The sequence below is a fragment of the uncultured Reyranella sp. genome (assembly GCF_945957355.1).
Classification (GTDB): Bacteria; Pseudomonadota; Alphaproteobacteria; order Reyranellales; family Reyranellaceae; genus Reyranella.
Window position 1 is genome coordinate 1 of sequence record NZ_CAMFKM010000020.1, and the last position, 55,165, is coordinate 55,165.

The following is a 55,165-nucleotide window of genomic DNA, read 5'->3' on the forward strand; positions in this document are numbered from 1 at the left end:
CTGATTTATAGGGCTATGGAGTAAACGTAGTTGTCATCTTCACCCGGTGGGGCGCACGACATGGCCTTCCGCCTGCTGGCCGAGATGCGCATCGATGCCTTCCGCAAGCTCGACGCGCTGGCGCCCGCCTATCTCACGCGCCGCCGCACCGGTGATCTGATGGCGCTGGCGACACACGACATCGAGCTGGTCGAGTATTTCTTCGCCCATACGGTGGCACCGGCCTTCGTCGCGATCCTCATCCCCGCCGCCGTGGTGATCGCTCTGGCCACGACGAGCGGATGGCTGGCGATCACGCTGGTGCCGTTCCTGCTGGCCGTGGGCCTCAGTCCCTTCCTGATGCGCAAGCGGGTCGATCGGCTCGGCAGCCAGGCGCGCGAGGCGGCCGGCGAACTGGGCGCCTTTGCCGTCGATTCGGTGCAGGGGCTGGGCGAGATCGTCGCCAACCAGCAGGAGCGCGCACGCGGCGACAAGCTCGACGAGCTGTCGCAGCGCCATATCGCGCTGCGCCTGCCTTTCTTCAGCGAACTGACGATGCAGCACGCCCTCCTCGAAGTGCTGACGGGGCTGGGCGGCCTCGCCATCGTCGTGGTCGGCGCCATTCTCGCCTCGCGCGGCGCGCTCGATCCGGGCCTGCTGCCACTGATGACGATCCTGGCGATGTCGGCCTTCCTGCCGGTGTCGGAGATTGCGCAGATCGGCCGCCAGCTCGCCGACACGCTGGGCGCCACGCGAAGGGTCTATGCGCTGGCCAACGAGCCGATCCCGGTGCGCGATGGCAAGGGCGTGCCTCCCACCTCAGGCGCGGCGGCCCTGCAGCTCGAGAAGGTGAACTTCACCTATCCCGGCCAGACCCGGCGCGCCTTGTCCGACGTGAGCTTCACCATTCCCGCCGGCAAGACGGTGGCGCTGGTCGGCACGTCGGGCGCGGGAAAGACTACGACGGCGCAGCTCCTGATGCGCTTCTGGGATCCCGACACCGGCCGCATCACCTTGAACGGCGCGGACCTGCGCGACTACAAGCTCGACGAGTTGCGCGGCCTTGTGGCCCTCGTGGCGCAGGACACCTACCTGTTCAACGACACGCTGCGCGCCAACATCCTGATCGCACGCCCCGAGGCAACAGAGGCCGAGCTGCTGGCCGCAATCGAGCATGCGTCCCTGGGCGAGCTGGTCGCCACCCTCCCGCAGGGCCTCGACTCGCCTGTCGGTGAGCGCGGTACCAGCCTGAGCGGCGGCCAGCGCCAGAGGGTCGCCATCGCGCGCGCCTTCCTGAAGGATGCGCCGATCCTGATCCTCGACGAGGCGACCTCGCATCTCGACGCGGTGAACGAGCAGGCGGTGCGGCGCGCGCTCGACCTGTTGAAAGCCGACCGCACGACCATCGTCATTGCGCACCGGCTCTCGACCGTGCGCGATGCCGACCTGATCGTGGTGCTCGACGAAGGCCGCGTGGCGGAAACCGGCACGCACGCCGCGCTGGTTTCGCGCGGCGGTCTCTATGCACGACTCGTGTCGCGCCAGCTTGCATCGGTCTACGCGCCGGCTGCACAGTGAGGGGATGAAGCGACAGCTCCACCTCAACCTCTTCATCCAGAGTCGGGGCCATCACGAAGCTTCGTGGCGGCATCCCGACTCCTCAGCCCTCGCACTGACCGACATCGAGTATTTCCGCGACCTCGCGCGGCGTGCCGAGGCCGGCCTCTTCGATTCGATCTTCCTGGCCGACCAGCTCGCTTTGGCCGACACGGTGGCACATGCGGCGAGCACCTGGCTGGAGCCGATCACCGCGCTCGCTGCCATCGCCGGCTCGACGCAGCGCATCGGCCTCATCGCCACGGCCTCCACCACCTATTCGGAGCCGTTCAACCTCGCGCGGCAGTTCGGTTCGCTCGACCATATCAGCGGCGGCCGCGTCGGCTGGAACATCGTGACCTCGTGGCTCGCCCCCGCGGCCCGCAACTTCGGCGGCACAGGCCTGGTGAGCCACGACGAGCGCTACGAGCGCGGCGAGGAGTTCGTGCAGGTTGCCAAGGCGTTGTGGGACAGCTGGGCCGACGATGCCGTACTCGACGATCGCGCGAGCGGCCACTATGCGCGCGCCGATCGCATCCGGCCGATCAACCACGAGGGCAAGTATTATCGCGTCGCCGGCCCGCTCAACATGCCGCGCGGGCCCCAGGGACGTCCGGTCTTCGTGCAGGCCGGCTCGTCCGACACCGGGCGCCGCTTCGCCGCGCGCCACGCCGAAGCGGTCTTCACCGCCCAGATGGAGAAGACCACTGCCCAGGAGTTCTATGCCGACCTGAAGAGGCTGGCGGCGGCGGAGGGCCGTCCCTCCGAGCAGGTGCTAATCCTGCCTGGCCTCAGCCCGGTGATCGCCTCGACCGAGACCGAAGCCAGGCGTCTTGCGAAAGACTTGAACGATCTCACCGATCCGGAAGTGGGGCGCAAGCGCCTGAGCGGCCGGTTCGGCGGCCATGACTTCTCGCACCTGCCGCTCGACCGTCCGCTGACCGCGGAGGACTTTCCCGATCCCGGCACGGTCCAGGCGGCGCGCAGCCGCACCGAAGTGATCGTGGGCCTCGTCCGTCGCGAAAACTTCACGCTGCGCCAGCTGCTTGCCTATCTGGCGGGCGCCCGCGGCCACTACACCACGGCAGGCACGCCCGAACAGATCGCCAACCTGATCGAAGACTGGTTCGACGACGGCGCCGCCGACGGGTTCAACCTCATGCCGCCCCTGCTTCCCTCGATGCTCGACGTGTTCGTGGCCGAGGTGGTGCCCATCCTCCAGAAACGCGGGCTGTTCCGGACTGCCTATCAAGGCAGGACTCTGCGCGATCATTTCGGGTTGCCGCGCCCTGCGACTGAGGCATCCTGAGGCGGCGCAACGAGGAGAGACCACCATGTTCAGTCACGTTACGATCGGCAGCAACGATGTAGGCAAGGCCAAGCCCTTCTACGACGCGCTGCTGGAGCCGCTCGGTCTGGTGCGCCACATGGATTATCCGCACGCCGTTGGATACGGTCCGGCAGGCGGACGACCGCAGCTCTGGATCCTGAGCCCGCTCGACAAGAAAGCCGCCTCGGTCGGCAATGGCATCACGATCGGCCTGGAGGCTCCCGACCGCAGCGCCGTCGATGCGGCTCACAAGGCGGCAGTCGCGGCGGGGGGCAAGGACGAGGGCGCGCCGGGCATTCGGGCGCACTATCATCCCAACTACTACGGCGCGTATCTGCGTGACCTGGACGGCAACAAGATCTGCGTGGTCTGCCACCGCAAGGCATAGCCCATCGGGAGCCGTCGGAACGTGTAGACCAGGCGTATGACACCTGTTTCCCGCCGCGCCGTGCTGGCGTCCGGTAGCCTGGCCCTGCTGCCGACGCCGGCCTTCGCACAATCCGGACTTCCGGATCGCGCCGTCCGCCTCTGGGTCGGCTTCGCCGCAGGCGGTGGTTCCGACGTCGTGGCACGCGCCATCACGCCCGGCATCCAGCAGCGCCTCGGCCGCCCCGTTACCGTCGAGAACCGCCCCGGCGCGGCCGGCGCCACGATGGGAGCGTCGCTGAAGAAAGCCGCACCCGATGGCACGACCATCGGATTGCTGCCGAGTACGACCCTGATCGGCCAACTCACCTCGCCGGCGACCTTTCCATTCGATCCGCTGCACGATCTGGCGCCGCTCGGGATCGTCGGGACCTTCGAAACGGCATTCGTCGTTTCACCTTCGATCGGCGTCCGCACGCTCGCCGAGTATGTCCAATGGGTGAAGGACGGCCCGCCCGATCGCCGTCGGTTCGGCACCGCCGCGCCCCAGACCTTCTCACAGTATTTCGCGCAGCTGCTCGGCCGGCAGTATGACATCGCCCTCGTGCCCGCACCCTTCCGTGGCACAGGTCCCCTGTCGTCGGATCTCGGCCAAGGGCGCATCCCGGCAGGTTGCGGCGGCCTTGCCTCCTTCGTGCATCAGCATCGTGGCGGCAAGCTCCGGATCCTCGCCACGTCGGGCGCGGCTCGCAATCCGGTGCTTCCGGACGTGCCGACGGTGGTGGAACTGGGCTTCCCGGGACTGCAACTGATCGACTGGTACGCCTTTTTCGCGCCGGCCGGCCTGCCGTCGCCCCTCATCGCCCACTGGAACCGGGAATTGAGAATCGCCGTAGAGAGCCGCGATACGCAGGAACAACTCACGCAGTACGGCGTCATCGTCGGCGTCACCAAACCCGACGAATGCACGGTGCGCCTCGCATCCGATTTTGTCCGCTGGCGGACGCTGCTTGACATGCCGGGCATCCGGACCGCCAATGGTGGAGGGCAGGAGTAAGTCATGACAGAGCCACTGAAGGTCTTCTGGCAGCCCGGTTGAACGAGCTGCCTGAGACTCAAAGAGTTTCTATCGATCCGTGGGATCGACTTCGTCTCGGTGAATGTCCTCGAAGATCCGGCTGGCTTCGCCGAGCTGCAGGTGCTCGGCGCGCGTTCCGTGCCGGTCCTGTCGCGCGGCCGCCAGTTCATCTTCGGCCAGAGCACGCGTGAGATCGTTGCCTTCCTCGGTCTCCAGGAAAAATCGGGCCCCGAACTCTCGCCTGCCGAACTCTACGCGCGTCTCGACAGGTTTATGACCGCGGCCATCGGGCTGCTGCCGCTCATGCCGAACGAGAAGCTCCATATCCATGTACCGGGGCGGCCGCGCAGCTACCGCGCGCTCGCCTTCCATCTCTTTCGCGTGGTTTCGGCCTTCCTCGATGCCGAGCAGGGTAAGACCCTGGTTCAGGCGGCGTTCCGCGAAGAGCCGGCAGCCGATGCAGACATGGCGGCGGTGGCAGCCTACGGCGCCGCCGTGCAGGAGCGGTTTCGCAACTGGTGGGCCCACGGCGATACGAGCGCGGCGCGCATGCTGCCGACCTACTACGGCGCGCAGAGCCTGCATGAATTGCTGGAACGCACCACGTGGCATTCCGGCCAGCATGTGCGGCAGTGGATGATGCTGCTGGAACGGGAGGGCGTTACCCACGACAGGCCGCTCGGTGCCGCGGATTTCACCCGCCTGCCCATGCCTCAGAACGTCTGGGACGGGTAGGTTCGCAACCTCCGGACGGGCAGGGCGTTTGACGACCGACTGCCCCACCCCAACCCCGTTCCGGAGGATCACCATGCGCGCCGCCAGCCACGCCAACGGCAAGGATCTCGCCAAGGAGATCAGCCTTCTCAAGGCCCAACTTGAAGAGCTGACGAACTCAATGGGCGGCACCGGCGAGTCGATCGTCGCGCGCGGCGAGGAAGCCGTCGAGGAGACGCTGCGCTCAGCCCGCGAGCTGATCGCGAAGTACGGCGACACGGCCAAGGCCGTCGCCCAGGACACGATCGACCTGAAGAACAAGGCGACCGACAAGCTGATCGAGCAAACCGAGGCGCGTCCGCTGACCACTCTCGCGGCCGTCGTCGGGATCGGCTTCCTCGCAGGCTGGCTTTGTCGTCGGCAATAGCCGGCCCAGCAAAGCTTCAGCCCGGCCTTCAAGAGAAGCGATACCGTCGATGATCGGCCCCCTGCTCCGGGTTGCGGCAAGCGCAGCCGCGGCCCGTTCGCTGCGCAGCGCCGCCAACGATGCGCTGAACCGTGCCTTGCTGACCATGGGCGCAGCGATTTCCATCGTTATCGGTGCCGTCTTCCTTACCGCGTCCGCCTGGTCCCTCATCGAGAGCCGGCTCGATTCCGCCGCCGCCTCTGCGATTGTCGGGGCCTTCTGGGGTTTGCTGGGCCTCTCCTATTTCGTGGCAACGCGGCGACGTCGCACCTGAATCGGCGTCACCGACGCGAGCGGAGGCTTCACCGCCAGCCGCTCGCTCACCGGCCGATCCTCCGACAGCAGAACCTCCAGCCAACGCAGCGAGGGCAGGTGCGCGGCGACGGTGCTGATCAGGATCAGCAGCGGCACCGCCACGATCGCGCCGACAGCCCCCCACATCCAGCCGAGGAAGGCGACGCCCGCAAAGACCGCGACCGTGTTGAGGGCGCAACGGCGGCTGACGAAGGTCGGCGTGACGAGCTGCGATTCCACGAAGTGGATGACCGCGAGCACAAGTGGCGCCGCCACCATGTGCATCCAGTCCTCGTAGGTGAGGAGGGCCACGAACGCCACCAGTCCGATGGCGACCGGCGGTCCTACGAAGGGCACGAAGGATGCCAGCCCCATCAGCACGCCCCACAGCAGGGGATTGGGAAAGCCCAGCAAGGCCAGCACGATGGTCGAGGCGAGCGCCACCAGCGAGTAGATGACCACGAGCGCGAACAGGTAGGTGCCGACGCGGTCGTTGATGTCGCGCATGACCCGGGCCATCCGCACCCGCGTGTGAAAGTTGAGCGGCACCCTCAGTATCTGCCGCTTGTGGTCGTTGCGATGTGCGAGAAGCATGAAGGCAAGAACGGCCGCGTAGCCGATCTGCAGCAGCAGCGCCGGCGTCGTGCTCATCATCTCCGAGATCAACGACTTGTCGCGCACCACGACCTTCTCGGGCGGCTTCGCCTCGGTCGCAGCGGGGGCCGGCTGGGCCTGCGTCGCCTGTTCCACCCGGTCCGTGACCTGCTTCACGAAGGCCAGCGACTTGCGCAGGCCCTCGAGCTTCCGCTCCAGCGTGTAGGTAAGGTACGGCGCCTGCTGCGCCCAGCTCGTGATCGCCGGAGCCGACACCACCAGCAAGCCGGCGACGACAAGCGCCAGCAGGGACACCGACGCGCCGGCGGCGGCGGTCGGAGGCAAGCCCAGGCGCTCGAGCTTCTTGGCGACCGGCGTCAGCACCAGCGCGAGAACGATGGCAGCTGCCGTCGGGATCAGGAAATCGCGTGCGAGGTAGGCGATGACCCCGACCGCACAGACCGCAAGAACGATCAGCGGACGACGGATGGCCGAGCCTCCCCGGACATGGACGGTCGGCACGCGCAGGACAGAATTCTCGGCCACGGAACCTCGCTGACCGGCACTAACGTCGATCTGCAATCGAAGTTCCGCTCCGTTCCTCCCTGCGGGATGCAACGTTTGCGCAAGGCCGCGCGCGGCCTTTAGGCTCGACGCCACATGCCGACATACGCTGACACCGTCCCCGTGATGGAGCGCCACCGTTTCGACGTGGCTTCCCTCGACCGCTACTTCCGCGAGAAGCTCGAGGGCTATCGCGGCGGCCTTGACGTCCGGCAGTTCGATTCCGGCCATTCCAACCCGACCTTCTTTGTCGCCGCCGACATGGCGGAGGGCCGCCGCGACTTCGTGCTGCGCAAGAAGCCGCCGGGCAAGCTGGTGGCTTCGGCGCACCAGGTCGATCGCGAATTCCGCGTGATCTCCGCCCTCTCCTCCACCGACGTGCCCGTCGCGCCGGCCCGGCTGCTCTGTGAGGACGACTCCGTCATCGGCCAGATGTTCTATGTGATGGAGGCCGTGCCCGGTCGCATCCTGGTGAACCCGGCCATGCCCGGCCAGACGCCGGATGAGCGGACCGCCATATTCGATTCGATGAACGAGGTGCTGGCCCGTCTTCACAAGGTGGATCCCGTAGCGGTGGGGCTCGGGGACTATGGCCGCAGCGGACAGTACATCGCCCGACAGATCTCGCGCTGGAGCCGGCAATATGCCGAGCTCAAGACGGAAGAGATTCCGGCCATGGACAAGCTCTCCTCCTGGCTGCCGGAGAACATTCCCGACGACGGCGATCCCACCACCATCGTCCACGGCGACTATCGCCTCGGCAACCTGATCATCCATCCGACCGAGCCGCGCGTGGTGGCCGTGCTCGACTGGGAACTGTCGACGCTCGGGCATCCTTTGTGCGACGTCGCCTACAACTGTCTCGGCTATCACCTCACGGACCCACCGCACGGCTTCGCGACCGTCGATTTCGCCGCGCTGGGGATTCCCACCGAGCAGGACTACGTGGCGGCATATTGCCGGCGCACCGGGCGCGATTCGATCCCCAACTGGAACTACTACCTCGCCTTTTCGCTGTTCCGCCTCGCCGCCATCGCCCAGGGCGTCTACCGGCGCGGCCTGCAGGGCAACTCGTCCAATCCCGAATCGATCAAGATGAGCAAGTCCGCACGAGAACGGGCCGAGCTCGCATGGAGCCTGGTGTCCTAGATAAAAACGACCCGGAGGAAACAGAGTGACGATGAAGAAGATCGGCCGCCGCACATCGATTTTGATGACCGGCGCAGCACTTACCTCACCACTCGCGCCGAGCGTGCGCGCCCAGCAGCCCGGCCTGCCCGACAAGCCGCTGAAAATCCTGGTCGGCTTCCCCGCCGGTGGCGGCACCGACGTGATGGCGCGCCTGATCGCCGAGCCGCTGAAGCAGCGCACCGGCCGCAACGTCATCATCGACAACAAGGCCGGCGCCTCCGGCACCATCGCCGTTGGCGACCTGAAGAACGCGCCGGCGGATGGCACGACCATCGCCTACGTACCCTCGGCGACCATCGTGCAGAAGCTCACCATGCCCGGTGTTCCATTCGACCCGATGACGGACATCGCCCCGATCACGCTCGCCGGAACGGTACAGACCGCATTCTGCGTGTCGCCGACCATCGGCGTCGGAAACCTCAAGGAATACATCGAGTGGCTGAAGAAGAACCCGACCCGCGCCTCCTTCGGTACGACGGCGCTGGGTTCTTTCACGCACTTCTTCGGCGTCATGGCCGGCAAGGCGGTGGGAATTCCGCTCGAGCCGGTGCCGTATCGCGGCGCCGCACCGCTGGTCGCCGATCTGCAGGGTGGTCATATCGCCGCCGGCTGCGGCGGCATCACCGACTTCCTGGAGCATCACCGCGCCGGCAAGGTGAAGGTGATCTTCACCTCGGGCGTGAAGCCCACCACTTCGGCACCCGAGATCCCGACCATCAGCCAGCTCGGCTACCCGCAGCTCTCGATCCTGGGCTGGTACGTGTTCTTTGCGCCACCCAGGACGCCGGCGCCGCTGATCGATGCCTGGGGCAAGGAGCTGAAAGCCGTGCTCGAGATCCCCGAGATCCAGAAGAAACTGGTCGAGCTGGGCCTCGACGTCGAAACCTCGACACCGGCCCAGTTCACCGAACGCATGTCGGCCGACCTCGCGCGCTGGAAGACGATCATCGATTCGATCGGCTATAAGCCGCAGGGTTGATCCAACGGAGGCGCGTACATGCCGATCCTGAAGCGGCCGGATGCCGATATCCACTATGAGGTCCATGGCGCCGGCTTTCCGCTGCTTCTCTATGCGCCCGGCGGCCTCCGCTCATCGATCGCGTTCTGGGGGCCCGCCGCCGACGGCACGCCACGCGCCTGGATGGACCCGCGCACCGCGCTCGCCGACAAATTCACCGTCATCTCGATGGACCAGCGCAACGCCGGCAAGTCGGTGGCCGACGTGAAGCCCGACCATGGCTGGCACACCTTTGCCGCCGATCACCTGGCGCTGATGGACCATCTGGGCTTCGGGCGCTTCGCCGTGATGGGTGGCTGCATTGGCGGCAGCTACTGCTTCGAGGCGATCGAACAGGCGCCGGACCGCGTTGCCGCCGCGGTCCTGCAGAACCCGATCGGCCTGTGGGAGAACCACGATACGTGGGATGAGTCCGTGAAGGGCTACAGCGCAACCGTGCGGGCGCGTGATCCCTCAATTTCCGAGGCCGCGATCCAGAGCTTCGGCCGGAACATGTTCGGCCAGGACTTCGTCTTCTCCGTGACGCGCGATTTCGTCAGGAACTGCCGGACGCCGCTGCTGCTGCAGCCTGGCACCGACAAGCCGCATCCCGCCCACACCAGCGACGAGATCGCGGCGCTTGCCCCCAACCTCGAGGTGCAGAAGGATTGGCGGGCGCCGCGGTTCCTGCAAGAATCGATCATGCGTGTCCGTACTTTCCTCGAGAAGCACACACAATGATGAAGAGACTGACGATCCTGCTCGCCGCCCTTCTTGCGATGGACGCGGCAATCGCGGCGACAGCGCAGGCCCAGGAAGTCTGGGGCGCCGTCGCGACCGACAACGAACGCCTGTTCGGCGTCGCGACCGGCATGGCGACGCGTGAGGCGGCCGAAACCTCGGCGCTGGCCGAATGCGGACCGCTGGAATGCAAGATCCGGATGAGCGCACAACAGCGCTGCATTGCCTACGCCCATAGCGACAACGGGCAGGCCTCGGGTTACGGCGCCGCCCCCACCAGACAGGACGCGGAACAATCCGCCTGGAACGAGTGCAATGCCCGGGTGCCCAGCAACTCCTGCACCATCCGCAGCGCTCGCTGCTTCGAGTAGGTCTTCGCGCCGGTCAGGCCCGCGGCCGCGAATTCTCGGCGAGCCACTTTCGCGCCTCATGAAGGCTGCGAAAGACCTTCACCGGACGCAGGCCTCCGGTCAGCCGGGCGAACGTTTCAGCATTATCGGCTGCCTGCCCCGGACTGACGACGAACGCCACCGGCCCCAGCGCCTTGCCGTCGTTCCGGCCAACGAGATTGGCGATTGCCTCGACGCCGGCTTTGTCCATGGGAAACGTGGGCGAGGCAATGTCGATGAGCTTGGCATAGTGAAGAACGTCGCTCGCCAGGGCCTGCTGCACCGCTTCGCGCACGTCGTCGGCCGTGAAAGCCCCGCGGACGACGGCAACGACCAGCCGGCTCGGGTGATGGACATCGACATGAATCGGCATGGATGGCGGTCTGCGTTGCCCACATTTCTACCGCATCCGTGCGGCAGGGTAGCGCGATTACCATGCCCGGCCCGGCCTGCAAACAGGAGTAGTCGTTGGAGAAGATCGCCGTCATCGTCATCGTGGCCCTGGCTGCCGGTGCCGCACTCTATCTGTTTGGCCGCACGGCCTCTTCCCGCCAGCGCCTGACACGGTCGGTGGCGGCGGCGATCGCCGGCGCTCTGGCTGCGGCCGGTGTCGTCTTCGGGCTGGAGGCCCTGACCGGCGACGATACGCAGATGGTCGACAATGCCATGGTGGAGGCGCGTACGCTGCCCCTCGTTGGCCTGGTTCTGGCCGACGTGCCCGACGCCGAGCCACGGCTGCGCGCCTCCCTGAGGGAAGAGATCCGCAATCCGACGACCACGGGTGCGCCGCGTCCGCTGGTACTGATGAGCGAGCTGCGCGCCACCCATATCGTGCCGGCATTGAAGGCGGCCGACGCCGCCGATGCCGAGGGCGTGCTGGCGGCGCGCATCGCGTTGATGCGGCACCTGCGCGGCACCAATGTCCAGGCCTGTCGCGAGCTGGCGTTGATCGGCATCCAGCATGCCGACCGGCTCGACCCGCAAGGCCAGAAGCTGATGCGCGAGATGCTGACGGCGATGGAGAAGGCCTATCGCTCCGGGCGTACTGCGATGAAGGCGAATGCAACGGCGCAACTGCCGGTGCCGAACGACACCGAGGCGCGCGCGCTCCTCGCCGAAGCGGGCCTCACGCCGGCCGATTTCGAAAGGCTGCAGAACCTCGCTAAACTCTCCGGCGAGGAAGCCTGCGAGCTGGGCATCAAGCTGAACGGCACGCCGTCCAGACTGCCGCCCGACAAGGCGGGCGGCCTGGCGCGCTACCTGGCGGCAGCCCAGTAGGCCAGGCGCTACGCCACCAGCGACGCCACGACCGCCTTCAGCGCCGCCGCGACGTCCTGCGGCGACATCCGCACCTGCAGGCCACGCTGGCCGCCGTTGAGGTAGACCAGTTCGTGCCCCACGGCCTCGACTTCGATGGCGGTCCGCACAGACCGCATCTGGCCGAACGGGCTGATGCCGCCAACCTTGTAGCCGGTCATGCGCTCGGCATCGGCGGGCTTCATCATCTCGGCCGACTTGCCCTTGAATGCCGCCGCCAGCTTCTTCATCGAGACTTCGCGATCCGAGGGCACGATCACGCAGGCGGGCTTGCCGTCGACGAGGGTCATCAGCGTCTTGAGCACGCGTTGCGGCGCCTCGCCCAGCGCCTCAGCCGCCTGCAGCCCGACCTTGTCGGCATCGGGATCGTAGTCATAGGTGTGGACGGTGAAGGCGAGCTTCGCCTGCTCCAGAGCCTTGGTGGCGCGGGTGACCTTCGACATGCTGCTCCTCGCTCGACGAGGAACAGGATAGCGCTGTCGCCCGTCAGTTTCCCTTCAGAATTTTCGCCGCGGCGTCGGCAAAGACCTGGCATCCCAGCACGATGTCGGCGTCGTGGGTGTTCTCGGTGAAGTGATGCGAGATGCCGCCGATCGACGGTACGAACATCATGGCCGCCGGCATCCTGAGCCCGATCACCTGCGCATCGTGTCCGGCGCCCGAGGGCATGCGGACATGCTTGTCAGGCGCATGGACGGCGGCCGACTCCTCGATCGCCTCGAGGAAGCGCTCGTCCATCAGCAGCGGCTGGGTACGTGACAGGTTCACGCACTCCACCTTGCAGGGGCTGTTCTTCTGGTGATCCGCCACGATCTCCATCAGCTTCGCCTCGAAGGCCTGAAGGATCTTCTGGTCGGCATCGCGGAACTGGAGAACCATCTCGGCCCGGCCGGGAACGATCGCCGGCGCACCTGGCTCCAGCACCATCTTGCCGACCGTCCATACGCTGCGCGGGCCCGAGACGGCGGGGAACTTGTCCATGACGTCGTTGTAGAGTCGCATCATGGCGACGCCGGCATCCTTGCGAATCGGCATAGGCGTCGTGCCGGCATGGTTCTGGATGCCGCTGAAGGTCAGCCGGAACTGCATGATGCCGACGATCGCCGTCACGATGCCGATGCGCTTGTCGCCGGCTTCGAGAAGGCCGCCCTGCTCAATGTGCGCTTCGAGATAGCCGCGATACCTGCCCTCTTCCAAATGCTCGCGCGGCACGCCTTCGAGGCCGGCCGCCTTCAGCGCCTCGCGCATCGGCGTGCCCTCGTCGCGATGCTTCGCCTTGTCGATGTCGGCCTCGGAAAAGATGCCGATGAAGGAGCGGCTGCCGGTCATCTGGCCCCAGTGGCCCTCCTCGTCGGCCCAGGAGGCTACATCGACGGCGAGATGCGCCGTCTCGGGATCCTCCGCCAGCGCCCGCGCCACTTCGAGCCCGTAGATCACGCCCATGACTCCATCGAGCCAGCCGCCGCGCGGCTGGGTGTCGGAGTGCGAGCCGATCAGGATGCGCGGACCGGTCTTCGGACTCTTGCCGATCACCGTGCCGATGCCGTCGATCACCGGTTCGAGGCCCGCTTCCTTCATCCGCGCCACCAGCCAGTGCCGGCTCTCGACATCCTGCGGCGACAAATGCGGCCGGTGCACACCCGTCTGGTAGCGGCCGAAATCGGCAATGCGCCGCAAGTCGCCGAGCAGTCGTTCACCGTTGATCGTGGGCATTCTCTATCTCTCCTTCCTCATCCTGAGGAGCATCGCGCAGCGATGCGTCTCGAAGGATGGACAACAGACAAGGTGCGGGATCCCATCCTTCGAGACGCGGCCCCGGGGGCCGCTCCTCAGGATGAGGGCTGGTGTGTTCATCAATTCAAATGCGCCGCCACCCAGGCGGACAGGGAAAGCAACCGGTCGTCGGCGTGGCGCAGGCCGACCAGCTGGACGCCGAGCGGCAGGCCGCGCGGACCGGTGCCGGCCGGAAGGGTCACACAGGGCGTGCCCGCGAGCGTCCAGATCGAATTGAAGACCGGATCGCCGGTGAAGGCGATCCCCTGCGGCGCCTCGCCGGGTGCGCTGGGCGTCAGGAGCAGGTCGACCTTGTCGAACAGCGAATCGACATGAGCCTTGAAGGCCGTGGCCTTGCGTTGCGCAGCAACGTAGCGCTTGAAGGAGACCGCGAGACCGCGCTTCATCGGCCCGTTGATCAGCTCGTCGCTCACCTTGTCGGGATTGCGCAGACGCTCGTCGGCGTAGTTGCGCACGCTCTCGAAGCCGGTGATCGCGGCATGATCGTCGATGATGTCGGCAAAGGGGGCGGCAAACGCCACATCGACGACGGAGGCTCCCTTGTCCGAGAGCCTCGTCGCGGCTTCCTCAATCAGGGCCTTGGTCTCGGGCTCGGCCTTGTCCCAGACCGGCGACCGGCAGAGACCGATGCGCGGCCGGCTGATGTCGCGGTCGATCTCGACGGGCGGAAGCTTCAGCACGGCCGCGCGAAACAGGGCAATGTCATCGAGCGTGCGCGCCATCAGGCCCAGCGTATCGACGGAGTGGCACTGCATCTTGATGCCGACGCGGTTGAAGTCGCCGAAAGTCGGCTTGTAGCCGACCACACCGCAATAGGCAGCCGGGCGAATGACGGAGCCGCCGGTCTGCGTACCGAAGGCCAGCGGCACATGCCCGTCGGCGACAGCCGCGGCGGAGCCCGAGGACGAACCGCCCGGCGTGTGCGCCGGATTGTGGGGGTTGGTGGTCGCGCCGGCATGCCGGTTGGCGAACTCCGTCGTCACGGTCTTGCCCATGATGACCGCGTTGGCGGTCCGGCAGAGCGCCACGCAGGCGGCATCGCCGAACGGCACGGTCCCCGCGAAGATCGGCGAGTTGTGGCCAGTCGGCATGTCGTAGGTGTCGATGATGTCCTTCACGCCGACCGGGATGCCGCGCAGCAGCCCGCCGCTCGCGGCATCGGCGGCCTTGGCCTGGGCGATCGCCTGGTCGGGATCGAGATGCACCCAGGCCTTCACGACATCGTCGCGCCCGGCGATCCGGTCAAGGCAGCCGCGCACTAGTTTCTCGGAGGTGAGCGTCCCGGCCTCGATGGCGGCAACGGCTTCGACGGCGGTGATCGGCGTCATGACAGCACGCTCCGCGCCCAGGCGGCGATATCGAGCAGACCCGCATCCTCGTGCTGGCGGCCGACCAGCTGGATGCCGACCGGTAGGCCCGTCGGTCCCTTGGTCAGGGGCAAGGTCACGCAAGGCATCCAGAGATAGGTCCAGAGGAGGTTGAAGGTGGCGTCGCCGGTGTGGCCGAGACCGAGCGGCGCCTCGCCCTTGGCGGGCGCGGTCAGGATGACGTCGATGTCGGAGAACAACGCATCGACTGCAGCGCGACCGGCCTCGCCGAGCTTCCGCGCGGCCACCCAGGTCGCATAGTCGATCTTCGCTCCGGCCTCGAGCTTGTCCTTCTTCAGGCTCTCGCTCAGCAGGCCAGGGAAACGCCGCGCCTCGTCGGCATGGGCGCGCGGCCCGTCGAAGGCCGACAGCGTCCTCTGGCCCTGGGTCATGTCGCGCACCGGCGTGGGCAACTCGATCTCCGTGACCTGCGCACCCGCCCTGGCGAAGGCCGCCGCGGCATCGTTCACGGCTTTCGTGCCCTCAGATGAGAGTTCTTCGCGATGATGCGTGAAAGCGACGGCAATCCTTGGCGGCCGGTCGAGCCTGTTGATGGGTGTGAAGGGCATAGCCATCAGCGCCGCCCGGAACAGGGCAATATCCTCGACGCTGCGCGCATAGGCGCCGATCGTGTCGAGCCACTCGGTGTTGGCCTTCATGCCGGCCGGCGCGAAATGGCCGTAGCTCGGCTTGTAGCCAACGATGCCGCAGAAGGCGGCAGGGCGGATCACCGAACCGCCGGTCTGCGTGCCGGTCCCGAGCACGCTCTGGAAGTCCGCGACGGCCGCGGCCGAACCCGAAGACGAGCCCCCCGGCGTATGTGCCGGATTATGCGGGTTCCTGGTCGGCCCGGGATGGCGGTTGGCGAACTCCGTCGTCACGGTCTTGCCGAGCAGGATGGCGCCGGCATCGCGCGCCAGCGCGACCGTCGCGGCGTCGGCGAGCGGCCGGTGCGTGCGGTAGATCGGCGAGCCGTAGGTCGTCGGCTGGTCGAAGGAATCGATGATGTCCTTCACGCCCATCGGAATGCCGTGCAGCGGGCCCTTGCGTGGTCCGCGATCGAGCACCTTGGCGGTTTGCAGGGCAGCCTCGCGCGCGAGATGCGACCAGGCGAGCACCTCGGCGTCGCGCTGGTCGATACGGTCGAGATGATCGCGCACGACCGCCTCGGCGGTTGCCGTTCCCCCGTCCAGTCGTTGCGCGAGTTCGGTGGCGGTAAGCGTATTCAGCGCGGCCATGATCACCAGCAAAACAGCAAGAAGCATGCCGCGTCCAGCACGGCGCGGGGTGGCTCGCTTCGTGCTTCGTGCAGCGGAACCACGGAGGTTTTCCAATGCTTACCCGTCGCGCCGCCCTTCTTTCCGGCACCGCGCTTTCCCTCATCGGCATGAACTCGGCAAGAGCGCAGCAATCCGCGCCGCTGCGGATCGCCATGACGCTGGCCGACATCCCCGCGACCGACGGCGCGCCCGACCAGGGCACCGAAGGCATCCGCTTCATGGGCTACACGATGTACGATCCGCTGGTCGCCTGGGACCTGTCGTCCGCGACCGCGCCCGCGAAGCTCGTGCCCGGCCTCGCGACCAAGTGGTATCAGGACCCGGCTGATCCGACGAAGTGGATCTTCGAGCTGCGCCAAGGCGTGAAGTTCCATGACGGATCGGACTTCAACGCCGATGCGGTGATCTTCACCCTCGACCGCACCCTGAACGACAAGTCGCCCGCCTTCGACCGCGCCGGCCGCAGCATCCTCATCGCCGCCGTCTGGCCGGTAATCGGTTACCGAAAGATCGACGACTACAAGGTGGAGATTCAGACCAAGGGCATTGATACGATCTTCCCCTCGCTGCTCAACCGCTTCCCGATCGCGAGCCCTGCCAACTTCGAGAAGGTGGGCCGCGACTGGCAAGCCTATCGCAAGTCGCCGTCCGGCACCGGCCCGTGGAAGATGAAGGCCTGGACGCCGCGCGAGCGCGCCGAGCTGGAGCGCAACAACGACTACTGGAACAAGGAGCGGCTGCCCAAGACCGAGCGCATGGTGCTGCTGCCGATCCCCGACGTCTCGACCCGCACGGCCGCGCTCCTGTCGGGCCGCGTCGACTGGATCGAGGCGCCGGCGCCCGACTCGCTCGACAAGCTCCGCGCCGGCGGCTGCAAGATCGAGACGAACGCCATTCCGCACATGTGGCCCTATACGCTCAGCATGCTGCCGGGCGCGCCGACCGCCGACATCCGGGTACGCAAGGCGCTGAACCTCGCGGTCGACCGCGACGCGATGGTGAAGCTGCTGAACGGCCTCGCCGCCCCCGCGGTCGGCTGCGTGCCCGCCGACCATCCCTGGTTCGGCAATCCGAGCTTCAAGATCAGGTACGATCCGGCGGAAGCAAAGAAGCTGCTGGCCGAGGCGGGCTACGGTCCGCAGAAGAAGCTCAAGATGAAGGTCGCCATCTCGACCTCGGGCTCGGGCCAGATGTATCCGCTGATCATGAACGAGTTCATCCAGCAGCAGTTCGCCGAAGTCGGCGTCGAGTTGGAGTTCCAGGTCATGGACTGGAACGCGCTGCTGAATTTCATGCGCCAGGGCGCCAAGGCACCGGAAGCGGCCTCGTTCAGCGCCATCAACGTCAGCTGGAACACGATGGACCCGCACAACGCCTTCATGCGCTTCGTCGACAGCCAGCAGGTCCCGCCCAAGGGCTCGAACTGGGGCTACATCAACGATCCGGAGTTCGACAAGCTGGCCGCCGAGGCGCGCAGCACGTCCGACCCGGCGGAACTCGACAAGGTGCTGGCGAAGATCAACACGCGCATGGTCGACGAGGCGGTGTTCGTCTGGTTCGTCCACGATGTCTGGCCGAACGCGATCTCGTCCAAGGTGAAGGGCTACGTCCACCCCAAGAGCTGGTACGTCGACTTCTCCCCGGTAACGGTCAGCTGAAGTGGGCGGCTAACCCGGCTTGCGCTGCGACCAGCCGATATACAGTCCGGCGCCGACGATGATGGCGGCGCCGATCCAGCCCATGAAATCCGGAAAGTCGCCGAAGAAGAGGTAGCCAACGACCACCGAGCCGATGAGCTGCATGTACTGGAACGGCGCCACGATGTTGGCCGGCGCATAGGCCAGCGCCCGGGCCACGAAATAGTGGCCCATGGCACCGAGCACACCGAGGCTGCAGAAGAAGCTGATGTCACGGGCGCCGTGCGGTGTTTTCCACACGAAAGGCAGGACCAGCAGCATGCCGAAGCTGCCCACGATCGAGCTGTAGATGGCCGATGTCTCCGGCGTGTCGATGGCTGAGATGAGGCGCGTCAGCACCTGATAGACCGCGTAGCAACACGCGCTCAGCAGCGAGAGCAATGCCGCCCATTGAAAGACCGCGCTGCCTGGCTGGATCAGGATCAGCATGCCCACGAAGCCGACCAGCAGTGCACCGATATGAGCGCGCGCCGCGCGTTCGCCCAGGACGAGCCAGGCAAGCGGCAATACGAGCAGCGGCGCCATCATGGTGATGGCCGCCGCCTTGCCCAGCGGGATGTAGACGATGGCGAGGAAGCTCGCGACGTTCGATGTGAACAGCATCAGCGAGCGCATGAGCTGCGTTCCCGGCCGGCGCGTGCGCAGCATGCCGAGCCCGAAGCGCGGAACGAAGAAGATCAGCATGAAGACGATGTGGCCGAACGCACGCGCCCACGAGATCTGCAGCGTGTTGTAGTCGGCCCCCAGGAACTTGGCGAACCCGCTCATGACCGGAAAGAGCAGGCCCGCGCCGCACATGAAGAGGATACCGGCCAGGATACGTTGACCGGCCCGTGCGGCTGGAGGCGCGGATTGCGCCGTCAAGGTCCGGGCTTCGCGCGCTGCAGTGCCTCCCAGACGCGCGCCGGCGTGGCCGGCATCTCGAGGCGCTCGACGCCGGCCGGGTGCAGCGCATCGAGGACGGCGGCCATCACCGTCTGCGGCGCGCCGATGCACCCCGCCTGGCCCGAGCCCTTCACGCCCAGCGGATTGGCAGCGGTCGGCCGCTCGACCAGCTGGATGTCGAAGAACGGCAGGTCGCCCGCGCGCGGCAAGGTGTAGTCCATCAGCGAACCGCTGAGGAGCTGACCGGACTGCGGATCGTAGACCGTGTGCTCCAGCAGGGCCTGGCCAATGCCCTGGGCGAGACCGCCCTGCACCTGGCCCTCGGTCAGCATCGGATTGATCAGGCGGCCGTAGTCGTCGATGGCGGTGTACTTCAGCAGGTCGATGGCGCCTGTCTCGGGATCGATCTCGACCTCGGCAACATGGCAACCGCTTGGGAAGGTGAAGACGTCGCTGATGTTCAACACGTGCTCGCCCAGTCCCGGTGACATGCCGTCGGGCAGGTTCGCCGGCTCCCGTGCGCTGGCCGCCAGCGACGCGAGACCGATGGCGCGGTCACTGCCGTGCACCGTGAAGCGTCCCCGGTCGTAGTCGAGTTCATGTTCGCTGGCCTGCAAGAGATGTGCCGCGAGCTTGCGCGCTTTCGCGAGGGCGGCATCCATCGCCTTGACCAGCGCCGCACCTCCCATGTGCATCGAGCGCGCACCGCCGTGGCCCGCGCCGCTCCTCACGGCGCGCGTATCGGCCTGGACATAGCGGAACGCCTCGATCGGCAGGCCGAGATGCCGCGACGCGATCTGGGCGAAGGAGGTCTCGTGCCCCTGCCCGTTCGATTCGGTGCCGACGGCGATCATGACGCTCCCGTCGGGCTCGAACCTTACCTCGGCGCCCTCATTGGGTGCGCCGCGCGACGTTTCGAGGAAACAGGCCACGCCGCGACCGCGCAGGCGGCCACGCGCGCGGGCTTCGGCGCGCCGTACCTCGAAGCCCGGTGCGCGCGCCACGGCGGCATCGAGGTTGGCCACGAAGTCACCCGAGTCGATCGCCATGCCCATCGCGGTCTTGTGCGGGAACGAGGCGATCAGGTTCTGCCGCCGCAGGTCCGCCGGATCGCGGCCGAGTGCATGCGCCGCCGCCTCGATGGCCCGCTCGACGATATAGTTGGCCTCGGGCTTGCCGGCGCCACGATAGGCATCGACGGGCGTCGTGTTGGTGAGTGCGCCACGCACGTCGACGGCAATGGCGGGAATGTCGTAGACGCCGCCCTGCGCCGTCGAGGCGGCGACCACCGAGGCGCCGGGCCCGTTGCCCGACAGATAGGCGCCGAGATTGGCGACCATCGCCACGTCGAGCGCGAGGATGCGCCCCGTCCCGTCGAGCGCGAGCCGCGCCGTCGCCGCGATGTCGCGGCCTTGCGCACCCATCACGAAATCCTCGGCGCGATCGGCCAGCCAGCGCACCGGGCGCTTCAGCCGGCGCGCCGCCCACAGCAGCAGGATCCATTCGGGATAGAGGAAGTTCTTCATCCCGAATCCGCCGCCGACATCGGGTGCGCTGAGCTGGATGCGTTCGGGTGCCACCTTGAAGATGAACTCCGCAAGCTGACGGCGGATGCCGTGCAGGCCCTGCCCCGTCAGTTCGAGATCCATCGTGTCGGTCGCCGCATCGTAGCGCGCGATCCCCGCGCGCGGCTCCAGCGGCACGACGATGACGCGATTGTTCATCACGTCGACCTCGACGACATGCGCGGCGCGCTTCATCGCCTCGGCCACGGCAGCGTGATCACCGCGCTGGACGTGATAGACGAGATTGCCCGGCACCTCGTCCCACAGGGACGGGGCGCCCTCCGCCAGTGCTGCACGGCCGTCGACGACCGAGGGCAACGGCTCGTAGGCGACTTCGATTCGCTCCGCCGCCTCGCGCGCGATCTCCGCACTGTCGGCCACGACGAAGCAGACCGGGTCGCCGACATGACGGACACGGCCGGCGGCCATCGCCGGGCGCGGCGGCACGATCATCGGTTTCACCGCGGCCAGGCATGGCATGACTCCCAGACCGTCCGTCGCAAGGTCATCCGCCGTCGCAACCAGATGCACGCCCTGCATCGATGCCGCGGACGACGTGTCGAGCGAACGGATCACGGCATGGGCATGCGGCGAGCGAAGGACATGGCCGTGGAGTGCGCCAGGTTCCTCGATATCCTCGACGTACCGGCCGCGTCCCGTGAGAAAACGCGCATCCTCGAGGCGGCGTATCGATCTTGCGTCCTGGCTTCCATCCGCCACCTGGCTTCTCCCGACCCGTTCGTTTGCAACGAGCATACACCATTGACGGGCCTCGACGACGGATGGAGGCTCGCCCGCCCGCTCACGTCCAGCCTATTGGAGGAAGCAAATGATTGATCTGCATTACTGGCCCACGCCCAACGGCAAGAAGGTCACCATCCTGCTCGAGGAGTGCGGCCTGCCCTATAAAGTCGTGCCGGTTAACATCGGACAGGGCGAGCAGTTCTCCGATGCCTTCCTGGAGATGAACCCCAATCATCGCATGCCGGTCATGGTCGACAATGCGCCGGCCGACGGCGGCAAGCCGCTGGTCGTCTTCGAGTCCGGCGCCATCATGATGTACATCGCCGAGAAGGCCGGGAAGTTCTATCCGCAGGACCTTTGCACCAAGCACGAGGTGAACGAGTGGCTGATCTGGCAGATGGCCAACCAGGGACCGAAGAGCGGCGAGTGCGGCCATTTCCGCCGGCTCGACCAGGCCAGGGAAGGCGACCAGAGCTATGCGATCCGGCGCTTCACCGACGAGGTGAACCGGCTGTACGGCGTGCTGAACAACCGCCTCTACAAGCACAGGTACCTGGCAGGCGACCAGTACACGATCGCCGACATGATCTGCTATCCGTGGACCGTTAACTGGAAGTTCCAAGGCCAGGACATCGAGGAGTTCCCTTACTTCAAGCGCTGGTTCGAGGAGGTGGGCGCGCGCCCCGCCGTCCAGAAGGGCATGGCGGTCGGCGCCGACTTTGCGGTCGATCGCGAGAAGCTGCCGCCCGAGGAGCAGGAGCGCATCCGCAAGATGCTTTACAACCAGCGCGCCCGGCCGGTGCGCGTGGCTTAACCAGGACGTTGCCCGCTGGAGAGAGGGGGCGCTACCTCCTCCAGCGACTTGCACTCGGCCGCCACGCCGAGCTTCAAGGTCACGAGCGCCGCCGCAATCATCAGCACGGCGCCCAGCATGTAACCCCACAGGATTTCGCCCGAGCTGCCGCCGGCGATCAGCACGCCGAACAGCCACGGCCCGCCGACGCCGCCGAACAGGGTGCCGAAGGCGTAGAACAGCGCGATGGTCAGCGCGCGGATCTCGAGCGGGAAGCATTCACCGACCGTGAGATAGGCCGCACTTGCCGCCGCCGAGGCGAAGAAGAAGACTACGCTCCACATGGCCGTCTGAATCGTCGCATCGAGATGGCCGGCATGGAACATCCAGCCCGTCGCCGCCAGCAGCACGCCTGAGATCGCGTAGGTGGCGGTGATCATCTGCCGCCGCCCCAGGCTGTCGAACAAAGGACCGAGCAGCAGAGGACCGAGGAAATTGCCGACCGCGAAGGGCAGGATGTACAGCCCGACCTTGTCGGCCGCGATGCCGTAGAATTTGGTGAGGATCAGCGCGTATGTGAAGAAGATCGCGTTGTAGACAAAGGCCTGCGAGGCCATCAGCACGACACCGAGGATCGTGCGGCCGCGATAATGCATGAGCAAGGTGCGCGCGACCGAGACCAAAGTGGTCTTGTGCGGGTCGCCCAGGACCAGCGTCTTCGTCACCGGCTTCAGTTTCTGGCCCGTGTCCGCCGCGACCCGGGCCTCGATCTCCTCGACCACGCCTTCGGCCTCGCGCGGCTTGCCGTGGATCATCAGCCAGCGCGGACTCTCGGGCAGGATGCGCCGCAGGAACAGGATCACGAGTCCGAGCATCGCGCCGCTGCCGAAAGCCAGCCGCCAGCCCATGTCAGGATCGAGCACGTCGGGATCGAGCAGCCAGACCGAGAGTAGCGCGCCGCCGGCGGCACCGATCCAGAAGCTGCCGTTGATCGCGAGATCGATGCGGCCGCGCAGGCGCGCCGGGATCAGCTCCTGGATTGCCGAGTTGATGGCGGAGTACTCACCGCCGATGCCCGCGCCCGTCAGGAAGCGGAACAGCAGGAAGCTGTAGAAGTCCCAGGAGAAGGCCGTCGCCGCCGTCGCGACCAGGTAGATGCCCAGGGTGACGTTGAAGAGCTTCTTGCGGCCCAGCCGATCGGTGAGATGCCCGAAGAATAGCGAGCCAAGCACGGCACCGGCGAGATAGGCGCTCCCGGTCAGCCCGACCTGCTCGGCCGTGAGTTGCAACCGCGGACTGGTCTGCAGCGCCGCCGCCACCGAGCCCGCCAAGGTGACCTCGAGTCCATCGAGGATCCAGGTGATGCCAAGGGCGACGACCACGAGCCGATGAAAGCGGCTCCACGGGAGACGGTCGAGACGGGCGGGGACGTCGGTCTGCACAGAAGGTGCAACGCAGCGGCCTGCCGAAGGTTCTATCGGCGCGGTGCCCCTACCGCCGCAAGGCTGGGTTGCCGGGGCGATGCTGGCGAGGCGAAAGACTGCCGCTTAAAGTGACAGCATGTCCGACAATACGATGGCAGCCGGTTCCCCGCCCGTTTCTGCCCAGAAGGCCCCGGCTCTGTCCGGCACCGCCTCCGCCAACACGACGACCTTCGCCGTCATCCTCTCGCTCAGCTTTTGCCACCTGCTCAACGACATGATGCAGTCGCTGGTGCCGGCGCTGTATCCGATCCTCAAGGATTCATACGCGCTGTCTTTCGGTCAGATCGGTTTCATCACGCTCGCCTTCCAGTGCACGGCGTCGATGCTGCAGCCGGTGGTCGGCATGTACACCGACAAGAAGCCCCAGCCTTATTCCCTGATGGTCGGCATGGGCTTCACCCTGGTCGGCCTCCTGCTGATGTCGCAGGCGAACTCCTATCCGCTGATCCTCTTCGCCGCGGCGCTGATCGGCATGGGCTCCTCGGTCTTCCATCCCGAGGCCTCGCGGGTCGCGCGCATGGCGGCCGGTGGACGCTACGGGCTCGCGCAGTCGCTGTTCCAGGTCGGCGGCAACATGGGCTCCGCCGCCGGTCCGCTGCTCGCCGCCTTCATCGTCGTGCCGGCCGGCCAGCGCAGCATCGTATGGTTCTCGGCGGCCGCGCTCGTCGCGATGATCGTGCTGTTCCAGGTGGGGCACTGGTACAAGGCCAATCGGGCCAGCCAGAAGCCCGCGACGCGCAAGACCGCCGCGGCAGGCGGTCATGTGACCCTGTCGAAAGCCCGTGTCGGCATGGCCGTCGCGATCCTGGTGGCATTGCTCTTCTCCAAGAACGTCTACAGCGCCAGCCTCGGCTCCTACTTCACCTTCTACCTGATCCAGAAGTTCGGCGTTGAAGTGCAGACCGCACAGCTCTTCCTGTTCGCCTTCCTGGTCGGCATCGTCGTCGGCACGATCCTGGGCGGCCTCGTGGGCGACAGGGTCGGTCGCATCCCGGTCATGTGGTTCTCGATCCTGGGCGCCCTGCCGTTCGCGCTGATGCTGCCCTACGCCAACCTGTTCTGGACCGGCATCCTCGCGGTCACCGTGGCGATCATCATGGCCTCGGCTTTCTCGGCGATCCTGGTCTATGCGCAGGAACTCCTGCCCGGCCGGGTCGGGCTGGTCGCCGGCATGTTCTTCGGCGTCTCGTTCGGCCTGGGCGGCCTGGGCGCCGCCGCGCTGGGCGAGATCGCCGACCATGCCGGCATCGAAGCGGTCTACAAGGTGACGCCGTTCCTGCTGCTGCTCGGCTTGCTCACGGCCTTCCTGCCCAAGCATCCCAGCGCGCCGAAGCTGCCGGCCTGATCAAGCCCAGACCGGATCATGCCAGCCCGGCCGCGGCGATGCGGCCGGCTTCGGCGATCACCGCACTGCGCGCTTCGTCGGAGATCGTGGAGCCCGTGTAGTAGGCCGCGATGAAGACCGGCGCGCGGCCCGGCGGCCAGGCGACCGCGATATCGTTGGCACTGCCGTTGCCGCCCGTGCCGGTCTTGTCGCCGACGCGCCACGCCGCCGGCAAGCCGGCCCTGAGCCGCTTGTCGCCGGTCTTGTTGGCGACCAACCAGCCGATCAGCCGTTCGCGCGAGCCGGCCGACAGCACATTCCCTGCGACGACCTTCTGCATCGTGCCCAGCATGGCCAGCGGCGAGGTCGTGTCGCGTGGATCGCCCGGCGCGCCCTCGTTCAGTTCGGTCTCGATCCGGTCGAGTCGGGTCACCGGATCGCCCAGCCCCCGGACAAAGGCGGTCAGGCCCGCAGGACCACCGAAGCTCGCGAGCATCAGGTTTCCCGCCGTATTGTCACTGAGGGTCACAGCCGCCGCGCAGATCGCATCGACCGTCATGCCGCCTGGCCCGGCATGCTCCTTGGTGGCCGGCGAATAAGGGACGAGATCGCTCTCGGCAAAGACGATGCGGCGATCGAGCCTGTCCTCGCCGCGATCGACGCGGGCCAGCATCAGGGCCGCCGCCAGGAACTTGAAGGTGCTGCACATCGGGAAGCGCTCGTCGCCCCGGTGGGCGACCCGGCGTCCGCTCGCCGTATCGAGCAGCGCCAGAGCGAGGCGGCCACCGTTGCGCCGCTCCAGCTCGCGCAACGCAGATATCGAATCATCGGCAAAGGCCGGCACGGACAGCAGCGGCACGGCCAGAAGCGTACGGCGGGCGATCGAAGCGGGCACCGGGTTCTCCCTGTTAAGAGCCGCCGCAGGGGTAGCCGTCGAATATGGCAGCAGCCCGGCCTGTCGCCCGCGGACCGTTGCGCTAAAGTGCTGACCGGATTCGTCGCGGATCGCCTATCTGCACACCGCCACCGCAAAGCCCGGGAGAAGTGTATGGTCCTTGGAATGTCCATCGCGACCTTCACGGTCGTCCACGTCGTCATCAGCCTGATCGCCATCGCGTCCGGCGCGGTCGCCTGTGCCCGCATGCTGGAGGGGCGCCGGCTGGATGGCTGGAACAGCGTGTTCCTGCTGGGCACGATCCTGACGACGCTGACCGGCTTCCTCTTCCCGATCACCGTGTTCACGCCGGCACTTGGCGTCGGGATCGTTTCGTCGGTTGCGCTGGCGATTGCACTGCTGGCGCTCTATGTCGGCCGCCTCGCCGGCGTATGGCGGTGGATCTATGTCGCGAGCGCACTGTTCGCTTTCTATCTCAATGTCTTCGTCCTGGTCGTGCAGTCCTTCCAGAAGATCGGCTTCCTGAACAGGTTCGCGCCAACCGGCTCCGAGCCGCCCTTCGCGGTTGTGCAGGGTATCGTGCTATTGGGCTTTATCCTGCTGGGCTTCCTTGTCCTGAAGCGCTTCCGCCCGGCCTGAAAAAGAAGACGGAGGAAACGACATGAAGGACTTCGCGGGACGGATTGCCGTCATCACAGGCGGCGGCACCGGCATGGGGCGCGAACTGGCGCGGCAGCTCGCCGCCGAAGGCTGCAACATTGCGCTGGGTGACGTGTCGGCGGGCGCCATGGCCGAGACCAGGCAGCTCTGCGAGGCTGCCGGCCTCAGCCAGGGCCAACGCATCACCGCGCATGTCGCCGACGTGGCTGACGAGCCGCAGGTCCTGCGCTTCCGCGACGAGGTGGCCGAGCAGCACGAGACCGATCGCATCCATCTTCTGTTCAACAATGCCGGCATCGGTGGCGGCGGCAGCTTCCTGGTCAACGAGCGCGCCGAATGGGAGCGCACGTTCAACATCTGCTGGGGCGGCGTGTACCTCTGCACGCGCGCCTTCATGCCCCTGCTGCTGCGGGCCGACGCCGGCCATATCGTCAACACATCGAGCGTGAACGGCTTCTGGGCCTATATCGCCCCCAACATCCCGCAGACCGCCTACGCCGCCGCCAAGTTCGCCGTGAAGGGCTTCACCGAGGCGCTGATCACCGACCTGCGCCTCAACGCCCCGCATATCAAATGCTCGGTGGTGATGCCCGGCCATATCGGCACGTCGATCATTGCCAATTCGCGCAAGCTGCAGAGCGGCAACCAGAGCGACGAGATCACGGCGCACGAGGTCGGGCTGGCGCGGGCCCGGATCGCCTCGATGGGTATCGATGCCAGCAAGCTCTCCGACGACGATGTCCGCAGGATGATCGCCGAGCGGGCGCGGCGCTTCCTCGAGGAGGCGCCGACGACGGCGGCCGAAGCGGCGACGATCATCCTCGACGGGGTGCGCAACGAGCGCTGGCGCATCCTGGTCGGCTACGATGCCGAGCGCATCGACAGCCTCGTGCGCGAAAGCCCGGAACGGGCGTACGAGACGGAGTTCTTCGAAGCCTTCGCGAAGGAGACCGGCTGGGTAGTCGGCGGCCGCTGATTCCCCCGGCAGCGCTACTCGCTGACGCCGGGGCGCCCAGGCGCCACGCCGGAGCGGAGCGACGCTCTCTGCCGCTCACCGGATTTATCCGGAAAGACAACATCGCGCAGGTCCAACGACGGGCGCTGGTTCGCCACGGCGAGCCGATCGAACAGGAACATGCGCCGTGCATTGGCGGGAGGTTTGCGGACCGCTTCCGCAAGGCCGCGCTCGCCCTGGAGGACGACCTCGTACTTGTCCGGATCGGTCGCCGACAGGCTCACATAACAGGCTGCGCGGACGCGGCCCGCCTGGTTGAGGGAAACCTCGAAGGTCGGGCCGACCAGCTCGGGCAAGGCGACGCCCGCCGCACGAAGATCCTCGTAGAGCTTGTCGACCTCCTCCCCCGTCCGCATCACCGACCAGGTCGCGAACTGGTCGGCGAGCTTGCCTTTCGTCCTGGCGGCATTCATGCCGTCCTGCACGCGTTCGAGCATGTACCGGCGGACCAGAGGCGCGGTGATCGGGCCGACGATGAAGGACGAAAGGGGCGCCGGCGTCGCAAGCGAATTGTTGCAGACATTGACCGCCTGATGGGACATCGGCAGCGCTGGTCGGTCGAGGCCGAGCGGGCAGAGGTTGAGCGCCAGGAATTCGCCTATCGTCTCGACGTACTGGAATTCCTCGACCGGCCTGGCCATCAGGTTGGCGACGAAGGCTGGCGGAAGTCCCATGTCGGCGGCGTATCGGATCAGCATTGCCGCCCCGCCGCGCGCATCCGCGAACCCCCGGAGACGGCTCGCGACGGGATCGTCGGCGGTCATGTCACGCAGCTCGGCGCGATCGAGGAAGAAATTGTGGAAGGCGACCTTGCTGCCAATCTCGACGTTGCAGTCCGCCGGATAGGCCGCCGCGGTGCGGACCGTATTGCCACCGAGCAGCGCCAGGGCGCAGGCCGACAGGCAGACGTCCTGCCTGCGAACCACGGCGACGACCTTGAAGCTCCGCAGCAGCATTCCGAGCTGGACACCCTCGGACAGGTTACCGCCCAGGCTGCTCAGTTCGATGGTGGCGAGCGGCATTCCCGGTTTCGGCGGCGACGATGTCTGGAGCTTGACCAGCAGGTCGCGCAGCCTTTCGGCGTCTCCAGCCTCGATCATCCCTGTCAGCCGGAGGAGTGGCCTCTCCTGGGCGTCGTTACGCAGGAAGTAACCCTGAGGACTCGAGGGCGGCAGAGTAATTATGTTCGAAGCGCTCAGTTCCCCCGCAGTCAGGGTAGCCGCAATAGACGTGAACGCAAAAACCAGAAGGGCCGATAAGCACCGCATACTATGATCCCGCCTGCAGCAAGAGCGCCCCTGTGAGCGACGCTTCTGGCGTCTACACAGGAAGATAATACTTTTTGTGGCGGCAAATGGAGTCAAACGATTAATGCTGCCGGCGCCACTCCAGCATGTGTCTCACAACGAAAAAGCAGCCGGAGCGTTGCCGCCGTCGCAAAAAGGGCTCCGGACACCGTAGTGGACGGCGGCCCGAAGCCCTTCAAGCTAACACTGCGCCCGTCTCACAGACGAGCGCGCGATCGTTTCGTTCGTTTCCCGGAGAGCACCCGCTCGCCTCAGCAAAGCGATGGGATCCGGCGACGCCTCAGGCCTTGAGGTTGACGGCGGCTTCCTTGCCGCGCTCGACCTGAACCTCGTAGGTGACCTTCTGGCCTTCGTTCAGGCCGTTGAGCCCGGCCCTCTCGACCGCGCTGATGTGGACGAAGACATCCTTGCCGCCCGAATCGGGCTGGATGAATCCGTAGCCTTTGGTGGCGTTGAACCACTTGACGGTACCTGAAGCCATATCGTGAGTATCCCTAATTTCCGGCGCGCATGCTGCACCGTCGTTACGATATCAACATTTCACCCCGTCTGACCATCACCTGTCCATGCATGTGACAACCTACAATTGCCTTGAAAGCGCCGTTTTGTTTTCGGTCCGGCGGTCCCCGACGCGGCGCTCGCCCCACTTCGCGATCCCACACTTCAACGGGACGGGGGAGAAAAGCCCTTGCTGCGGATCTTCTTTTCCAGGATCGCAATGCCACCCGCCGTGTCCCCCTTGTTGCACTTGGCAGTCCCTTCGAGAATGACCAAATCCGGTCGTGTGCCGCCGTTGAAGCTGGAGTCGCCCGCATATCGGGTCGCATAGTCGCTCAGCTTCTGGCAGTAGGCGGCATCGTCACTTTGTGCGGCGGCACTGCAAGCAACGAGCGACGACAGGAGGGGCAGCAAGGGCCGACACTTCATCGATCTTCCTCTCTCAGGAAAGGTAAACTGCCAAAGGCGCAGCCGGACGTTACGGCATGCCTCGACCATACAACCAAGAATATCGGCATTCCGTCGGCTCCGCCACGCGAAAGCCCGTTCATCCAGCGGAGGAGAATCGTCTTGAAGACCTACCAGCATTTCATCGGCGGCCAGTACGTGGATCCCATCGGCGACAAATGGATCGACTCGATCGATCCCTATCGCGGCGAGGCCTGGGCGAGGATCCCGCAAGGATGCGCCCGCGACATCGACCGCGCCGTTGCAGCGGCCTCGCTGGCCCTGCGCGAAGGCCCCTGGGCAACCATGTCGCCATCCAGCCGCGGCAAGTTGATGGTGAAGCTCGCCGACCTGATCGCGGCCAACGCCCAGAGACTGGCGGAAGTCGAGGTGCGCGACAACGGCAAGCTGCTCTCCGAGATGCTGGGACAGGTCAACTATAACCCCGAGTGGTGGCGCTACTTCGGTGGCCTGGCCGACAAGATCCAGGGTGCAGTCGTGCCGATCGACAAGCCGAATCACTTCGCCTTCACCCGCCACGAGCCGGTCGGCGTCGTGGCGGCACTCACCGCCTGGAACTCACCGCTCCTGTTCATCGCGTGGAAGTGTGCGGCGGCGCTCGCTGCCGGCTGCACCGTCATCGTGAAGCCGTCGGAATTTGCCTCGGCCTCGACGCTCGAATTCGCAGGCCTGACCAAGGAGGCTGGCTTTCCGGACGGCGTGTTCAACGTCGTGACCGGCTACGGCCAGGAAGCAGGCTCCGCCCTCGTCGATCATCCCGGCGTGGCGAAGATCACCTTCACTGGCTCCGACAGTACGGGCGCGAAAATCTACGCGCAGGCCGCCAGAACGCTCAAGCGCGTCTCGCTCGAACTGGGAGGCAAGTCGCCGAACATCGTCTTCGAGGATTGCGACCTGGCCGCCGCCGCGTCGGGCGCGATCTCCGGTATCTTCGCGGCCACCGGCCAGACCTGCATCGCGGGGTCCCGTCTGCTAGTCCAGAACTCGATCCGCGAGGAGTTCAGTGCGCGCGTCGCCGAACTGGGACGCACCGCCCGCAAGGGCGATCCGATGTTGCCCGACACCAACATCGGCCCCGTCACGACCGCGCCGCAGTACGCCAAGATCCTCGACTACATGGAGATTGCCAAGGCCGAGGGCGCACGCTGCATCCTGGGCGGCGGCGCCGCGCCGTCGATGCCGGGCGGTCAGTTCGTCGAGCCGACCATCTTCGTCGACGTGCGTCCCGACATGCGAATCGCCCGCGAGGAAGTCTTCGGCCCGGTCCTGTCGATCATCGGCTTCGACACCGAGGAGGAGGCGATCCGGCTCGCCAACGACACGATCTACGGGCTGGCGGCCGGCGTCTGGACCAAGGACATGAACCGTGCACTGCGCATGACCGCCGCGCTCAAGGCCGGCACCGTCTGGGTCAACACCTACCGCGCCATCAGCTACATGATGCCCTTCGGCGGCATGAAGCACTCCGGCATCGGCCGCGAGAGCGGCCTGGAAGCGATCCACGAATATCTCGAGACGAAGAGCGTCTGGATCTCGACGGCCGAAGGCGCGCCGGCCAACCCCTTCGTGATGCGCTGAGCCGACCGAGGTCTACGCCAGGCCGTCCTTCAGGCGAAGGACAGCCTGGCGGACAGGCTCATCCAGCCCCCCCCCGCCTTTGTCCAGATGCGCGACGAGGGCAGCGCGCATGCGCGGATCCCAGAACTTCCGAAGGTGCGTGGCGATGGCAGCCGCCGGGTCGATGCCACGCTGCGGCACGAAGAACCTGCCGATCTGGTTTGCCATCACCACGAGCTTCTCCGACGACATCCCGCCTACTCCGCCGCGATGCGCCGGCTGTGCCGGGCCTGCTCGGCATATTCCTTCTGCCAGTCGCCCGGGCCGTTAGAGGGCGACACCTGCACCGCCGTGACCTTGTATTCGGGGCAGTTCGTCGCCCAATCCGAGAGCTCCGTCGTGACCACGTTGGCCTGCGTCTCGGGATGGTGGAAGGTCGTATAGACGACGCCGGGCGCCACGCGATCGGTGATCCTGGCGCGCAGGCTGGTACTGCCGACGCGGCTGTCGAGCTTGACCCAGTCGCCGTCGCACACGCCGCGTTGCTCGGCATCGTGCGGATGGATCTCCAGCAGGTCCTGGTCGTGCCACACGACATTGCCAGTCCGCCGCGTCTGGGCACCGACATTGTACTGGCTGAGGGTTCGGCCGGTGGTCAGCAGCAGCGGGAAGCGCGGCCCCGTGCGCTCGTCGGTCGGTACGTATTCGGTGATCAGGAAGTTGCCCTTGCCGCGGGCGAAGCCGCCGACATGCATGATCGGCGTGCCGAGCGGCGCCTTCTCGTTGCAGGGCCACTGGACCGAGCCGGCCCTGTCGAGAAGGTCGTAGGAGACACCCGCGAAGGTCGGTGTCGACGCCGCGATCTCGTCCATGATCTCCGACGGATGCCTGTAGGGCATCGCGAAGCCCATCGCCTCGGCAATGGCCAGGCTGATCTCCCAGTCGGCCATGCCGCTCCTGGGCGTCATCACCCGCCGCACGCGATTGATGCGGCGCTCGGCGTTCGTGAAAGTGCCGTCCTTCTCGAGGAAGGTCGAGCCCGGCAGGAAGACGTGGGCGTAGTTCGCCGTCTCGTTCAGGAACAGGTCCTGCACCACGACGCATTCCATCGACGACAGCGCCTGCACGACGTGGCTGGTGTTCGGATCGGACTGGAGGATGTCCTCGCCCTGGACGTAGAGGCCCTTGAAGGTGCCCTCGATCGCCGCATCGAACATGTTGGGGATACGCAGGCCGGGCTCAGCGTCGAGCGGACGGCCCCACATCTTCTCGAACATCTCGCGCGTCGCGTCATCGGAGATGTGCCGATAGCCCGTCAGCTCGTGCGGGAACGAGCCCATGTCGCAGGCGCCCTGGACGTTGTTCTGACCGCGCAGCGGGTTCACGCCGACGCCTGGCCGGCCGAGATTGCCCGTCACCATGGCGAGGTTGGCGATCGCCATCACCGTCGTGGTGCCCTGGCTGTGCTCGGTGACGCCGAGACCGTAGTAGATCGCGGCATTGCCGCCGGTGGCGTAGAGCCGCGCGGCGCCACGAATCGCTTCGGGATCGAGGCCCGCCACAAGACCGACCGCTTTCGGGCTGTTCCGGGACTCCGCCACGAAGGCCGCCCAATGCTCGAAGGCGTCACGGTCGCAGAATTCGCGGACGAACCGCTCGTTGGCCAGACCCTCGGTGACAATCGTGTGCGCAAGCGCGTTCATCACCGCGGCGTTGGTGCCCGGCCGCAGCGGCAGGTGATACTCGGCCTCGACATGCGGCGTGCGCACGAGGTCGATGCGGCGGGGATCGATCACGATCAGCTTGGCCCCCTGCCGCATTCGCTTCTTCAGACGCGAGGCGAAGACCGGATGCGCGTCGGTCGGGTTGGCGCCGATCACCAGGATAACGTCGCTCTGCTCGACCGAGTCGAAATCCTGCGTGCCCGCCGAGGTACCGAAGGCCTGCTTGAGACCGAAGCCGGTCGGCGAATGGCAGACGCGCGCGCAGGTGTCGACGTTGTTGTTGCCGAAGCCGCCGCGGATCAGCTTCTGCATCACGTAGGTCTCTTCGTTGGTGCAGCGCGACGAAGTGATGCCGCCGATGGCGAGGCGGCCATGCTTGTCCTGCAATCGTCGGAACTCCGACGCGACCCGGCCGATCGCCTCGTCCCAGTCCACCTCACGCCAGGGCTGGTCGATGCTCTCGCGCACCATCGGCTTCAGGATGCGTTCCCTGTGATGGGCATAGCCCCAGGCGAAGCGGCCCTTGACGCAGGAGTGGCCGCGATTGGCCTTGCCGTCCTTCCACGGCACCATGCGCACCAGCTCCTCGCCGCGCATCTCGGCCTTGAAGCTGCAGCCGACGCCACAATAGGCGCAGGTCGTCACCACCGAATGCTCGGGTTGCCCGATGTCGATCAGAGTTTTCTCCGACAGCGTCGCGGTCGGACAGGCCTGCACGCAGGCGCCGCACGAAACACATTCCGAACTCAGGAAATTGTCGAGCAACGTGCCCGCCGAGACCTTCGAGTCGAAGCCGCGGCCCTCGATGGTGAGCGCAAAAGTGCCCTGCACTTCCTCGCAGGCGCGTACGCAGCGCGAGCAGACGATGCACTTGGAGGGATCGAACGTGAAGTACGGGTTGCTCTCATCCTTCGCCTGCCTCGTGTGGCTCTCGCCCTCGTAGCCGTAACGCACCTCGCGCAGGCCGACCGCGCCCGCCATGTCCTGCAATTCGCAATCGCCGTTGGCGGCGCAGGTCAGACAGTCGAGCGGATGGTCGGAGATATAGAGCTCCATCACACCCTTGCGGATTTTCTTCAGCTTCTCGGTCTGCGTCGACACGACAATGCCCGGCGCCACCGGCGTCGTGCACGAAGCGGGCGTACCGGTCCGGCCGGAAATCTCGACCAGGCAGAGGCGGCACGAACCAAAGGCTTCGATCGAATCGGTGGCACAGAGCCTGGGTACCTGGATGCCGGCATCCATCGCCGCCCGCATGATCGAGGTGCCGGCCGGCACTGAGACGGTCTGGCCGTCGATGGTGAGCGCGACCTGCTCCGTCGCGTGGCTGGCCGGCGTGCCATAGTCGGTTTCGGGAACGAGCGACATGACGGGTCCTCTATTCCGCGGCCGCGCTCACGGGCGGGCGGTCGAAATCCTCGGGAAAGTGCCTGATGGCGCTCATCACCGGATAGGAGGTGAAGCCGCCCAAGGCGCAGAGCGAGCCGAACTTCATCGTCTGGCAGAGATCCTCAACCAGCTCGAGGTTGGTAGCACTCCGCTCGCCGCGGATGATCTTGTCGATGGTCTCGACGCCGCGTGTCGAGCCGATGCGGCAGGGCGTGCACTTGCCGCAGGATTCGAGGGCGCAGAAGTCCATGGCGAAGCGGGCCTGGTGCGCCATGTCGACCGTATCATCGAACACGACGACGCCGCCATGACCGATCAGCCCGTCGCGCGCCGTGAAAGCCTCGTAGTCGAACGCCGTGTCGAACAGAGCGCGGGGGAAATAGGCGCCGAGAGGGCCACCGACCTGCACCGCCCGGACCGGCCGCCCAGTCCGTGTCCCCCCGCCGATCTCGTCGACCAGCTCGCCCAGAGTCACGCCGAACGCCGTCTCGAACAGGCCGCCGTGCCGGACATTGCCGGCAAGCTGGATCGGCATAGTGCCACGCGAGCGTCCCATGCCGAAGGCGGCATAGGACTCGGCGCCCTCGGCCAGGATCCACGGCACGGTGGCCAGCGAAACCAGGTTGTTGACGACTGTTGGCTGGCCGAACAGCCCCTTATGCGCCGGCAGTGGCGGCTTCGCGCGCACCTGCCCGCGCTTGCCCTCAATGCTCTCCAGCAGCGCGGTTTCCTCGCCGCAGACATAGGCACCGGCCCCGACGCGGACCTCGATGTCGAACCCCGTCCCTGTACCCAGCAGCCCGCCGGCTTCGGCGAGTAGCACGGCGTGCTCGAACGTCCGCACCGCATCGGGATACTCGGAACGGATATAGACGAAGCCCTTGGTCGCGCCGACGGCGAGCCCGGCGATCATCATGCCTTCGATCAGGGCGAAAGGATCGCCTTCCAGCAGCATACGGTCGGCATAGGTACCGGAATCACCTTCGTCGGCGTTGCACACGATGTACTTCCGGTCGGCCGATGCATCGGCGACCGTCTGCCACTTCAGGCCGGTCGGGAAGCCCGCGCCGCCGCGGCCACGAAGACCCGACCTGGTCACCTCCTCCAGCGTCTTTGCTGGCCCGAGGCTGCGGGCGCGTTCGAGGCCGCGACCACCGCCATGGGCCCGCCAGTCGGCGAGCAACAGCGGATCGACGACGCCACAGCGCGCGAAGGTGAGACGCGTCTGGCGCTTCAGGAAGGGAATGTCGTCGGGTCGACCAAGGCATAGCGGATCGTTGGCATCGATCGGTATCCCGACCACCAGCAAGCCCGGCACGTCACGCGGCCGGACCGGGCCAAAGGCGATGCGCCCGCCCGGCGTCTCGACCTCGACCATCGGCTCCAGCCAGAACAGGCCGCGCGAGCCGGTGCGCACGATCTCGATCTCGATGCCCCGTCGCTGGGCCTCTTCCTGCAGCGCGGTCGCGACCTTGTCGGCGCCCACGGCGCGGGCGGCGGCATCGCGCGGCACGAAGAAGCGTGTCGTCACCGCGAGACCTCGCGGGCGATCTCGTCGATCGACTCCGAATTCAGCCGCGCCATCGGTTCGCCATCGAGCATCGCCGAGGGCGCGGAGGCGCAGAGACCCAGGCAATAGACCGGCTCGACCGTGACGCTGCCATCGGGCGTGGTGCCGCCCCAGTCGAGGTTGAAGCGATCGAGCACGCGGCGGGCGAAGGCCTCGCCGTCCATCGACTGGCAGGCCTCGGCGCGGCACAGCTTCAGGACGTGACGGCCCGCCGGCTCCCGGCGAAAGTCGTGATAGAAGGAGACCACGCCATGCACCTCGGCACGGGTGATGTTCAGCGCCGCCGCCAGGAAGGAAATGGCGGGCTCCGGGACGGAACCGAACGCCGCCTGCAGTTCGTGCAGGATCGGCAGCAACGGGCCCTCGCGCCCCTCATGGCGGCGGACGATCTCCGTGGCCTCGGCTTCGTCCCAACGCAGCGACACCGTGAACTCCATCCCAAGACCAGCCGGCCGGATTTGCCGACCTTGTTTCATTGAATGTTCCGCGCGCGCACGCCTTCACACAATAAAGCTGTTCCGTGCTGCAATAGAACAAATCTATCGAGCCGCCAGTCTTGGGCAGGGTTCGACGATCGTCAGGCCAAGGTGGCAGCCAACAGGGTCGCCTCGGCGACCAGGGCGGTCGCAAGGGGAGTCATGGGCTCCCGTCGGGGCACAACGAGGCCGATCGAGTGCGTCGCATCCGGCTCGACGATGGGGATGGAGCGCAGATGCTCGGTCAGGCCGAGCGTGTCGGCGAGCTTCTGCGGCATGACACTGGCCCAGCGGCCGGTGCGGACATGGGAGAACAGCACGATCATCGAATTGGATTCGAGCGTCGGATCGGCCTGGGCGCCGGCCTCGTTCAGGAGCTGGTCGATGATGCGCCGGTTCTGCATGTCCAGAGTCAGCAGGCAGAGCGGGATCCGGCCGACCTCCGCCCAGGTGACACTTTCACGCTCGCCGAGCGGACTGTTCTCCGAGGTGAGCAACCGGTACTGCTCGGTATAGAGCGGCACCGCCCGCAGCCGGCCGAGCGGCTCGTTGTCGATGTAGGTCAGGCCGGCATCGGCCTCGAGATTCTCCAGCATCTCCAGGATCTCGACAGAGGTCCGCGACAGGATGGTGAACTTCACGTTGGGGTGCTTGGCGCGGAACGGCGTGGTGAGCGCCGACACCATGGCGAGCGCCGTCGGGATCGCGGCGATCCGCAGCCGGCCGCTGAGTCCCCTGCGCAGCGAGCTCACCTCCTGCCGCATCGCGCGCGTGTCGGCCACGATGCCGCGCGCCCAGCCGAGCACTCGCTCGCCTTCCGCGGTGAAGCCGATGAAACGCGAGGTCCGCTGCACCAGCATGACGCCGAGCATGTCCTCGAGGCTCTTGATGCCGGCGGAGAAAGTGGGCTGCGTGACCCCGCACAGCTCGGCGGCCTTGCTGAAATTCCGCTCCTGGGAGAGCGCAAGCAGGAATTCCAGTTTATCGATCATGGAGGAGAGACTAGCCGAAATCCGGCTCCCTGGCTTCCCGGTCCGCCGTCACTCCGCGGCCAGAAGAGCGGCAGCCGGGCGATGGATGCCGCACTCGGTTTTCTCGACCCCTCGCCATCTGCCGGCGCGCGGATCCTCGCCCGGCAGGATGGCGGAGGTGCACGGCGCGCAACCGATCGATGGATAGCCGCGCGACGCCAGCGGATGCCCCGGCAGACCATGCCGCGCGGCGTAGGCGTCGATCTCGGCCTGGCTCCAGCGCGCCAAGGGGTTGATCTTCGCCTGCGCGCCGTCGACCTCGAAGACCGCCAGTTCGCGGCGCGTCGCGGCCTGGAAGCGCTTGCGGCCGGTGATCCAGGCGTCGAAGCCCGACAGCGCTCGCTGAAGCGGCGCGATCTTGCGGAAGGCGCAGCAGCCATCGGGATCCCAGGTGGCGCGGCTGAGATCGGCGTCGCGGCGCGCCACTTCCTCAGCCGACGGACCGATACTGCGCACGTCGCTCAGAGCGAGATGGCGCACGAGCCGGTCGCGATGCTGGAGCGTTTCCGGGAAGTGACGGCCGGTATCGACGAACAGCACCGGGGTCGCACGATCGATTTCCGCCACCAGGTGAAGCAGGACCGCGGAGTCCGTACCGAAGGAAGAGACGACGGCGATGCGACCGGTGAAGATCTCGCCCAGCGCCGCGCGCAGGATGCGCGCCGGCGCCGCGCCGTCCAAGCGGCGCCTGAGATCAATGACATGTTCTGCTGGCGTAGGCATGGCTCCACTCCGCCGGTCCGCGGAGGAACCGACCTGGTTTCACTTGATTTGCGGGATCAGCGGCTCGAATGAGGCGTCGCCATCTCATTCACTCGTAGATGCGCCCGGCCGCATCCGCGAACAACGGTTTGCTTTGTCGAACTTGCCGCGACGCGCAGTACGATCTCACTGCCTCGCCGCTCACTGCGAATGGATACTGCTCGCCTAGTACTGGTCGGCCTGCTCGGCGTCATAGGCGAGATCGTCTTCGACCTCTCCCGTGAGTTCGCTGAGCGCGTCGTCGACCTGCGCCATGGCCTCGTCGACCTCGTGGCCCGATATGTCGAACTCAGCGGCCAGCCGTTCGAACGCCGCGCGAATTTCCGTCCTGGTCCTGAGTTCCGCGCGCCGCAGGGTATCGAGCTGACGGCCCGGCTTCCATACGGCGCTGAAGAGCCTCGTCCAGTCAGCCCGCAGGGACAGGGACGTCCCCGGCAGTGCGGCGAGCATCTGTCGTCCAATGCTCATTAATCTCTCCGAATGGAGTCTTGGAAGAAAGCTGGTCCGGGAAGAGCCGCTCGAATGTCGGCTATCGTCTCCGCACGGCGTCGAAGGTCCTGCACCGACGACAACAGTTCGACCTGTCGTCGGATGACAGTCGACCGATCGAGTGTGCGAGCGGGTCTGCGAGGATCATGATGACGGAAAGGTGGCCGTGACGACGGCGATGGTCAATGAAACGAGTCCGTCGATTTGCGTGGCTGTTCGAGCAAATGTTTCCGGACGCGAGGCCCGCGAGACCAGCGCCTCCTCAATCGAACGGTGCCGCCCGTCGCCGCTTCATCCGGTGGTCGCCGGGGCCGTCGCCAACTGGAACCGACAGTCGCCACGCTGGCAACGCGCCGCCGGCGCGCGCTTGCAGATCACGCGCCTCGACCGCTGGAAAGCGACAACTTCCGGTTCACGCCATGGCGTGTGGTTGAAATGGATTCGACCGGCCGATTGACGCGCGCTCACCCCACTCCTGGCGGCTCACTCGCTGGACCTTTCAGGGGAACAGGGCACCGGCATGTTCGCTGCCACCAGGCGCCTCCATCAGCAGCAGTCTGACTTCGGCCGACCGGATGTAACTCTTCTCCGATCGCCATTCGGCGAAGATCGACCTGGCGCGCGCCACACTTGAAACCTGGACACCGACGGTACTCAGGGCCGATCCAGGTCCCTCGCCCCGCTCCGTTCCCACGAACCTGATGCCGGCTTCGTTCCGCGTGGCCAGCACGACGACGCGGTCGAGAATCCACGTCCGGAAGTCGGCTCTGTCCGCGGGAAAGGTGCAGAGGATCAGGGCGCCCACGGGAGGCTATCCATTTCTGAACGCGTAGCCGTAGCCGTTGAGAGCCGGGGCACCGCCCAGGTGGGCATAGAGAACCCTGGAACCCTCGGGGAAATAGCCCTTCCGGACGAGGTCCATCATGCCCTGCATCGATTTGCCCTCGTAGACGGGATCCGTGATCATCCCTTCGAGGCGTGCGCAGAGGCGGATCGCTTCCTTGGTCTCTTCGGACGGCACCCCGTAGACGGGATAGGCGTAGTCCTCGACGAGCACGACGTCGTCCTCGCCGATGTCGCGGCCCAGCTCGACCAGCCGAGCGGTATTGCGCGCGATCTCGAGGACCTGCGCCCTGGTCTGCGCGGGCGTGAAGGACGCATCGACGCCGATGACCTTGCGCTCGCGTCCGTCCTTGGCGAAGCCCACCAGCATGCCGGCATGCGTCGAGCCGGTGACGGTGCAGACCACGATGTAGTCGAACGCGAAGCCGAGTTCCTTCTCCTGCCGCCGGACCTCTTCGGCAAAGCCGACATAGCCCAGGCCGCCATACTTGTGGACCGAAGCCCCGGCCGGAATGGCATAGGGTTTGCCGCCCTTGGCCTTGACGTCCTCGATAGCCTCCTCCCAGCTCCGCCGGATGCCGATATCGAAGCCCTCGTCGACCATCTGCACGTCGGCGCCCATGATGCGGCTGAGCATGATGTTGCCGACCCGGTCATAGACTGCATCCTCGTGCGGCACCCAGCTCTCCTGGACCAGTCGGCACTTGAATCCGATCTTTGCGGCGACCGCGGCAATCATCCGGGTGTGGTTGGATTGCACGCCGCCGATCGAAACCAGCGTGTCGGCGTTCGACGCGATCGCGTCGGGGATGATGTACTCGAGCTTGCGCAACTTGTTGCCGCCGAAGGCGAGGCCGGAATTGCAATCCTCCCGCTTGGCATAGAGCTCGACCTTGCCGCCGAGATGCTCCGACAGGCGTTCGAGTTTCTCGATGTGCGTCGGCCCGAATGTGAGCGGATACCGCTCGAACTTGGACAGCATGGAAGTTCCTTCCGCTGAGGCGATTCAATCTGTCCGGATCGTATCGAACCCGGGATCGAAGGTGCTCTCGAATACCGGGGTGCATTTGGCTCCCTGAAGGACAAATGGTAAAATTCACGATCGATACTTCGAATTGCATGCTTAGTAGAGGAAGATCCTTCCATGTCCGATGAACTCGACCGGATCGACTTCCGGATGCTGAGGCTCCTGCAGGGTAACGGGCGACTGTCCAATGCCGAGTTGGCGAAACGGGTCTCCGTCAGTCCCGCAACATGCCACCGCAGAACCCAGCGCCTTTTCGACAAGGGCTATATCGGCGGCGTCCGGGCGGCGGTGGCGCCCAGGAAGGTCGACAGGGGAGCGCTGGTAATCGTCGGAGTCGTGCTCGACCGCTCGACGCCTCAGAGCTTCGGCGACTTCGAGAAAGCCATCGCGAAACTGAAGTTCGTCCTCGACTGCCATCTGGTGGCGGGCGATTTCGATTACTTCCTGAAGATCCGGGTGAAGGATATGGAGGACTTCAACCGCATTCACGGGGAAAAATTGATCGCCCTGCCCGGCGTGCGGCAGACGAGAACCTTCTTCGTCATGAAAGAGGTCATCGACAACGCACCTCTTGATTTCTGAGAGTGCCGCAGGCCTGCCTCAGTCGAACAGCGTCGCCAGCCGCTGCTTCATCTGGTCGGCGATGTAGAGCGCCAGCGCCTGGATGGTGGAGGTCGGGTTCACACCGCCCGAGGTGACCCAGATGCTGCCGTCGACGATGAACAGGTTCTTCACGTCGTGGCTGCGGCCCCATTCGTTGACCACCGAGCGCTCGGGATCGGTGCCCATGCGCGCAGTGCCGAGCAGATGCCCGGGATAGTTCAGCGCCGTCCGCGAGGCATAGAGCCGCGTGGCGCCGGCTTCCGTCAGGATCTCCTTGGCGCGGGCGATGCCGTGCTCCATCATGCGGCGCGTGTTCTCGCTGATTGTGTAGTCGATCTTCGGCGCCGGGATGCCGTTGCTGTCCTTCAGCAGCGGATCGAGGGTCACGCGATTGTGCTCCTCCGGCAGATCCTCGCAGGCCACGCCGATGTTCAGCCGGTGATCGAGCAATTGCCGGTACTGGCGATGATGATCGCGGCCCCAGGGCACAAGGCCGGTCACGGCGCCGAGCATCGCCTGGTTGGCCGGCCCCGTGCCGCGGCTGAATTGCAAGGTGTAGCCCCGCACGAAATCACGCGACGGGTCGGTCTCGTAGAACTGCTTGCTCCAGATGGTGTTTATCGGTCCGCGTCCGCCGTCCAGCGGCTCGTCGACATAGCCGGACACCATCGGCCAAGGATGCAACATCAGGTTCCTGCCAACCAGGCCCGACGAATTGGCGAGACCGTTCGGGAACTTGGCGGAGGCCGAGTTCAGCAGCAGGCGCGGCGTGCCGACACCGTTGCAGGCCAGGATTACGACCTCGGCCGGCTGGAAATGCTCGACGCCGCCGGCATCGTAGTAGATCACGCCGGCCGCCATGCCGTGCGCGTCAATGGTGATCTCGCGCACCCGGCAGCGCGTGCGCAGCTCGACGCCGGCCCGGATGGCCAGCGGCCAGTAGGTGATGTCGGTGCTGGCCTTGGCGCCCTGGGCACAGCCCGGCGTGCAGTGACCAAGATTGATGCAGCGGGCGCGACCTTCGTAGTCAGTGGTGGCGATACTGCTGTCGGAGGGCCACCAGTGCCAGCCCAGCCGGTTCATCGCCTGGGCGTAGCGTGTGCCGGTCTTGCCGAGACCGATCGGCGGCATCGGCGGATGGCGTGGCGGCACGCCGGGATCGCCGGCGAGGCCGGAGACGCCCATCATCCGGTCGTTCTCGTCGTAGAACTTCTCCAGCGCCCAGTAATCGACGGGCCAGTCGTCGGCCACGCCGTCCAGCGACTTCACCTTGAAGTCCGACGGATGCATGCGCGGCCAGTGGGCCGTGTAGATGATCGTGCCGCCGCCGACGCCGTTGAAGTTGGCAATCTTCATCAGCGAGTTGTCGTCGTTGATCGGATAGTCGGTGTCCCGACCGCGGCGATTGGGGCTGATCTCGAAATCGGTGTAGCGCCGCGCCTCCCAGTCGCGTCCGTTGCTGGGGAAGTCGGTCGGCTTCATCCAGTCGCCCTGCTCCAGGCACAGGATGCGCATCTTCGTCTCGGCGAGGCTCCACGCCACGGCCGCACCCGACGCGCCGGACCCGATGATCAGGACATCGACCTTTTCGTTGCCGGCCATGTCAGCGCTCTCCTGCCGGCACTACACGATCGTCGCGCCAGAAAGGCGCTCGGCTGCGCACGACGTCGAGCAGCGACCAGTCACCTTGCTCCAGCACATAACCCTTCGGGAACGGCGCGCGCGCCTCGTGCCCGAGCGCCCGCAGGACGCGATCGTCGCGATAGTAGGCGCCCACGATCACACGCCCGAGGGTGACGGCCGGCGCGCCGCCCTTGGCGTACCAGTCGTTGATCAGGGCTTCTCTCGCGTCCCGGTCCATGTCGGCGAAGGCGCCGCCCGACTTCGCCGCGATCGCCGCCAGGGCTACGCGAATCAGCGGAAGGTCCCGGCCCACCGATCTCACGATGTCGTCGAAGATGGCCGGGTCGTCGGCGCCCGGCATGTCCAGGGCGGTGTCTTCGGGAACCATCGTCCCGGCAATTATCCTGAAGTGGTCTATTTCAGCATCTGAAAGTCGAGTGTCGGGAGCGGCGGCCATGTGAACCCTGCTGACGTGCAGGTCGATCCTAGGCGATCGCGCGACCGCCATCGACGTAAAGATTGACGCCGTTGATGTAGGCGCCGGCATCCGAGCACAGCAGCAGGGCCGCACCCACGAGATCGCCGGGCTGGCCGAGCCGGCCGTTTGGTATGCGCTGGACGAGCGCCTCACCCTCCGTGACCATCTGATCGCGATTGCGCGCCGTCAGGATGGCGCCAGGCGCCAGGTTGTTCACCGTGACGCCCTGTCCGCCGAACTGGCGCGCGAGGTTCCACGCCCAGTTCAATTGCGCGGCCTTGGCGCCGGCATAGACCATCATCCGCGGATGCGGCCGGACCTGTTGCACGCTGCCGATGGTGACGACCCTTCCCCAGCCGCGCTTCCCCATCGGCGGGACGAGGTCCTGCAGCAGCTCCAGCGGGCTGCGCAGATTGACCGCGATCTGCCGGTCGAACCGCTCCCGACTGATCGCGTCGTAGGGCTCCGGCAGCTCGATCGACGCGTTCAGCACCAGGATATCGACCGGCGACCAGGCCGAGACGGTTTCAGCCAGCCGATGCCCCGCGTCGTCGGCGGCGAAGTCCCGCCCGAAGGCGCGCGCCGTTCCTCCTGCCTGTTCGATCTCGCGCACCACGGCGGCGGCATCGGACCGCTCCTCGTCGGTGTCGGCATGGTGGATCGCCAGTCTCGCGCCAACGCGGCTCAGCGCTAGGGCAATGGCCCGGCCGATTTCGCGGCGGGCGCCGGTGACCAGCGCCGTGCGGCCGGTCAGGCGAAAAAGGTCGAGCGGATTTGACGACATGAGAACTCCGGATTGCCGTCAGCATGGCAGGCTATTTCCATTGGCGAAACCGGAAGCCGGTTCGCGCGCGCCCGAGACTTGTCAGCGCACGCGAGGGCTGCTCCCCTTCGAGCCAAGGGAGAATGGAAATGAAGAACGATTCGACCCATGACTACATCGTCGTCGGTGCAGGATCCGCGGGTGCAGTCGTCGCCAGCCGGCTGAGCGAGAGCGGCAAGCATCGTGTCCTGCTGCTCGAGGCTGGCACGCAGGGTTCGAACTTCTTCTGGTCGAAGGTGCCGGTCGGCGTCGCCAAGATGATCGACGATCCGGCGGTCAACTGGTGCTACTCCTCCGAGCCCGACGAAGGCTCGGGCGGGCGGCGCATCGCGGTGCCGCGCGGCCGCATGCTGGGCGGCTCCAGCTCGATCAACGGCATGGTCTATATCCGCGGCCAGGCGCAGGACTACGATCACTGGGCGCAGCTCGGCAATCGCGGCTGGAGCTACCAGGACGTTCTGCCGATCTTCAAGCGCATGGAGCGCTTCGAGGGCGGCTCCGACGAGTTCCGCGGCCGCGAGGGCATCCTCCCCGTCACCCACACACCGCGCAACAAGGTCCCGTTGCTCGAAAAGATGATCGAGGCGGCCGAGAAGATGGGCCTGCCCTACAATCCCGACCAGAACGGTGCCTCACAGGAAGGCATCGGCATGTCCCAGGTGACGATCACCAGGGGACGCCGCCAGAGCACCGCCTTCTGCTATCTCGATCCCGCGCGCGGCCGCGCCAACCTGCAGATCGACCAGGGCGCGATTGCCGAGCAGCTCGTCCTCGAAGGCAGACGCTGCGTCGGCGTCCGCTATTCCGTGAACGGCGAGAAGCGCGAGGCGCGGGCCACGCGCGAAGTCATCGTCTCCGGCGGCTCGATCAATTCGCCGAAGCTTCTGGAGCTCTCCGGCATCGGCCAGGGCGACCGGCTGCGGGCGCTCGGCATCGCGCCGGTGCACGAGCTGCCGGGCGTCGGCGAGAATTTGCGCGACCATTACTCCCCGCGTATGAAATTCGAGATCACGGGGAAGAACCTCACCTTCAACGACAATGCGCGCGGCTGGCGGCTGGTCCGCGAAGCGGCGAAGTACGCCCTGTTCCGCGAGGGCTTCCTCGCCTCGACCTCGGTGCCGATCCGGCTCTACTTCCGCACCCGCGTTGGGCTCGATTCGCCCGACGCCACCATCTCGATCGCGCCCTTCCTCTACGAGATGGTCGGCAAGGAACGCCGCGTCTCGGCCCAGAAGGGCATCACCATGAACGTGAACGTGCTGCGTTCGGAGAGCACGGGCTCGGTCCACATCAAGTCCGCCGATCCCGCCGAACCGCCGGCGATCCGCTTCAACTTCCTGTCCACCGAGCACGACCGCACCGGCATCGTGAACGTGCTGCGCAAGGGCCGCGAGCTGATGGCCACGTCGCCGCTCAAGGAAGTCACCGGCAAGGAGATCGCGCCCGGCGCCCATCTCCAGAGCGACGCAGACCTGCTCGAATGGGTGCGCAACAATGCCGAGACGACCTATCACCCGGTCGGCACCTGCAAGATGGGCAACGATCCGCGGGCCGTGGTCGACCCCGAGCTGCGTGTCCACGGCATCGCCGGCCTCAGGGTCGCCGACGCCTCGATCATGCCCACGCTAACCAGCGGCAACACCAATGCCCCCACCATCATGATCGGCGAGAAGTGTGCCTCGATGGTGTTGGCGGCGGCCGACGTGGCCCGGGCTGCGTGACGTTCGGACTCCCGGAGGTCAGGGGGCTGCCCTGACGAAAATCTCGCGCCGCAATTCGTCCGCGAGCTTCAGGCCCAGGGCGACCATCACACCGCCGGCGAGCAGGTCGAGGTAGCGCGCGATGCGCTGATACAGTTTCTGCGCGACTCCGGTCGAGAAGAACACCGCCAGGGTGCCGTACCAGAGCGTGGACTGGACGGCGACGATTGCCACGATCGCGGGATAGACCCAGCCGGGCGCATGGGGCGGCAGCGCCACCAGAAAGGCGCTGGTCCAGAACACCGCCGACTTCGGATTGCTCAGCGTCGTCATGAGGCCGGCCATGAAGGGATTGCGCCCCGCCAGCTGGGGCGCCGCCTGGCCACTCGCCGTCGGGGTGACCCCGGCCCGCAACAGTCGGACGCCCACGTAGATCAGGTAGGCGGCACCGACGAAACGCAGTGCGCGATAGAGCCATCCCGCCTCGAGGAGAAGCGCCCCGACCCCGCCGATCGCCAGAACGACCCAAAGCAGCGAGGCGACGACCACGCCGGCAACCGCCTTGAGGCCATCGCTTCGGGAGCGCGTTGCAGAGTACCATCCCACCACGACGGTGTTCGGGCCCGGCAGCATGGCCATCAGAAGGTGCATCGTGGCGAGACCGATCAGATTGGGCACGAGGTCCATTGCATACGTCCTTCGGCAAGAGGGGCATTGCCCGGTACGGGTCTTACCATGCGACGTCTTCCGCCGTGCCGGAAGCTTGAAAGCGCGCCTTGGCCGACGCACGCTGACGATCGACGCGAATTGGAGCTGGTGACGAGATGCTGACGGACCGCTACGGCCTTCCCCTGTCCACGACGAACGTCACCGCGCGCGATGCCTATGTCGAGGGCGTCGATCTCCTGCTGACGGTCTATCCCGGTGCCGCCGCCGCGTTCGAACGGGCCATCGCAGCCGATCCGGCCTTTGCGCTGGCCTATATCGGCCGGGCCCGCGCTTCCCAGCTTGCCGGAAAGCTGGAGGCGATGCGCGCGGACCTCGCCATGGCCTCGTCGCTTGCAGACGGAGTCTCGGCACGCGAGCGGAGCCAGATCGAAGTCTTTCGGTCGCTGTTCGCCGGCCAGCCGGTCGCCGCACTGGCTGCGTTGCGAGCCCATGTGCAGACATGGCCGCGCGACGCTCTGGTCCTCAGTCTCGCGGCCAACCAGGGCGGATTGATCGGCATGTCCGGCCTGTCCGGCCGCGAACAGGACCTCACCGACTTTCTCGATGGCCTTGCCGCGCACTACGGCGAGGATTGGTGGTTCGAGGCCCATCGCGGCATGGCGCTGTCGGAGATCGGCCGTCACGACGAGGCCCGCCCGATGATCGAGCGCTCGCTGGGCCAGTTCCGGCGCAATGCCTATGGCGCCCATGCCTTCGCCCATCTCTGTTACGAGACCGGCGAACGGGACGCGGGTATCGCCTTCCTGCGCGACTGGCTGCCGCTCTACGATCGCGGCGGCGGCCTCTTCGGACACCTGAGCTGGCATCTCGGCCTGTTCGAGCTGCATGCCGGCAATCTGGAGGGCGGGCTTCGCCTCTACACCGACGCCTTCTGTGCCGACGATCACCGTGGCGCGATCCACCAGAAGCTTTCCGATTCGGCCGCCTTCCTGTGGCGCGCGGAACTGGCGGGCCATCCGCACGATTCCGCGCGCTGGGCGAAGCTCAAGGCCTATGCGCGCGAGAAGCTCCCGCGCCCCGGCATGTCCCTCGCGGACTGGCATGTCGCACTGACATACGCCGCCACCGGCGACGACGCCGCACTCGAAGGCTGGATCGGGGCTATCGAGGAGCTGGCGAGCGCCGGACGCTATCCGTCCGGAACCGTCATCCCCGCCGTGGCGCGCGCTTTCGCGGCCTACCGGCGCGGCGATCATGAGACGACGATCGACCTGATCGAGCCGATGCTGCCCGAGCGCGAACGTATCGGCGGCAGCCGGGCGCAGGGCGACCTGGTGGAAGCGACGTTGCTTCAGGCCTACCTGGCCTCCGGACGCATGGCGGATGCAAGGCGCCTGAGCGCGGACCGCCGCCCCGGCCCGGCAGGCCTTCCGGTTTCCGGGCCCGATTGATCGGGACTCGATCACCCCGCCGCCGAGGCTCGGAACTCCGCCGGATCGTCACGCAGATACGTGTGCGCACGGGCGTTGCGAGGCGACGCCATATTCCGCGCGGAGAATGTGAATTGAGCCCACCGCAGTCGGCCGGCATCAAATGCTGGCCCGTCTGCATTCGAGCAAAGTGGTACCCCCGGTCGGGCTCGAACCAACACTCCGTGAGGAACCTGATTTTGAGTCAGGCGCGTCTACCAATTCCGCCACGGGGGCACACAATCGTGCGCCGGGAATAAAGCCGAAGGGTGGAACCGGGTCAACGCTTGCGACGACCCTTTCGGTCCACACTGCCGATAGCAAGCGGCGGGGAAGAGTAGATCGCCCGGACTTCCCCGGGGAAATGCGGTTCACGCGCCCAGTCTGTCGGCGTGCCACCTGAGATGATCTTCGATGAAGGTCTGGATGAACCAGTACGAATGATCGTAGTCCCCGTGTCGCCGCAGGACCAACTCTTGCGTTGCGCTCGCGGCTGCGGCTTCCAGCGCCTCGGGTCGCAGCTGGTTCGAGAGGAACTGGTCCTTCAGCCCCTGGTCGACGAGGATCGGGCCCGGGAACCGGCTGCCCCGCTTCAGCAGCTCACAGGCATCCCACGCCGCCCAGCGCGCACGATCCGGGCCGAGATAGTTGCCGAACGCCTTCTCTCCCCACGGCACGACGACCGGATTGCAGATCGGCGCGAAGGCCGAAACCGACCGATAGGCCTGCGGGTTCTTGAGTGCGATCGTCAGCGCGCCATGGCCGCCCATCGAATGACCGAACACGCCGCGCCGGCCCGCCTCGGCCGGGAAGTTGGCCTCGACGATCGCCGGCAGCTCCCGCGTCACGTAGGAATACATTCGGTAGTTCCGCTTCCACGGCTCTGCTTCGGCATCGAGATAGAAGCCGGCACCCGTGCCGAAATCCCAGTCGTCGTCCTCGCCCGGCAGACCTAGCCCGCGCGGACTGGTGTCGGGCGCCACGAGAACGAGTCCCAATTCGGCGGCATGACGCAAGGCGTTCGCCTTGATCATGAACGTCTCCTCGGTGCAGGTGAGGCCCGCGAGGAAGTAGAGCGCCGGCAGCGACCGCGACGAGGCTGTCGCCGGCACGAAGACCGAGAACTTCATCTCGGTGCCGGTCTCCGTCGAGGCGTGGCTGTAGAACCCGACCGTTCCCCCAAAGCACGCCTGCTCGCTCCGCACCGTCATACTCATCATAAGCCCACCATTTCCTGAGGACGCCGATGATACATGAGAAGGCGGCCTGATGGTTCCTCCGGCTGATCGCGCGCGCTCGAGCGGCTTACCGCAGCGACGATGCATTGATCTTGATCAAAGATGGCGATTTGGTCGCAAGTATGCTCCCATCGGCTGAAGGAGAAGATCATGTGCAATTTGTGCTTGTCGCGTCGCGGTCTGCTTTCAGGAATGGGCGGCCTCACGGTCGCCGCCACGATCGGCGCCGTGTCGACGAAAGCGGCCCTCGCTCAGCCAGCCCGTTCGGCCGACACGCCGGACGCGGCACTCGCCCGCCTGATGGAAGGCAATGCGCGCTACGCTTCCGGCAAGATGGCGGAACGTGATTTTTCCGCCGGCCGCGCCGCGCGGACCCAGGGCCAGGCACCGTTCGCAGCAATCCTCAGCTGCGCGGATTCACGTGTTGCTCCGGAACTGGCGTTCGATCAGGGCCCCGGCGAACTCTTCATCGTCCGGGTTGCCGGCAATTTCGTGACGCCGGACGGACTGGGCAGCCTGGAATACGGCGCCGCCGTCCTGGGCACGAAGGTGATCATGGTGCTGGGCCATACGAGCTGCGGCGCGGTGAACGCCACCGTCGACGCGCTGCAGAAGGGCAACACCCTGCCCGGCCACATCGCCGACCTCGTCCGCGCCATGAAGCCCGGCATCGAGCCGGTGCTCAAGACCGCGGGGCCCGATCTCCAGCAGCGTGCGATGATCGCCAACGTGCAGGCCAACGTTCGCCGCCTGCAGACCGAGAAGCCGATCCTGGGCGACATGGTCGCCGCAGGAAAGCTCAAGGTCGTCGGCGCCTATTACGACCTGCCCACCGGCAAGGTGATGATGGTCTGAGGACCGACGCAGATCCAGATCGTGACATCGATGCAGGAAAGGCTCCTGCATCGATGCCGATCGACCGCCTCTAGCCCTTGATGAAGGCAAGCAGATCGGGATTGAGTACGTCGGCATGCGTCGTCAGCATGCCGTGCGGATAGCCCTTGTAGATCTTCAGCGTGCCCTGCTTCAGGAGCTTGATCGACAGCTCGGCCGCAGCGACGATCGGAACGATCTGATCATCGTCGCCGTGCATCACCAGCGTCGGCACGGTGATCGCCTTCAGATCCTCGGTGAAATCGGTCGCCGAGAAGGCCGCGATGCAATCGTAATGGGCCTTGGCGCCGCCGATCATACCCTGCCGCCACCAGTTCTGGATGGTGCCCGGCAGGACCTTCGCCCCTTCGCGGTTGAAGCCGTAGAAGGGCCCGCTGGCGAGATCGAGATAGAACTGCGCGCGGTTCGCCGCGAGAGAGGCGCGCAGGCCGTCGAACACCTCGAGGGGCAGGCCCTTCGGGTTCTTGTCGGACTTCACCATGATCGGCGGCACGGCGCTGACCAGCACCGCCTTGGCGACACGACCCGGCTTCGACCGCGCGACATAGCGCGCCACCTCGCCGCCACCGGTCGAATGACCAATATGGACGGCGTTCTTCAGGTCGAGATGGTGGGCGAGTTCGATCACGTCGGCGGCGTAGGTGTTCATCTCGTTGCCGCTATCGGTCTGCGTCGAGCGGCCATGTCCGCGACGATCATGGGCGATCACCCGGTAGCCCTTGCCCAGGAAGAAGAGCATCTGGGCATCCCAGTCGTCCGCGCTCAGCGGCCAGCCGTGGTGAAACACGATGGGCTGCGCATCCTTGGGGCCCCAGTCCTTGTAAAAGATCTGGGTTCCGTCCATCGTCGTGATGAAAGCCATGTGAAGTCCTTTTGCGATTGTGAACGCCGCAGGAGGTTGACCCAGAAGGCTGCCCGCCGCCATCGTCCATGAGCAGGCGGCGCTCTATACCAAAGTACAGTGGGCCTCCGCTGCGGGGGACAACCGCGGCGTGCAGGACCTATTGTGCAGCCAAAGTCGATCAGCGAAACGGCGTACCGCTTGCGAGGACTCTGTCGGTCGGCTCTTATGCGGCCGTCATGCATCCCTATCATCACGCCCGCACCCATCCCGACAAGCCCGCCTACATCATGGCCGGCAGCGGCGAGACGGTGACCTATCGCCAGCTCGACGAGCAGTCCAACCGCATCGCGCAGCTCTTCCGCTCGCTCGGCCTCCAGGCCGGCGATCACGTCGCGATCTTCCTCGAGAACAATCCGCGCTTCTTCGAGATCTGCTGGGGCGCCCAGCGGTCGGGCCTGATCTATACGGCGATCAGCTCCCGCCTCACCGCCGCCGAGGTCGACTATATCGTCACCGACTGCGGCGCCCGCCTGTTCGTCACCTCGAAGGCGCTGGCCGACAAGGCGGCCGAGCTGGTGCCGCTGATGAAGGGCGCTCCGCATCGCTACATGATCGACGGTACGATCCCGGGCTATGAGTCCTGGGAGGATGCGGTCGCGCGCTGTCCCGCGACGCCCATCGCCGACGAGACGGCCGGTCACGACATGCTTTATTCGTCGGGAACGACGGGGCGACCCAAGGGCGTCATGCCGGTGGTCGAGAAGCAGCCGATCGACTTCGACAATCCCCTGCTGGCGGTCAGCCGCAAGCTCTACGGCATAGACAGCGACACGATCTACCTGTCGCCGGCGCCGCTCTATCATGCGGCTCCGCTGCGCTTCAACATGAGCGTCATGCGGCTGGGCGGCACTTCGGTGATCATGGAGCACTTCGACGCCGAGGAATATCTGTCGCTGATCCCGAAGTACAAGATCACGCACACGCAGGTCGTGCCGACCATGTTCGTCCGCTTCCTCAAGCTGCCCGAGGAGGTGCGCGCGAAGTACGACGTCTCGTCGCTGAAGTGCGCGATTCATGCTGCCGCGCCCTGCCCCATTCCCACCAAGGAAGCGATGATCAACTGGTGGGGCCCGATCATCTGGGAATATTACGGCGGCACCGAAGGCAACGGCCTCACCATGTGCAACGCCCAGGAATGGATGGCGCACAAGGGCACGGTCGGCCGCGCGATCATCGGCAAGCTCAAGATCTGCGACGACGAGGGCAACGAGCTGCCGACCGGCGAATCCGGTACCGTCTACTTCGCCGAGGGCCGTCAATTCGAGTATCACAACGATCCGAAGAAGACAGCCGAGTCACGCCATCCCAAGGGCTGGAGCACGCTGGGCGACGTCGGCTATCTCGATGCGGACGGCTTCCTGCACCTGACCGACCGCAAGGCCTTCATGATCATCTCCGGCGGGGTGAACATCTACCCGCAGGAATGCGAGAACCTGCTGATCAACCACCCGAAGGTGATGGACTGCGCCGTGTTCGGCGTGCCCAACGCCGACTTCGGCGAGGAAGTGAAGGCGGTCGTGCAGCCGCGCGACATGGCCGATGCCGGCCCCGCGTTCGCCGAGGAGCTGATCGCCTACTGCAAGCAGCACCTCTCCGCGATCAAGTGCCCGCGCAGCGTCGATTTCGAGGAGGAACTGCCGCGCCATCCGACCGGCAAGCTCTACAAGCGCCTGCTGCGCGACCGCTACTGGCAGGGCATGGCGAGCAGGATCGCCTAGCGAGGAACGTCGGGCGCCGCTACGGAGCGCCCGCCGAGGCCTTCCACCTCGGCGCGGCCAGCGTCTCGGCGTAGTTGGTGAACATGAGGTTGAACGAAATGCTGACCCGCTCCGTCGTGCCTTCGTTGGAAGGCACGTGGTGGCGCAGCCACGACGGGAAGATCACCATCCGGCCGGGCTGCGGCTGGGCAACGGATGCATTGGCCGTCACGTTCGTGGGCTTGCCGCTCCACGGCATGATCGAGATCGGCCGCGGATCCTGGAAGACGAGTTCCGTGCCGCTGCCGGGAATGTCGACGTAGTAGACGCCGCTCAGGAAATTGTTCGGGTGGGCGTGGGTGGGATGGTAGCTGCCCGGAGGATTAACGTTGGCCCAGCAGCCCGTGATCATCAGTGGAAAGCGCTCGAGCTGAAGAAATTCGAGGACGCTCTTCGAGGAGACTTCGATCAAGCCAGCCAGTTCGGCGAAGCCCGGTCGCGTATGCAGATCGTGCGGCGTCTGCCAGTTCCGGCCGCTCTGCAGCTGCGGACGCGGCGAAATGATCGTCTCGATTTCGGCCTTGAGCCTGGAATTGAAAGGCGCCGCGTCGGCGGGAGCGATGTCGAGGATCCAGAGCGGCGTGGGGAACAGCTCCTGAACCTGCTGTTTGATTTTCATGTTTCTCTCCCTGTTTTCACATCCAGTGTATCCCTGATTTTTCAGAACGAAACGCGGCACAGTTGCCGGGTCGGCAAGGTCCTTACCTCATGGGCCTCCGGCCCCCTGCCTGCTATGCAGGACCACTGAATCACGAACCAATTCCCAAGGGAGATCCGCCATGAAGGCAGCCGTCGTCACCGACAAGGGCGTCCAGTACACCGACGCCCCCAAGCCCGTACCCAAGGCAGGCGAGATCCTGATCAAGGTGAAGGCGGCGTCGCTGAACCGCGCCGACCTCGCCGTGGCGTCGGGTCATTCGCACGGCCGCATCGGCGGTCCCGGCACCATCGTGGGCCTGGAATGCGCGGGCGAAGTCGAGGCGATCGGCCCCGACGTGAAGGACTTCAAGCCAGGCGACCGGGTCATGAGTTCGGCCGCCGGTGGCTTCGCCGAATATGCCGTCACCGATGCCGGCCGCGCCCACAAGATCCCCGCCAACAACATGAGCTACGAGCAGGCCGCCTGCATGCCCGTGGCCGTACAGACCATGCACAATGCGCTGGTCGGCGCCGGCCGCCTCAAGAAGGGTGAGACCGTGCTGATCCAGGGCGCGAGCTCGGGCGTCGGCCTGCTCGGCATGCAGATCGCGAAGATCATGGGGGCTTCGGTCGTGCTAGGCAGCTCGACCAACGATAGCCGCCGCGCGCGGCTGGGCGAGTTCGGCTGCGACGTCGCCATCGACACGCGCGATCCGAAGTGGCCGGACAAGGTCAAGGAAGCGACCGGCGGCAAGGGCGTCGACCTGATCGTCGACCAGGTCTCGGGCGGCGTGATGAACCAGAACATGGAGGCCGCCGCCATCCTCGGCCGCATCGTGAATGTCGGCCGCCTGGGCGGCATGAAGGGCGAGTTCAACTTCGACCTGCATGCGCTGAAGCGCATCGACTATATCGGCGTGACCTTCCGCACCCGCAGCCCCGAGGAAGTGCGCGACATCGTGCAGGCCGCCCGCAAGGACCTGTGGCCGGCCATCGAGGACGGCAAGCTCAGCCTGCCGATCGACAGGACCTTCCCCCTGTCCGAGGCCGCCGCCGCGCTTGCGCACATGAAGGCCAATGCCCATTTTGGCAAGATCGTCCTCGTCGTCTGAGGACGGAAACAAGGCAGGCCCGCAATGAGCAAATCGATCAACCATCTCGCCACCGCCGACGGCCTGTTCTTCGGCAAGGATGGCCTCGACCGGCGCAAGACCGAGAAGATGGTGGACGAGGCGCTGGCCGGCACCGACGACGGCGAGCTGTTCCTCGAATACGTCCAGAGCGAGAGCCTGTCGTTCGACGACGGCAAGCTGAAGAGCGCGTCGTTCGATACCTCGCAGGGCTTCGGCCTGCGGTCGGTGGCGGGCGACGTCACGGGCTTCGCCCATGCGTCGGCGCTCGACGAGCAGGCGCTGAAGCGCGCGGCCGAGACGGTGAAGACCGTCCGCTCGGGCCGCGGCGGCACGTCGGATGAGTCTCCGCGCGGCACCAACCGCCTTCTGTATGCCGACGACAATCCGATCGACGGCGTGCCGTTCGCGCAGAAGGTCGCCCTGATGCAGGAGATCGATGCCTATGTCCGCGGCAAGGAGCCCAAGGCGCGCCAGGTCTCGGTCTCGCTGTCGGGCTCGTGGCAGGTCGTGGAGATCGTGCGCGCCGGCGGCTGGCGCGCCGCCGACGTGCGCCCGCTGGTGCGGTTGAACGTCAGCGTGGTCTGCGCCGACGGCTCGCGCATGGAAGCCGGCAGCACCGGCAGCGGCCGCCGCGCCGCCTATGGCGATATCTTCCTGCCGGGCTACTGGCGGAAAGAGGCCGACGAGGCGATCCGGCAGGCGCTGGTCAATCTCGATTCGATCGAAGCGCCGGCCGGCGAGATGCCGGTCGTGCTGGGCGCCGGCTGGTCGGGCGTGCTGTGGCACGAGGCGGTCGGCCACGGGCTGGAAGGCGACTTCCACCGCAAGAAGACCTCGATGTTCAGCCACCTGATGGGCGAGATGATCGCGTCGCCCGGTGTTACCGTGGTCGACGACGGCACGCTGAACGACCGCCGCGGCTCGCTCACCATCGACGACGAAGGTACGCCCACCCAGCGCAACGTGCTGATCGAG

55 protein-coding genes and 1 tRNA gene (1 of these 56 cut by a window edge) are annotated in these 55,165 nt (G+C 66.2%); 26 read left to right on the plus strand and 30 right to left on the minus strand.

The window, feature by feature from the left end:
• The first annotated feature begins 30 nt into the window (after positions 1–30).
• From Q0Q48_RS24320 to Q0Q48_RS24350, 7 genes are all read left to right on the plus strand, one after another.
• The gene (locus Q0Q48_RS24320) at positions 31–1,557 is read left to right on the plus strand and encodes an ABC transporter ATP-binding protein (protein ID WP_295143928.1); all 1,527 of its coding nucleotides are present in this window, start codon (positions 31–33) and stop codon (positions 1,555–1,557) included.
• A 4-nt stretch (positions 1,558–1,561) separates the two neighbouring features.
• A complete protein-coding gene (locus Q0Q48_RS24325) occupies positions 1,562–2,884 on the plus strand; it encodes an LLM class flavin-dependent oxidoreductase (RefSeq protein ID WP_295143930.1) in 1,323 nt (440 codons plus the stop codon).
• 25 nt (positions 2,885–2,909) lie between these two features.
• On the plus strand, positions 2,910–3,293 hold the full coding sequence (locus tag Q0Q48_RS24330; RefSeq protein ID WP_295143932.1) for a VOC family protein: 384 nt from the start codon (positions 2,910–2,912) through the stop codon (positions 3,291–3,293).
• Positions 3,294–3,329: 36 nt separating this feature from the next.
• Entirely contained in the window at positions 3,330–4,328 is a 999-nt protein-coding gene (locus Q0Q48_RS24335; RefSeq protein WP_295143934.1) for a tripartite tricarboxylate transporter substrate-binding protein, read from the plus strand.
• A 51-nt stretch (positions 4,329–4,379) separates the two neighbouring features.
• On the plus strand, positions 4,380–5,084 hold the full coding sequence (locus Q0Q48_RS24340) for a DinB family protein (protein ID WP_366915308.1): 705 nt from the start codon (positions 4,380–4,382) through the stop codon (positions 5,082–5,084).
• A gap of 73 nt (positions 5,085–5,157) precedes the next feature.
• Positions 5,158–5,490 carry a hypothetical protein gene (locus Q0Q48_RS24345; protein ID WP_295143938.1) on the plus strand — a complete coding sequence of 111 codons (333 nt, stop codon included), beginning with the start codon at positions 5,158–5,160 and terminating at the stop codon, positions 5,488–5,490.
• Positions 5,491–5,539: 49 nt separating this feature from the next.
• Positions 5,540–5,803: a hypothetical protein gene (locus tag Q0Q48_RS24350; RefSeq protein ID WP_295143940.1), complete on the plus strand. Its 264-nt coding sequence runs from the start codon at positions 5,540–5,542 to the stop codon at positions 5,801–5,803.
• Here the strand turns inward: Q0Q48_RS24350 and Q0Q48_RS24355 are convergent.
• Positions 5,770–6,963: an AI-2E family transporter gene (locus Q0Q48_RS24355; RefSeq protein ID WP_295143942.1), complete on the minus strand. Its 1,194-nt coding sequence runs from the start codon at positions 6,961–6,963 to the stop codon at positions 5,770–5,772. The genes Q0Q48_RS24350 and Q0Q48_RS24355 overlap by 34 nt on opposite strands.
• A 114-nt stretch (positions 6,964–7,077) precedes the next feature.
• On the opposite strand from Q0Q48_RS24355, the gene Q0Q48_RS24360 reads away from it, so the two are divergent.
• The 4 genes from Q0Q48_RS24360 to Q0Q48_RS24375 are packed head-to-tail and all read left to right on the plus strand — an operon-like array spanning position 7,078 to position 10,281.
• On the plus strand, positions 7,078–8,130 hold the full coding sequence (locus Q0Q48_RS24360; RefSeq protein WP_295143944.1) for a phosphotransferase: 1,053 nt from the start codon (positions 7,078–7,080) through the stop codon (positions 8,128–8,130).
• 31 nt (positions 8,131–8,161) lie between these two features.
• Positions 8,162–9,151, plus strand: coding sequence for a tripartite tricarboxylate transporter substrate-binding protein (locus Q0Q48_RS24365; RefSeq protein WP_295144089.1), 990 nt, complete (start codon positions 8,162–8,164; stop codon positions 9,149–9,151).
• A gap of 18 nt (positions 9,152–9,169) precedes the next feature.
• Positions 9,170–9,910 (plus strand): alpha/beta fold hydrolase, encoded by a 741-nt coding sequence (locus Q0Q48_RS24370; RefSeq protein ID WP_295143946.1) that lies wholly within the window; start codon positions 9,170–9,172, stop codon positions 9,908–9,910.
• Positions 9,907–10,281 (plus strand): DUF4189 domain-containing protein, encoded by a 375-nt coding sequence (locus Q0Q48_RS24375; RefSeq protein WP_295143948.1) that lies wholly within the window; start codon positions 9,907–9,909, stop codon positions 10,279–10,281. The genes Q0Q48_RS24370 and Q0Q48_RS24375 overlap by 4 nt, the downstream gene beginning before the upstream one ends.
• Before the next feature lie 13 nt (positions 10,282–10,294).
• Here the strand turns inward: Q0Q48_RS24375 and Q0Q48_RS24380 are convergent, their stop codons facing one another.
• Complete coding sequence (locus Q0Q48_RS24380; RefSeq protein ID WP_295143949.1) at positions 10,295–10,672, minus strand: STAS/SEC14 domain-containing protein; 378 nt, start codon at positions 10,670–10,672, stop codon at positions 10,295–10,297.
• 95 nt (positions 10,673–10,767) lie between these two features.
• On the opposite strand from Q0Q48_RS24380, the gene Q0Q48_RS24385 reads away from it, so the two are divergent.
• Positions 10,768–11,577 (plus strand): hypothetical protein, encoded by an 810-nt coding sequence (locus tag Q0Q48_RS24385; protein ID WP_295143951.1) that lies wholly within the window; start codon positions 10,768–10,770, stop codon positions 11,575–11,577.
• An 8-nt stretch (positions 11,578–11,585) separates the two neighbouring features.
• Here the strand turns inward: Q0Q48_RS24385 and ybaK are convergent, their stop codons facing one another.
• From ybaK to Q0Q48_RS24405, 4 genes are all read right to left on the minus strand, one after another.
• Positions 11,586–12,059, minus strand: coding sequence for a Cys-tRNA(Pro) deacylase (gene ybaK, locus Q0Q48_RS24390; RefSeq protein ID WP_295143953.1), 474 nt, complete (start codon positions 12,057–12,059; stop codon positions 11,586–11,588).
• A gap of 43 nt (positions 12,060–12,102) precedes the next feature.
• Positions 12,103–13,329: a hydantoinase/carbamoylase family amidase gene (locus Q0Q48_RS24395; protein WP_295143955.1), complete on the minus strand. Its 1,227-nt coding sequence runs from the start codon at positions 13,327–13,329 to the stop codon at positions 12,103–12,105.
• Positions 13,330–13,469: 140 nt separating this feature from the next.
• Complete coding sequence (locus tag Q0Q48_RS24400; protein WP_295143957.1) at positions 13,470–14,738, minus strand: amidase; 1,269 nt, start codon at positions 14,736–14,738, stop codon at positions 13,470–13,472.
• Positions 14,735–16,042, minus strand: coding sequence for an amidase (locus Q0Q48_RS24405; protein ID WP_295143958.1), 1,308 nt, complete (start codon positions 16,040–16,042; stop codon positions 14,735–14,737). Before Q0Q48_RS24405 ends, Q0Q48_RS24400 begins: the two co-directional genes overlap by 4 nt.
• 68 nt (positions 16,043–16,110) lie before the next feature.
• On the opposite strand from Q0Q48_RS24405, the gene Q0Q48_RS24410 reads away from it, so the two are divergent.
• On the plus strand, positions 16,111–17,715 hold the full coding sequence (locus Q0Q48_RS24410; RefSeq protein WP_295143960.1) for an ABC transporter substrate-binding protein: 1,605 nt from the start codon (positions 16,111–16,113) through the stop codon (positions 17,713–17,715).
• A 9-nt stretch (positions 17,716–17,724) separates the two neighbouring features.
• On the opposite strand, the gene Q0Q48_RS24415 is transcribed toward Q0Q48_RS24410, so the two are convergent.
• Together Q0Q48_RS24415 and Q0Q48_RS24420 are read right to left on the minus strand one after the other, a co-directional pair.
• On the minus strand, positions 17,725–18,618 hold the full coding sequence (locus tag Q0Q48_RS24415; RefSeq protein ID WP_295143962.1) for a DMT family transporter: 894 nt from the start codon (positions 18,616–18,618) through the stop codon (positions 17,725–17,727).
• Positions 18,615–20,924 carry a xanthine dehydrogenase family protein molybdopterin-binding subunit gene (locus tag Q0Q48_RS24420; protein ID WP_295143964.1) on the minus strand — a complete coding sequence of 770 codons (2,310 nt, stop codon included), beginning with the start codon at positions 20,922–20,924 and terminating at the stop codon, positions 18,615–18,617. Before Q0Q48_RS24420 ends, Q0Q48_RS24415 begins: the two co-directional genes overlap by 4 nt.
• 109 nt (positions 20,925–21,033) lie before the next feature.
• On the opposite strand from Q0Q48_RS24420, the gene Q0Q48_RS24425 reads away from it, so the two are divergent.
• Positions 21,034–21,762, plus strand: a complete 729-nt coding sequence (locus Q0Q48_RS24425; protein ID WP_295143966.1) for a glutathione S-transferase N-terminal domain-containing protein — start codon at positions 21,034–21,036, stop codon at positions 21,760–21,762.
• On the opposite strand, the gene Q0Q48_RS24430 is transcribed toward Q0Q48_RS24425, so the two are convergent.
• Positions 21,759–23,219 carry an MFS transporter gene (locus tag Q0Q48_RS24430; protein WP_295144091.1) on the minus strand — a complete coding sequence of 487 codons (1,461 nt, stop codon included), beginning with the start codon at positions 23,217–23,219 and terminating at the stop codon, positions 21,759–21,761. The two genes, Q0Q48_RS24425 and Q0Q48_RS24430, sit on opposite strands and share 4 nt — an antisense overlap.
• 82 nt (positions 23,220–23,301) lie before the next feature.
• Between Q0Q48_RS24430 and Q0Q48_RS24435 the strand changes: the two genes are divergently transcribed.
• A complete protein-coding gene (locus Q0Q48_RS24435) occupies positions 23,302–24,570 on the plus strand; it encodes an MFS transporter (RefSeq protein WP_295143968.1) in 1,269 nt (422 codons plus the stop codon).
• 16 nt (positions 24,571–24,586) lie between these two features.
• Here the strand turns inward: Q0Q48_RS24435 and bla are convergent, their stop codons facing one another.
• Complete coding sequence (bla, locus tag Q0Q48_RS24440) at positions 24,587–25,444, minus strand: class A beta-lactamase (RefSeq protein WP_295143970.1); 858 nt, start codon at positions 25,442–25,444, stop codon at positions 24,587–24,589.
• A gap of 165 nt (positions 25,445–25,609) precedes the next feature.
• Between bla and Q0Q48_RS24445 the strand changes: the two genes are divergently transcribed.
• Positions 25,610–26,083, plus strand: coding sequence for a hypothetical protein (locus Q0Q48_RS24445; RefSeq protein ID WP_295143972.1), 474 nt, complete (start codon positions 25,610–25,612; stop codon positions 26,081–26,083).
• Between the two features lie 22 nt (positions 26,084–26,105).
• Complete coding sequence (locus tag Q0Q48_RS24450; RefSeq protein WP_295143974.1) at positions 26,106–27,080, plus strand: SDR family NAD(P)-dependent oxidoreductase; 975 nt, start codon at positions 26,106–26,108, stop codon at positions 27,078–27,080.
• Between the two features lie 14 nt (positions 27,081–27,094).
• On the opposite strand, the gene Q0Q48_RS24455 is transcribed toward Q0Q48_RS24450, so the two are convergent.
• The 3 genes from Q0Q48_RS24455 to Q0Q48_RS24465 all read right to left on the minus strand — a co-directional run bounded on the left by Q0Q48_RS24455 (position 27,095) and on the right by Q0Q48_RS24465 (position 29,338).
• Positions 27,095–28,219 carry a hypothetical protein gene (locus Q0Q48_RS24455; RefSeq protein WP_295143976.1) on the minus strand — a complete coding sequence of 375 codons (1,125 nt, stop codon included), beginning with the start codon at positions 28,217–28,219 and terminating at the stop codon, positions 27,095–27,097.
• A 487-nt stretch (positions 28,220–28,706) separates the two neighbouring features.
• The gene (locus Q0Q48_RS24460) at positions 28,707–28,907 is read right to left on the minus strand and encodes a cold-shock protein (protein WP_230549827.1); all 201 of its coding nucleotides are present in this window, start codon (positions 28,905–28,907) and stop codon (positions 28,707–28,709) included.
• A 182-nt stretch (positions 28,908–29,089) separates the two neighbouring features.
• A complete protein-coding gene (locus Q0Q48_RS24465; protein WP_295143980.1) occupies positions 29,090–29,338 on the minus strand; it encodes a hypothetical protein in 249 nt (82 codons plus the stop codon).
• Between the two features lie 156 nt (positions 29,339–29,494).
• Between Q0Q48_RS24465 and Q0Q48_RS24470 the strand changes: the two genes are divergently transcribed.
• Complete coding sequence (locus tag Q0Q48_RS24470; RefSeq protein ID WP_295143982.1) at positions 29,495–30,970, plus strand: aldehyde dehydrogenase; 1,476 nt, start codon at positions 29,495–29,497, stop codon at positions 30,968–30,970.
• A 12-nt stretch (positions 30,971–30,982) separates the two neighbouring features.
• Here the strand turns inward: Q0Q48_RS24470 and Q0Q48_RS24475 are convergent, their stop codons facing one another.
• From Q0Q48_RS24475 to Q0Q48_RS24505, 7 genes are all read right to left on the minus strand, one after another.
• Positions 30,983–31,201: a formate dehydrogenase subunit delta gene (locus Q0Q48_RS24475; protein ID WP_295143984.1), complete on the minus strand. Its 219-nt coding sequence runs from the start codon at positions 31,199–31,201 to the stop codon at positions 30,983–30,985.
• Between the two features lie 5 nt (positions 31,202–31,206).
• Entirely contained in the window at positions 31,207–34,041 is a 2,835-nt protein-coding gene (gene fdhF, locus Q0Q48_RS24480; RefSeq protein WP_295143986.1) for a formate dehydrogenase subunit alpha, read from the minus strand.
• Positions 34,042–34,051: 10 nt separating this feature from the next.
• Positions 34,052–35,593 carry a formate dehydrogenase beta subunit gene (locus tag Q0Q48_RS24485; RefSeq protein WP_295143989.1) on the minus strand — a complete coding sequence of 514 codons (1,542 nt, stop codon included), beginning with the start codon at positions 35,591–35,593 and terminating at the stop codon, positions 34,052–34,054.
• A complete protein-coding gene (locus tag Q0Q48_RS24490) occupies positions 35,590–36,069 on the minus strand; it encodes a formate dehydrogenase subunit gamma (protein ID WP_295143992.1) in 480 nt (159 codons plus the stop codon). Before Q0Q48_RS24490 ends, Q0Q48_RS24485 begins: the two co-directional genes overlap by 4 nt.
• A 140-nt stretch (positions 36,070–36,209) precedes the next feature.
• Positions 36,210–37,100, minus strand: coding sequence for a LysR family transcriptional regulator (locus Q0Q48_RS24495; protein ID WP_295143995.1), 891 nt, complete (start codon positions 37,098–37,100; stop codon positions 36,210–36,212).
• Between the two features lie 48 nt (positions 37,101–37,148).
• Entirely contained in the window at positions 37,149–37,862 is a 714-nt protein-coding gene (locus tag Q0Q48_RS24500) for a phosphoadenylyl-sulfate reductase (protein WP_295143998.1), read from the minus strand.
• Between the two features lie 204 nt (positions 37,863–38,066).
• A complete protein-coding gene (locus Q0Q48_RS24505; RefSeq protein ID WP_295144002.1) occupies positions 38,067–38,369 on the minus strand; it encodes a hypothetical protein in 303 nt (100 codons plus the stop codon).
• 181 nt (positions 38,370–38,550) lie between these two features.
• Between Q0Q48_RS24505 and Q0Q48_RS24510 the strand changes: the two genes are divergently transcribed.
• Positions 38,551–38,847, plus strand: coding sequence for a hypothetical protein (locus tag Q0Q48_RS24510; protein ID WP_295144005.1), 297 nt, complete (start codon positions 38,551–38,553; stop codon positions 38,845–38,847).
• Between the two features lie 42 nt (positions 38,848–38,889).
• Here Q0Q48_RS24510 and Q0Q48_RS24515 read toward each other — a convergent pair whose 3' ends face one another.
• Complete coding sequence (locus Q0Q48_RS24515) at positions 38,890–39,195, minus strand: hypothetical protein (protein ID WP_295144008.1); 306 nt, start codon at positions 39,193–39,195, stop codon at positions 38,890–38,892.
• Positions 39,196–39,201: 6 nt separating this feature from the next.
• Positions 39,202–40,215 carry a 1-aminocyclopropane-1-carboxylate deaminase gene (locus Q0Q48_RS24520; protein WP_295144011.1) on the minus strand — a complete coding sequence of 338 codons (1,014 nt, stop codon included), beginning with the start codon at positions 40,213–40,215 and terminating at the stop codon, positions 39,202–39,204.
• A gap of 162 nt (positions 40,216–40,377) precedes the next feature.
• Here Q0Q48_RS24520 and Q0Q48_RS24525 point away from each other — a divergent pair, with 162 nt between their 5' ends.
• The gene (locus tag Q0Q48_RS24525; protein WP_295144013.1) at positions 40,378–40,842 is read left to right on the plus strand and encodes an Lrp/AsnC ligand binding domain-containing protein; all 465 of its coding nucleotides are present in this window, start codon (positions 40,378–40,380) and stop codon (positions 40,840–40,842) included.
• Between the two features lie 18 nt (positions 40,843–40,860).
• On the opposite strand, the gene Q0Q48_RS24530 is transcribed toward Q0Q48_RS24525, so the two are convergent.
• The 3 genes from Q0Q48_RS24530 to Q0Q48_RS24540 all read right to left on the minus strand — a co-directional run bounded on the left by Q0Q48_RS24530 (position 40,861) and on the right by Q0Q48_RS24540 (position 43,748).
• Positions 40,861–42,465, minus strand: coding sequence for a GMC family oxidoreductase (locus Q0Q48_RS24530; protein WP_295144014.1), 1,605 nt, complete (start codon positions 42,463–42,465; stop codon positions 40,861–40,863).
• Between the two features lies 1 nt (position 42,466).
• Positions 42,467–42,874, minus strand: a complete 408-nt coding sequence (locus tag Q0Q48_RS24535; RefSeq protein WP_295144018.1) for a hypothetical protein — start codon at positions 42,872–42,874, stop codon at positions 42,467–42,469.
• A 97-nt stretch (positions 42,875–42,971) separates the two neighbouring features.
• On the minus strand, positions 42,972–43,748 hold the full coding sequence (locus Q0Q48_RS24540) for an SDR family oxidoreductase (RefSeq protein ID WP_295144021.1): 777 nt from the start codon (positions 43,746–43,748) through the stop codon (positions 42,972–42,974).
• Positions 43,749–43,876: 128 nt separating this feature from the next.
• On the opposite strand from Q0Q48_RS24540, the gene Q0Q48_RS24545 reads away from it, so the two are divergent.
• A complete protein-coding gene (locus tag Q0Q48_RS24545; protein ID WP_295144024.1) occupies positions 43,877–45,508 on the plus strand; it encodes a GMC family oxidoreductase N-terminal domain-containing protein in 1,632 nt (543 codons plus the stop codon).
• Positions 45,509–45,526: 18 nt separating this feature from the next.
• Here Q0Q48_RS24545 and Q0Q48_RS24550 read toward each other — a convergent pair whose 3' ends face one another.
• On the minus strand, positions 45,527–46,174 hold the full coding sequence (locus Q0Q48_RS24550; protein WP_295144027.1) for a LysE family transporter: 648 nt from the start codon (positions 46,172–46,174) through the stop codon (positions 45,527–45,529).
• Positions 46,175–46,311: 137 nt separating this feature from the next.
• Here Q0Q48_RS24550 and Q0Q48_RS24555 point away from each other — a divergent pair, with 137 nt between their 5' ends.
• Positions 46,312–47,607, plus strand: a complete 1,296-nt coding sequence (locus tag Q0Q48_RS24555) for a tetratricopeptide repeat protein (RefSeq protein ID WP_295144030.1) — start codon at positions 46,312–46,314, stop codon at positions 47,605–47,607.
• Between the two features lie 170 nt (positions 47,608–47,777).
• Here Q0Q48_RS24555 and Q0Q48_RS24560 read toward each other — a convergent pair.
• Both Q0Q48_RS24560 and fghA read right to left on the minus strand, forming a co-directional pair.
• A tRNA-Leu gene (locus Q0Q48_RS24560) sits at positions 47,778–47,862 on the minus strand.
• Positions 47,863–47,996: 134 nt separating this feature from the next.
• Positions 47,997–48,842 carry an S-formylglutathione hydrolase gene (gene fghA / locus Q0Q48_RS24565; RefSeq protein ID WP_295144094.1) on the minus strand — a complete coding sequence of 282 codons (846 nt, stop codon included), beginning with the start codon at positions 48,840–48,842 and terminating at the stop codon, positions 47,997–47,999.
• 171 nt (positions 48,843–49,013) lie between these two features.
• Between fghA and Q0Q48_RS24570 the strand changes: the two genes are divergently transcribed.
• Positions 49,014–49,718 carry a carbonic anhydrase gene (locus tag Q0Q48_RS24570; RefSeq protein ID WP_295144033.1) on the plus strand — a complete coding sequence of 235 codons (705 nt, stop codon included), beginning with the start codon at positions 49,014–49,016 and terminating at the stop codon, positions 49,716–49,718.
• A gap of 70 nt (positions 49,719–49,788) precedes the next feature.
• Here Q0Q48_RS24570 and Q0Q48_RS24575 read toward each other — a convergent pair whose 3' ends face one another.
• A complete protein-coding gene (locus Q0Q48_RS24575) occupies positions 49,789–50,619 on the minus strand; it encodes an alpha/beta hydrolase (protein ID WP_295144036.1) in 831 nt (276 codons plus the stop codon).
• A gap of 218 nt (positions 50,620–50,837) precedes the next feature.
• Between Q0Q48_RS24575 and Q0Q48_RS24580 the strand changes: the two genes are divergently transcribed.
• Positions 50,838–52,379 (plus strand): AMP-binding protein, encoded by a 1,542-nt coding sequence (locus tag Q0Q48_RS24580; RefSeq protein ID WP_295144039.1) that lies wholly within the window; start codon positions 50,838–50,840, stop codon positions 52,377–52,379.
• Between the two features lie 19 nt (positions 52,380–52,398).
• Here Q0Q48_RS24580 and Q0Q48_RS24585 read toward each other — a convergent pair whose 3' ends face one another.
• The gene (locus Q0Q48_RS24585; protein ID WP_295144043.1) at positions 52,399–53,037 is read right to left on the minus strand and encodes a 2OG-Fe(II) oxygenase family protein; all 639 of its coding nucleotides are present in this window, start codon (positions 53,035–53,037) and stop codon (positions 52,399–52,401) included.
• 160 nt (positions 53,038–53,197) lie between these two features.
• Between Q0Q48_RS24585 and Q0Q48_RS24590 the strand changes: the two genes are divergently transcribed.
• Positions 53,198–54,169 (plus strand): zinc-binding dehydrogenase, encoded by a 972-nt coding sequence (locus Q0Q48_RS24590; RefSeq protein WP_295144046.1) that lies wholly within the window; start codon positions 53,198–53,200, stop codon positions 54,167–54,169.
• Positions 54,170–54,277: 108 nt separating this feature from the next.
• Positions 54,278–55,165 carry the 5' portion of a metalloprotease TldD gene (gene tldD / locus Q0Q48_RS24595; protein WP_295144097.1) on the plus strand. The gene runs 474 nt beyond the window's last position, so the window shows 888 of its 1,362 coding nt (coding positions 1–888); it begins with the start codon at positions 54,278–54,280; its stop codon lies beyond the right edge, outside the window.

Coding starts and splice junctions, on each gene's coding strand:
- Q0Q48_RS24325 (WP_295143930.1), top strand. CDS start 1,562: ATGAAGCGACAGCTCCACCTCAACCTCTTCATCCAGAGTCGGGGCCAT.
- Q0Q48_RS24330 (WP_295143932.1), top strand. CDS start 2,910: ATGTTCAGTCACGTTACGATCGGCAGCAACGATGTAGGCAAGGCCAAG.
- Q0Q48_RS24335 (WP_295143934.1), top strand. CDS start 3,330: ATGACACCTGTTTCCCGCCGCGCCGTGCTGGCGTCCGGTAGCCTGGCC.
- Q0Q48_RS24345 (WP_295143938.1), top strand. CDS start 5,158: ATGCGCGCCGCCAGCCACGCCAACGGCAAGGATCTCGCCAAGGAGATC.
- Q0Q48_RS24350 (WP_295143940.1), top strand. CDS start 5,540: ATGATCGGCCCCCTGCTCCGGGTTGCGGCAAGCGCAGCCGCGGCCCGT.
- Q0Q48_RS24360 (WP_295143944.1), top strand. CDS start 7,078: ATGCCGACATACGCTGACACCGTCCCCGTGATGGAGCGCCACCGTTTC.
- Q0Q48_RS24365 (WP_295144089.1), top strand. CDS start 8,162: ATGAAGAAGATCGGCCGCCGCACATCGATTTTGATGACCGGCGCAGCA.
- Q0Q48_RS24370 (WP_295143946.1), top strand. CDS start 9,170: ATGCCGATCCTGAAGCGGCCGGATGCCGATATCCACTATGAGGTCCAT.
- Q0Q48_RS24375 (WP_295143948.1), top strand. CDS start 9,907: ATGATGAAGAGACTGACGATCCTGCTCGCCGCCCTTCTTGCGATGGAC.
- Q0Q48_RS24380 (WP_295143949.1), bottom strand. CDS start 10,672: ATGCCGATTCATGTCGATGTCCATCACCCGAGCCGGCTGGTCGTTGCC.
- ybaK (WP_295143953.1), bottom strand. CDS start 12,059: ATGTCGAAGGTCACCCGCGCCACCAAGGCTCTGGAGCAGGCGAAGCTC.
- Q0Q48_RS24395 (WP_295143955.1), bottom strand. CDS start 13,329: ATGCCCACGATCAACGGTGAACGACTGCTCGGCGACTTGCGGCGCATT.
- Q0Q48_RS24400 (WP_295143957.1), bottom strand. CDS start 14,738: ATGACGCCGATCACCGCCGTCGAAGCCGTTGCCGCCATCGAGGCCGGG.
- Q0Q48_RS24405 (WP_295143958.1), bottom strand. CDS start 16,042: ATGCTTCTTGCTGTTTTGCTGGTGATCATGGCCGCGCTGAATACGCTT.
- Q0Q48_RS24410 (WP_295143960.1), top strand. CDS start 16,111: ATGCTTACCCGTCGCGCCGCCCTTCTTTCCGGCACCGCGCTTTCCCTC.
- Q0Q48_RS24425 (WP_295143966.1), top strand. CDS start 21,034: ATGATTGATCTGCATTACTGGCCCACGCCCAACGGCAAGAAGGTCACC.
- Q0Q48_RS24435 (WP_295143968.1), top strand. CDS start 23,302: ATGTCCGACAATACGATGGCAGCCGGTTCCCCGCCCGTTTCTGCCCAG.
- Q0Q48_RS24445 (WP_295143972.1), top strand. CDS start 25,610: ATGTCCATCGCGACCTTCACGGTCGTCCACGTCGTCATCAGCCTGATC.
- Q0Q48_RS24450 (WP_295143974.1), top strand. CDS start 26,106: ATGAAGGACTTCGCGGGACGGATTGCCGTCATCACAGGCGGCGGCACC.
- Q0Q48_RS24455 (WP_295143976.1), bottom strand. CDS start 28,219: ATGATCGAGGCTGGAGACGCCGAAAGGCTGCGCGACCTGCTGGTCAAG.
- Q0Q48_RS24460 (WP_230549827.1), bottom strand. CDS start 28,907: ATGGCTTCAGGTACCGTCAAGTGGTTCAACGCCACCAAAGGCTACGGA.
- Q0Q48_RS24475 (WP_295143984.1), bottom strand. CDS start 31,201: ATGTCGTCGGAGAAGCTCGTGGTGATGGCAAACCAGATCGGCAGGTTC.
- fdhF (WP_295143986.1), bottom strand. CDS start 34,041: ATGTCGCTCGTTCCCGAAACCGACTATGGCACGCCGGCCAGCCACGCG.
- Q0Q48_RS24490 (WP_295143992.1), bottom strand. CDS start 36,069: ATGGAGTTCACGGTGTCGCTGCGTTGGGACGAAGCCGAGGCCACGGAG.
- Q0Q48_RS24495 (WP_295143995.1), bottom strand. CDS start 37,100: ATGATCGATAAACTGGAATTCCTGCTTGCGCTCTCCCAGGAGCGGAAT.
- Q0Q48_RS24500 (WP_295143998.1), bottom strand. CDS start 37,862: ATGCCTACGCCAGCAGAACATGTCATTGATCTCAGGCGCCGCTTGGAC.
- Q0Q48_RS24505 (WP_295144002.1), bottom strand. CDS start 38,369: ATGAGCATTGGACGACAGATGCTCGCCGCACTGCCGGGGACGTCCCTG.
- Q0Q48_RS24520 (WP_295144011.1), bottom strand. CDS start 40,215: ATGCTGTCCAAGTTCGAGCGGTATCCGCTCACATTCGGGCCGACGCAC.
- Q0Q48_RS24525 (WP_295144013.1), top strand. CDS start 40,378: ATGTCCGATGAACTCGACCGGATCGACTTCCGGATGCTGAGGCTCCTG.
- Q0Q48_RS24530 (WP_295144014.1), bottom strand. CDS start 42,465: ATGGCCGGCAACGAAAAGGTCGATGTCCTGATCATCGGGTCCGGCGCG.
- Q0Q48_RS24535 (WP_295144018.1), bottom strand. CDS start 42,874: ATGGTTCCCGAAGACACCGCCCTGGACATGCCGGGCGCCGACGACCCG.
- Q0Q48_RS24540 (WP_295144021.1), bottom strand. CDS start 43,748: ATGTCGTCAAATCCGCTCGACCTTTTTCGCCTGACCGGCCGCACGGCG.
- Q0Q48_RS24545 (WP_295144024.1), top strand. CDS start 43,877: ATGAAGAACGATTCGACCCATGACTACATCGTCGTCGGTGCAGGATCC.
- Q0Q48_RS24550 (WP_295144027.1), bottom strand. CDS start 46,174: ATGGACCTCGTGCCCAATCTGATCGGTCTCGCCACGATGCACCTTCTG.
- Q0Q48_RS24555 (WP_295144030.1), top strand. CDS start 46,312: ATGCTGACGGACCGCTACGGCCTTCCCCTGTCCACGACGAACGTCACC.
- fghA (WP_295144094.1), bottom strand. CDS start 48,842: ATGAGTATGACGGTGCGGAGCGAGCAGGCGTGCTTTGGGGGAACGGTC.
- Q0Q48_RS24570 (WP_295144033.1), top strand. CDS start 49,014: ATGTGCAATTTGTGCTTGTCGCGTCGCGGTCTGCTTTCAGGAATGGGC.
- Q0Q48_RS24575 (WP_295144036.1), bottom strand. CDS start 50,619: ATGGCTTTCATCACGACGATGGACGGAACCCAGATCTTTTACAAGGAC.
- Q0Q48_RS24580 (WP_295144039.1), top strand. CDS start 50,838: ATGCATCCCTATCATCACGCCCGCACCCATCCCGACAAGCCCGCCTAC.
- Q0Q48_RS24585 (WP_295144043.1), bottom strand. CDS start 53,037: ATGAAAATCAAACAGCAGGTTCAGGAGCTGTTCCCCACGCCGCTCTGG.
- Q0Q48_RS24590 (WP_295144046.1), top strand. CDS start 53,198: ATGAAGGCAGCCGTCGTCACCGACAAGGGCGTCCAGTACACCGACGCC.